Genomic DNA, 56605 nt, shown 5'->3' on the forward strand with positions numbered 1-56605 from the left:
CGGGGGTACGGGTCCGGGTGACCGGTGGCGCCGCGCCCACCGGCGGACTCCTCCTGGTCGCCAACCACATCTCGTGGCTGGACATCCCGCTGCTGGGTGCCGTACGCCCGGGCAGGATGCTCGCCAAGGCCGAGATCCGGCGGTGGCCCGTGGTGGGGCCGCTGGCCGCCCGGGGCGCGCTGTTCATCGAGCGGGACCGGCTGCGCGCGCTGCCGGCCACGGTCGCCGGTGTCGCCGAGGCGCTGCGGACCGGCTCGGCCGTCGTCGCCTTCCCCGAGGGAAGCACCTGGTGCGGCCGCGCCCAGGGGCCCTTCCGCCGGGCCGTCTTCCAGGCGGCGCTCGACGCGGGGGTCCCCGTCCAGCCCGTCCGCATCCACTACCGCACGGCACGGGGAGCGGCCAGCACGGCGCCCGCCTTCGTCGGCGAGGACACCCTGCTCGCCTCACTGTGGCGGGTGGCCTCGGCACGAGGGCTGGTGGCCGAGGTGGAGGTCCGGGACGCCATCCCGCCGGGCCGCCACCACGACCGCCGCGCCCTGGCCAGGGCGGCGCAGCGGGAGGCGCTGCCGGAGCCGGCGCGTGCCCACACCACCTCGCTGTCCTAACGCCCTGCGTCGGCGCCGGCCCCGTCGAGGAGTTCGGCCGCCCGGTCGCGCGCGTGGCCGATCGGGTCGGGAAAGATCCGCAGTCCGTGCGCGACCATCGCACCCTCGTGGAGCAGCATGAGCGTGCGGGCCAGTTCGTCGGCCCGGCTCGGGACAATGTCCCGGACCAGGTCGGCGAAGAGCGCCAGCATCCACTCCTTCTGGCCGGTGATGATCGGGTAGGCCGGATGGGAGGGATCGCTGATCTCGGCATGCGCGTTGACCATGCTGCATCCCTTGGGACTGCTCTCGGTCATCCACGCCTTCGAGGCGTCGAAGACCACGCTGACGCGGTCGACGGATCCCGGCTCCGTCCGCGCCAGCCACTCCGTGACGAACGCTCGCCAGCGTTCGTCACGGTCGGCCAAGTACTCGACGACGATCTGCTCCTTGGAGCCGAACCGGTCGTACAGCGTCTTCTTCGTGACCCCGGCCTCGGCGGCGATCAGGTCCACCCCGACCGCGTGGATGCCCTGGTCGTAGAAGAGCCGCGACGCGGCGGCGAGAACGCGGCGCGCGCCCGGGGTCATCGTGATCCGTCTGGTGCCCATGACCGAAAGTATACCGATCTGTATAGTGGGAACCCCGAAGGTATACCGGTCTGTTCAGTGGTGTTGATGGGTGATCAGCCGTGAACCTCCTCCTCTCCGTCGCGTTCGTGCTGTGCTGGAGCTCGGGCTTCGTGGGCGCCAAGCTGGGCACGGAGGACGCCGGTGCGCTGACGATCCTGATGTGGCGGTTCCTGCCACTGGCCCTCGTCCTCGCCGCGGCGGCCGTCACTCGCCACAGGGCCTCCTGGCGAGGGCTGACCACGCGCGACGTCGGACGGCAGGCCGTGATCGGGCTCCTCTCCCAGAGCGGCTACCTGCTCACCGTCTACTGGGCGATCCAGCTCGGCGTCTCCACCGGCACGACCGCCCTGATCGACGGCACGCAGCCCCTCGTCGCCGGAGCGCTCGCCGGCCCCCTCCTGCGCCAGTACGTCTCGGGCCGGCAGTGGCTGGGCCTGTGCCTGGGGCTCGTCGGGGTCGCCCTGGTCGCCACCGCCGACGCCGGAGCGAGCAGCGGCGTGGCGTGGTGGTCCTATCTGGTGCCGTTCACGGGGATGCTGTCCCTGGTGGCGGCCACCTTCATCGAACAGCGTTCCCGTACGCACGTCACGCCCACGGTGTCGATGACCGTCCACTGCGTCACCAGTGCGCTCGTCTTCACCGGCGCCGCCCTCGCGGTCGGGTCGGCCGCGCCACCCTCGGCGCCGTCGTTCTGGATCGCGATCGTGTGGCTCGTGACACTGTCGACCTTCGGCGGCTACGGGCTCTACTGGATCGTGCTGCGGCGCTTCGGGGTCACCAAGGTCAACACGCTCATGTTCCTGATGGCTCCCGTCACGGCCGTCTGGGGCGCGCTCATGTTCGGCGAACCGTTCACCGCGCGGACCGCCGTCGGCCTGGCGGTCGCCCTCTCGGCAGTCGCCGTCGTGCACGCAGCGAGCCCTCGCGCGGCACAATCGTCACGCAACGGCGGCAGCGACAGCGACAGCGACGGTCAGGGCGAGCGACGCGACGGCCGGCGCCAGGATGCCCCAGGGCCGGACGATGTCCTGGAGCACGCGCGCACGAACGTGCACGCCGGGCGCGCCCACGAAGAAGCCGACCATTCCGGTCGCGGCCCCGAGGCCGACGACCGCAGCACCCAGTAGCTCCAGCGGCGGCCCGGCCGCACCGGCCGGCCCGCCGAACGTCCGCCAGGGCGACCCCCCGCAGTGGCCACGACCGTCCCGACGACTACCGAAGCACCCGCCCCAGATACGCCGCCGTAGCGCTCCCTTCCGCCCGCGCCACCTCCGCCGGCACCCCCGCCGCCACGATCCGCCCGCCTTCGTCGCCGCCGCCCGGCCCCAGGTCGATCACCCAGTCCGCGCCCGCGACGACCGCCATGTCGTGCTCGACGACGATCACGGTGTGCCCGGCGTCGACGAGGCCGTGCAGCTCGCGCATCAGGACCTCGACGTCGGCCGGATGGAGACCGGCCGTCGGCTCGTCGAGGAGGTAGAGGGTGTGGCCGCGCCGGGCGCGCTGCAACTCGCTCGCCAGCTTGATCCGTTGGGCCTCGCCGCCGGACAGCTCGGTCGCGGGCTGCCCGAGACGCAGATAGCCGAGGCCGACGTCGAGCAGCGTCGTCAGACTGCGCGCCACCGCCGGAGTGTCCGCGAAGAAGTCGGCCGCCGACTCCACCGTGAGGTCCAGCACCTGTGCGATGTTCCGCCCCCGGTACGTCACTTCGAGCGTCTCGGGGTTGTAGCGCGCCCCGCCGCAGTCCGGGCACGGCGTGTAGGTGCTCGGCAGGAACAGCAGCTCGACGGTCACGTACCCCTCGCCCTGGCAGGTCTCGCAGCGCCCTCCCGCGACGTTGAAGGAGAAACGGCCGACGCCGTAACTCCGCGAGCGGGCCTCGTCGGTGGCCGCGAACACCTTGCGCACCACGTCGAAGAGGCCCGTGTAGGTCGCCAGATTGGAGCGCGGGGTGCGTCCGATGGGCTTCTGGTCGACCGAGACGAGCCGCCGCACGCCCGGCAGGTCCTCGGTGATCTGCCCGATCAGCGTGGACTTCCCGGATCCCGAGACGCCGGTGATCGCGGTGAACACCCCGAGCGGGAACTCGGCGGTCACCGCGCGCAGGTTGTGCCGGGTGACCGGGCCGACCCGCAGCCGGCCGCGTGCCGGGCGGACCTCCCGTACGGGCGCGGGGGAGCGGTCGAAGAGGAAGCGGGCCGTGGCCGACTCGGCGACTCCGGCCAGCTCGGCCACGGGCCCGCTGTGCAGCACCCGCCCGCCGTGCTCACCGGCCCGCGGCCCGACGTCCACGAGCCAGTCGGCGCCGCGCATGACGTCGAGGTGGTGCTCGACCACGAACACCGAGTTCCCCGCCGCCTTCAGCCGCGCCAGCACCGTCAGCAGCGCCTCGGTGTCCGCCGGGTGCAGTCCGGCGGACGGTTCGTCGAGGACGTACACCACCCCGAACAGCCCGGACCGCAGCTGGGTCGCGAGGCGCAGCCGCTGGAGTTCGCCCGCCGAGAGGGTGGGCGTCGCGCGGTCGAGGCCCAGGTAGCCGAGGCCGAGTTCGACGACCGGCGCGATACGGGACTTGAGATCGGCGGTGAGGACGCGGGCGGCCTCCGACGTGCCGGCGTCGAGGATCGCGGCCAGCTCCACCAGGGGCAGGGCGGCCAGCTCGGCGATCGTACGGCCCGCGAAGGTCACCGCCAGCGCCTCGGGGCGCAGCCTGCTGCCCCCGCAGACCGGGCAAGGAGCGCTGGTGAGGAAGCGTTCCGCCCGGACGCGCAGCGTCGGGCTCTTGGAGTCCGCGAACGTCTTCATGACGTACCGCCGGGCGCTCATGTACGTGCCCTGGTACGGCCGTTGGATGCGATCCGCCTCCCGGACCGGATGCACGGTGACGACCGGCTGCTCGTCCGTGAACAGGATCCACTCCCGCTGCTCGGCGGGCAGGTCGCGCCACGGGCGGTCCACGTCGTAGCCCAGCGCGTCGAGGATGTCCCGCAGGTTCTTGCCCTGCCAGGCTCCCGGCCACGCGGCGATCGCACCCTCGCGGATCGACAGCGACGGATCGGGTACCAGCGACTCCTCGGTCGTACGGTGGACTCGCCCGAGTCCATGGCACTCCGGGCACGCTCCGACCGCCGTGTTGGGGGAGAAGGAGTCCGAGTCGAGCCGCTCGGCGCCCGGCGGGTACTCGCCGGCCCGGGAGAACAGCATCCGCAGGGAGTTGGAGAGGTTGGTGACCGTGCCGACGGACGAGCGGGACGTCGGCGCCGAGCGGCGCTGCTGCAGCGAGACCGCGGGCGGCAGACCGGTGATCTCGCCCACCTTCGGTGCCCCCACCTGGTGGATCAGCCGGCGAGCGTACGGCGCGACCGACTCGAAGTACCGCCGCTGTGCCTCCGCGTAGATCGTGCCGAACGCCAGCGACGACTTCCCCGAACCGGACACGCCGGTGAACACTGCCAGCACGTCCCGCGGGACGTCGACGTCCACGCCCTTGAGGTTGTGCTCACGGGCGCCGCGCACGCGGACGTACGGGTCGTGCGGACCGGACATGGTGGAACTCCGTACGAGGTTGCGCCTGGCTGCGTAAGGACAAACGCCGCGATCCTATGCGAGCGGGACGCCGGTGGTGATCCGGGCCAGTCGGCGGTAGGAGTCCAGCAGGGCCTCGCGGTCGTACGTGCTGGTCGTCACCAGCACCTCCTGGGCTCCCGTCTCCTTCAGCACGGTCTCCAGCTCGTGGGCGACCTGTTCCTCGGTGCCGGCGACGTGCCCCTCGAGCCCCGACTCGTAGAGGCCGCGCTCCTTGGCGCTCATCGTCAGCGCCTCCACGCGCTCGGCCGGCGGCAGAGGAGGGAAGGTGCCGTGCGTGCGCGAGTACGCCATCGACCAGGCCTCGGGGACCAGCAGCCGCCGGGCCTCCTCGGGCGTGGCGGCCACCGCGATCGTGCCGGAGATGACGACGTGGGGCTCCGGCGCCCACGAGGAGGGGCGGAAGTGGGTGCGGTAGTGGTCGATGCCGCGTCGCATCTTCTCGCGGTTGCGCAGGTCGCCGATGACCATCGGCAGCCCGGCGCGCGCGGCGATCGTCGCGCCCTCGCCCATCGCCAGCACGAACGGCGGCACGGTCAGACCCTCCGCGGGGCGCGCGTGCACGCCCGTCGGGGAGGTGCCCCGGAACCAGCCGAGCAGCTCCTCCAGCTGCCCCGCGAAGTCCTCGGCGACGTCCTTGTCGCGCCCGAGCGCCTTGCGCACCCCGTCCGTGAAGCCCACCGAGCGGCCGAGCCCCATGTCGATCCGCCCGGGGAAGAGGGACTCCAGCACGCCGAACTGCTCAGCCACGACGAGGGGTTGGTGGTTGGGCAGCATGACGCCGCCGGTGCCGACCCGGATCGTCCGCGTCGCGGCGGCCACGGCGGCGGCCAGCACGGTCGGCGCCGAACCGGCGACCCCGGGCACCCCGTGGTGCTCCGACACCCAGAAGCGGTGATAGCCGAGCCCCTCCAGCTCCCGCGCCAGCCGCACGGTGTCGCGCAGCGCCTCGGCGTCCGTGCGGCCCTCCCGGGTCCGGGAGCGGTCGAGAACGGAGAAGCGGGTGCCGGCGATCAGGGAGCTCACACGGGGTGCAACGCCTGGAGGGCGGTGACATTCCCGCCGTCGGTGTCCGCCGGTCCTCGGAAAACCGGATGACCACGACGTCGCAGGTCATCACAATGGAGCACGTCTCAGCGGCGGCCGCACGTCCGCACAGCCACATACCCCGAAAGGCGGCCGACCGTGACCGTCCCGAACATCCTGCTGTCCGGCATCGTCGGTTCCACCGCGTACGGCCTCGCCCACGCCGGTTCCGACGTCGACCGGCTCGGCCTCTTCGCCGCGCCCACCGTCGAGCTGCACGGCCTGCGAGGGCCGAAGGAGTCCCACGTCACCACCGCACCGGACCGCACCCTGCACGAGGCCGCCAAGTGGTGCCGGCTCGCCCTGGGCGGCAACCCGACGGCCATGGAGCTGGTGTGGCTCCCGGACGACCTGTACGAGGTCCGCACCCCTCTCGGTGAGGAACTGATAGGCATCCGCACGTCGTTCCTGAGTGCCAAGCGCGTCCGGGACGCCTACCTCGGCTACGCCACCCAGCAGTTCCGGCGGCTGGAGGGCCGCGGCGACGGCTCGTTCCCCGCGGACAGCCGCAGGCGCACCGCGAAGCACGCCCGGCATCTGAAGCGGCTGTGTCACCAGGGTCTGGTGCTGTACACCACCGGCCGACTGGAGATCCGCGTCGAGGACCCCGAGGAGTACCACGCCTTCGGCGAGCGCGTCGCCGCCGACCCGTCGGCCGCGCTTCCCCTGCTCAGGCACTACGAGGCGGCCTTCGACGAGACGCCCACCGTGCTGCCCGAGCAGCCCGGGGAGGCGGCCGTCGAGGCGTGGCTGCGCAAAGTACGCGGCCGCCTCTACACCTCGGAGTGGTCGCAGGCCTCGTCGATGCCGTAGGTGTCCCAGGCGGGGAACGGATCGGCCTGGGGTGCGGGCTCGTCCGGGCGCAGGAGGCAGCCGGTGAGGGCGGCTTGGAGTGCGTCGGCGTCCAACCCGGTGCCGATGAAGACCAGTTCCTGTGCGTGCGGGGCGTCGTGGTCGCGGGCGGCGGAGGGCTCGAACCGGGCCACCGAGCCGGCCTGCGACCACAGGCCCGTGACCTGCGGGCGGCTGGACAGGGTGAAGAACCCCTTCGACCTCAGAATCCTCCCGTACTTGCCGCTGTCCAGCTCCTCGACCACGAAGTCCCACAACCGGGTGGGGTGGAAGGGGAGTTCGGAACGGAACACGGTGGAGGACACTCCGTACTCCTCGGTCTCCGGCACGTGCTCGCCGTTGAGCTCGCGCACCCAGCCCGGCGCCTGCTGGGCCCGCTCCAAGTCGAACAGGCCGGTGCCCAGGACCTCCCCCAGGTCGACCCGCCCGTCCGTGGCCGGGACGATCCGGGCGACCGGGTTGAGGCGGCCGAGCGCCGCCCTGAGCCGGGCCGCGGACTCCTCGTCGACGAGGTCGAGCTTGTTGAGCACGATGACGTCGGCGAACTCGACCTGATCCACCAGCAGGTCGCTGACCGTGCGCTCGTCGTCCTCGAAGGGGGCGAGTCCGCGCTCGGCGAGTTCGTCGCCGTTCGCCAGCTCAGGCAGGAAGCCCGCCGCGTCCACGACCGTGACCATCGTGTCCAGGCGGGCGACCTCCCCGAGGGTGGCGCCGTCGTCGCGGGCGAAGGCGAAGGTGGCCGCCACCGGCAGGGGTTCGGAGATCCCGCTGGACTCGATCAGCAGGTGGTCGAAGCGGCCCTCGCGGGCCAGCCGGTCGACCTCCTCCAGCAGGTCGTCGCGCAGGGTGCAGCAGATGCAGCCGTTGGTCATCTCGACCAGGCGTTCCTCGGTCCGCGAGAGCGCCGCCTGACCGCCGCGCACCAGGGCCGCGTCGATGTTGACCTCGCTCATGTCGTTCACGATGACCGCGACGCGCAGGCCCTGACGATTGGTGAGCACGTGGTTGAGGAGCGTGGTCTTGCCCGCGCCGAGGAACCCGGACAGCACGGTGACGGGCAGCAGGTCGTACGACACCGGCGCTCAGCCCTCGGGGCGCAGCAGCCCGCGCTCGTACGCCTTGACCAGGTTCTGCGGTACGAGGTGACGTACGCCGTCGATCGTGACGGGCACCAGCGTCGGCGTGGCGGCCTTCCACTGCGCGCGGCGGTGGCGGGTGTTGCTACGGGACATCTTCCGCTTGGGTACGGCCATGACGGTCCTCCTCGATGGGGTGAGCACCGAGACGCTACATGAAAATGGATCCCATTAACAATTGCGGGATGTCAGCGCCGGGACCGCACGCGCGCGTCCCGCGGCGGCCGGATGAACTGCATCTCCAGCGTGGCCGGCGGCTCGGCGACGCCGGGCCCGCCCGCGGCGGCCCACCGCACGACCTCCTCGGTGCTGTCGTCGTCCATGACGAACCCGATCCACACGGCCCGCCCCCCGGCCCGGCGTCCGGCGGCCGAGGGGCGGACCACGATCACGTTGGCCTGGTCGCAGGGGCCCAGACAGTCGGTCGTACGCACCTGGAAACCGTGCTCGGCCGCACCGGCACGCAGCAGCTCCAACTGCCATGCCGGGTCGGTGCCGGGCTGCTTGCGGGCGTTTCCGCAGCAGCAGCCCCGGCAGACGACGAGGGTGCAGGAACCGGATCCGGAGCCGGTCAGGCGCGTACGGGGCGTCGAAGGCATGGGACAAGCATGCGGCCCTCGGTGATCACCCGGTGTCGCCGGGGTGCCCTTCGCGTCAGAACCGCGCCCCGATGGCCGCCCCGCTCCGCGGGACGAGGAACGACGGTGCAGACGGCAGGGAACCGTCCGCCGCCCGCGCGCCCGTGAGGGGAGCCGGGTCCGTGCTCAGGACCGAGGCCGCGTTCCAGGTGCCGCCCAGGTTCCAGGAGTTGCCGCTGGACACGGTCGCCGGACCGAGCGCCACGGCACGTGCGTCGGCCACGGACAGGTTGGCGGTGAGGACGGCCTTGCCGCCGGAGACGTCGACGTCGAAGCCCGTACCCGCGTTCCCATACGTGGAGTTACGGGTCAGGGCGAGGGCGCCGGCGTTGCTGTTGTCCGTGATGCCGTGCGCCGCGTTCTTGAAGGCCACGCTGTTGCGGAGGGTGTGGGCCACCGCCGGGGCCGGGCTGCCGCCGCCGAGCTTGAAGCCGTTCCCGTCGCCCGCGAAGTCCGGGAAGCCCCAGCGGTTGTAGCCGTTGCCGTACGCGACCGTGTTCTCGACCACGACCGGCGAGGTGAACTTCCAGTTGTCGAAGCCGTCGTCGACGTTGTTCCACAGCCGGGCGCCCCGCACCACGTTGCCCGTCCCGCTGCCCTCCTTGACGGCGAGACCGTCCGCGCTCTCCCCGTTCTTGCGCGGGTCGCGGTTGCCGTAACTGTCCAGGTTCAGGATCTGGTTGTTGCTGGAGGCGCCCTGGAGCTGGAAACCGGACTCGTAGTTGTCGTGGGTCTTCAGGCGCGCGAACACATTGCCGTTGCAGCCGTCGCAGTACACGCCGTACGGGCCGTTCACGATCTCCAGGTCAGAGATCCGCCAGTACGACGCCTCCTGGTGGATCGCCCCGCGATCGGCGCGGGCGATGCTGCCGCCGACGGGGGTGTGGCTCGCGGGCAGCTGATCGCCGTCGATGACGACCCGCTCGCCCTGGTAGGTGCCCAGGGTGATGGGCAGGGACGCGGTGCCCGAGGTGCTGATGGTGATGTTGTCGGTGAGGGCGTAGGTGCCGCCGCGTACGGCGATGGTGTCGCCGGGCTTGGCCAGGTCGACGGCCCGCTGGATCGTACGCAGCGGCTGGGCGAGGGTCCCCGGCGCGGAGTCGCTGCCGTTCGTGGCCACGATCAGCGTCGCCGCGGCGGCGGATGCCTCGCCCACCGGCCCTAATCCCGTCAGCAGTGCCGCGCTCACCAGTGCCGACGTCCAGACAGACGTGTTGCGCATGGGGTCTCCCGCCTTTGCCGTGCATGCCATGTCGCACAGCAGTGGCCGCCCGCAGCGCGAAGGTTGCCGGGTGGCGGGGTCCGTTTAGGGTGGGCGGTGTGACCGACAGCAGCAAACGCCCGCTCGCCGTGTTCGACCTGGACAACACCCTCGCCGACACGGCCCACCGGCAGCGGTTCCTGGAGAGCAAACCCCGCGACTGGGACGCCTTCTTCGCGGCCGCGCCACAGGATCCGCCGATCGACGAGGGCATCGCCCTGGTTCTGGAGAGCGCGCGGGAGTGTGAGGTCGTCTATCTCACCGGGCGGCCCGAGCGCTGCCGGCGCGACACGCTCGCATGGCTCGCCGCGCACGGGCTGCCCGAGGGGCGGGTCTACATGCGGCGCAACGACGACCGCCGGCCCGCCCGGCGCACCAAGCTGGAGATCCTCGGCCGGCTCGCCCGCACCCGCGAGATCCGGGTGCTCGTGGACGACGACGAGCTGGTGTGCCAGGACGCCGAACGGGCGGGATTCACCGTCGTACGGGCACGCTGGGCGGCCGACTCGGCCGCGCTGAAGGTGGCGCAGGAGGGGGAGGGGCGGACCTGAGGCCCCGACAGGACACCGGAGCCGTCAGTCCTGCTCCTCCAGGCGGAAGCCGACCTTCAGGCCGACCTGCCAGTGCGCGACCTGCCCGTCCTCGATCTGGCCCCGCACCTGGGTGATCTCGAACCAGTCGAGGTTGCGGAGGGTCTGCGAGGCACGGGAGATACCGTTGCGGACGGCCTGGTCGACGCCCTCGGGCGAGGTACCGACGATCTCCGTGACCCGATAGGTGTGGTTCGACATGCGGGGCTCCTCTCCGCGGTGACGGCGGTGTCACCTGTTACGGGCGCGTCCGGGTGCGTCTGGGCGCGCGTCATTCCACCGTGCCCCAAGCCGTGGCGGAGCGCGAGACGGCCCGTGGCACGCTGTCACCGCGCCACGTTCAGCGACAGCGCGAACCGGCCCTCGCGGTCGGTCCACCAGTGGGTGAGATCCGGGCCCGCCGCGGACAGTTCGGCGCGCACGCCTTCCTGGCGGAACTTGGCCGAGACCTCGGTGCGCAGCTCCTCGCCCGCCGCGAAGTCGACCGCCAGGTCGAGCGCGGGGATCTTCACGGTCTGTGCCGTACGGGAGCGCAGCCGCATCTCGATCCACTCGTTCTCGGCGTCCCACGGGGCCACGTGGTCGAAGGCCACCGGATCGAAGTCGGCGCCCAGCTCGCGGTCGACGACGCTCAGGACGTTCTTGTTGAACGCGGCCGTCACCCCCGCCTCGTCGTCGTAGGCCCTGACCAGTACCTTCTCGTCCTTGACCAGGTCCGTGCCGAGCAGCAGCGCGTCACCGGGGGAGAGCAGGGCACGGACCGAGGCGAGGAACGCGGCCCGCTCGACGGGCAGCAGGTTGCCGATCGTGCCGCCGAGGAACGCCAGCAGCCGTGGGCCGGGCGTGTCCGGCAGGGCCAGCCGCGCGGTGAAGTCGGCGATGAGGGCGTGGACCCGGAGGGCGGGGCGCTCGGCGATGAGCGCGTGCCCTGCCTGGGTGAGCGCGCTCTCGCTGACGTCGACCGGAACGTACGTGTTCAGGTCGACGAGGGCGTCGATGAGGTGGCGGGTCTTGTCGGATTATGCGGGCGCGGACATGTCCGCGTGTACGTGCAGCATGACGGTATCAGCGATCACCACGGAGTCGGGGTGCGGTTATGGCGAGTTCTCCGTTGATGAACTGGTCGATCTCGCCCGGCACGGTGTCGTTGGTGAGGAAGCGCCACACCCTCGCGTCACGGTGCTCCTGGAGACAGCCCTCCAAGTCACCGCGGATCTTCGCCTTGGTTTTGTCGATCCGCGCGCAGCGTGTGGCGTGCGCCGCGAAGAACACCCGAGCCTTCGGACAGTAGCCGTCGTTCTTGGTGTCGCCCTTCGGCCCGGCCGCCCGAACGGGTTGGTAGTCGCCGGGGTACAGCTCCAGGCCGAGCCGATCCATGCAGTCCTGGAAAGCGTTGCCCTCAAGCCGAAGGAGCTGGCCCTCCACGAGCTTCCGCAGCGATTTCTGGTCCACGGTAGCCATTACCTGTAGATCGTGATCTCGATGGTGAGTGGCGCCTCTCCGCCTACCCGAGTTCACCGAGACGGAGGGCGTCCCTTATCTCGCTGAGCTTCGCGGTTGTCGCCGGGGTCCGTTCCTTCGCCTGTTCGCCGAGACGGAGGGCGTCCTCAATCTCGCTGAGCTTCGCGGAGGACAAGACGCCCGCCCGCTCGATCAGGTCGCCCTGGGACACGGTGGTCAGCCACGTGCAGGGGGTAAAGCCCGGGCGCGGGAACGCGAACCGCAGCACGCCTTCAAAGGGCAGTCCTTCCATGGCACCTACTTGCACTTCGACGCCCAGACCGCTGATGTCGACGCCCGCAGGAGTGACGACCTGCATCGCCCGGATCCTGGACGCGTCGTCTGCCGCCAGCAGTACGACCAGCCGCCGCTCGTCGAACTCCACCCACCAGACTTCGCCACGTTGCACATGTCCTCCTGACTCAGGACGGCAGGCGGAACTGCGCGACCCTGACGCGTTGTGGAGAGGGGTGCGGCCACCGTTGATCATCGTGAGTTGTGTGGACTGACGAAGAGACGGTGGCCGCAGGTCACAGCATAGAACCCGCCCGTTGGCGGGAGGCGTTCGAGGGCCTGATGGACCGGATCGCGCGGCGCTTCGCCCGGGTCGAACCCCGGCGCAGGGCGGCGCGGTTGGTGCTCGGTCTATTGGCCGACCTGCCGCGCAAGAACTGCTGGACCATCGCCGAGTGGGCTGGCGAGACCACTCCGGACGGCATGCAGCACCTGTTGGGCAGGGCCAAGTGGGATGCCGATCAGGTCCGCGACGACGTGTGCGGCTACGTGGTGGAGCACCTGCACGACGACCGGGCGGTGCTGGTCGTCGACGAGACCGGCGATGTGAAGAAGGGCACTGGCACGGTCGGCGTCCAGCGCCAATACACCGGTACTGCCGGGGCCCGTATTTCAATAAGTGCTCGGCAGAGGGGTGTTGGTGGGAGTCTGAGATATGACTTCGTGTCTGTCAGGCCGCGTTGCCGCTCGTGCTCTGCGGGCCAAGTTCGATCAGATCCTGCCGCACTTCGATGAGCGCCGCCGTCGGTTGTACCTGGCCAGTGAGGCGACGGCCCTCGGCCGTGGCGGGATCGTTCGGGTCGCCGCCGCCTCCGGCACCAGCACTGCAACCATCGCGCGAGGCATGGCCGAGTTGGACGGTTGCTCTTCACTGACCCTGTGGGTCCGGGCTCCAGGTGCGGGTCGCAAGCGGCTGACAGACACCGATTCTGGTCTGCTGCCCGCGCTGGAGTCGCTGATCGAGCCGCACACCCGAGGCGACCCCGTCTCCCCGTTGCGGTGGACCACGCTGTCGTTACGTGCCCTGGCGTCGACCCTCACCGCACAGGGCCACCCGGTCAGCGCTTCAACCGTCGGACACCTGCTGCACACCCTGGGCTACAGCCTGCAGGAAACCGCGAAGACAACAGAGGGCATCAGCCATCCGGACCGCGATGCCCAGTTCACCCACCTGAATGCCACCGCCGCCGCGTTCCTCAACGATGCCCAGCCAGTGATCAGCGTCGACACCAAGGCCAAGGAATGGCTCGGCAACCGGGACCGGCCCGGTCGCACCTGGCGGCCGGGCAAGAACGCGATCAAGGTGGACTGCCACACGTTCACCACCAACGACCAGCCCATGGCGATCCCCTACGGGATCTACGACATTGCCAACAACAGCGGATGGGTCAACGTCGGCACCGACCACGACACCGCCCAGTTCGCGGTGGAGTCCATCCGACGCTGGTGGCAGCACCGCGGACGGGCGGACCACCCGAATGCCGGCAGACTCCTGATCACCGCCGACTCCGGCGGCTCCAACGACCCCCGGCCGCTGGACCTGGAAAAGCAACCTTGCCACCTTCGCACGAGAGAGCGGCCTGGAGATCACGGTCTGTCACCTACCGCCGGGGACTTCGAAGTGGAACAAGATAGAGCACCGGATGTTCTGTCACATCACCGCGAACTGGCGGGGGCGGCCGCTGACCAGCTACCAGGTCGTCCTCGAGACCATCGCCGCCACGACAACGAAGACCGGCCTGAGCATCGGGGCCGAACTGGACACAGGCAGCTACGACCTCGGCATCAGCGTCACACCCGCCGAGTTCCACGCCCTTCCGATCACACCCCACACCTTCCACGGTGACTGGAACTACACACTGTCTCCCGTTCCACCGCGAGCGCCAGACGCGCCGGCCACGACACACCGGACCGACCCGGCCCTGACCGCGGTGCTCACCGATCCGGCCCTGACCGGCATGTCACGAAGCGCCTTCGAGTATTTGGTGGCGGTCTCGGAGCCTTTCTGGGACGCCTTGGCCGAGGCAGCATTCCAGCGACGCTTCCACCGCCCGCGCAGCTACCGCCACCCACAGACCAGCAGCGTGGACCACACCCACCGGCTTCTGGCAGCAATCCTCCGCCGCCGCAGAGCGGTGACCATGACGTTCCTGGCCCAACTACTGGGCGTCAACCGCACCAACCTGTCCATCCAGTACCAGGACGCAAAACGGCTCCTGGGCCTGCACCGGATCCTCGTCACGCCGATACCAGGATCGCCCGCCCGGCAGGCGCTGGCCCGCATGTGGTCCGGATCTTGGGCGAGGCTTGGGCGGTGGGGCTTGGCTACGGCAATCACGGTGCTTGCTGGTCCTGGGCCCTTGTCGTATACATGCGCCTGCCCCCTGGGTGGTCGCCTGCTGGCCCGCCCGTGAGGCTGCGGCCATGAGCACCTGCGGCGCCTTGTACGCCCACACCGCCCTGGGCATCGGCTACTACCACGAGTACACGGATTGTGGAGGCGAGGGTGGGTCGAGCTGACGACATCCGTACCGCGGCGCTGGAGCTGTTCACGCGCCTCGGCTACGAAGCGACCACGATGGCCGACATCGGCCGCGGTGTGGGCATCCGCGGTCCGAGTTTGTACAAGCACGTCACGTCCAAGCAGGACGTGCTGGCCCAGATCATGATCGGCACGATGGAGGACCTACTCGCCGCGCACCGCGCAGCCGTCGCCAGTAGCGACGGACCGGTGTCCCTCCTTCGCCGCGCCACCGAGGCGCATCTGCGCTACCACGCCCGGCACCGGCTCGAGGCCTTCGTCGTAAACCGTGAGATCCGCTCTCTCGTCGAGCCGCACCGAAGCCGGGTGCTGGCCCTGCGCGCGGAGTACGAAGCCGGCTTCCGCTCGATCGTCGAGGCGGGCGTCAAGGAGGGGTGCTTCACCGTCGCCTCCCCCCGGTTGGTCTCCTATGCCGTTCTCGACCTCGGCATTGGGGATCGCGGCCTGGTACCGCGAGGACGGCGAACTCACCGAGGACACGATCGTCTGGTAGTACGGCGACTTCGCCCTGCGCCTCGTGGGCGTGAGCCCTGACAACTAGTCACTTCAGACCGAGTGCTGCCGCGCTGTAGATCACCGTGGTGGGGTTCAGCCGGGTGGGGTGCGACTCGAGCATGTGCTCGACGAACTGCGCAGCGGTCGGCTCTCCTTCGAGAACGCGGTCCGCGTCCTTGATGTAGGCGATCGTGTCGGCGAGTACCCGGGCGTTGTCCGGCGCGTCCGGGCGCTGGTGGGCGGCCACGACGATGTCCGGCTTCAGGTCCTGGATCTCGGACAACGTCTGGATCCACGCCAGCCGCTTCTGGTGATCGCTGGTGACGAGCGTGGGGTGGACATCGTTGTACGCGATGTCTCCGACCATGATGGCGGAGAGGCTGGGAACGTACACGTACGAGGAGTCGTCGACGTCGGACCGGCCGGTTGCCACGGCGAGCACCTCGTGACCTTCCAGGTCGAGGCGGTGGTCCGTGAGGGCCTCCGGCACGATGACGGTCGAGCCGATCCGGTCGACGAACAGCCGGCCGTACAGCTTGAGGTCATGTCCGGATTCGGCTTCCGCCTCGATGAGGCGCACCGTCGCCTCGGTGGCTACCACGCGGGCCTGGGGGAACCGGTCGAGCAGCGTCGACGCGCCGAGGAAATGGTCGAAGTGGCCATGGGTGATGTAGATGGTGGTGAGTTCCTTGCCGCTGGCTTCGATCCAGTCCGCCAGCTTCTGTGCGTCCTCCACGGTGGGCACCGTGTCGACGAGAATGGCTTCCCGCTCACCGGCGATGAGGGTCGCCGCCGTCGGTGGCCAGGTCCAGCCACCGTCGGGCGGAGCCACAGGCAGAGGGGCGTGCACCGGACGTGCAGGCGCAGTGAAGACGCTCAGGGTCAGCTGGTCGGTCATGTCTTTGGTTCTCCGATAGTTAATTTTTTACCTGTAGGTACAGAATGAGGGTGTGCCTGTGCCGTCCTCTGGGCGGAAGCCCTCGGGGAAAGCGATCAGAGAAGGTCGACGGTCGCGTCGACCACCCGGCGCAGGCGGTCGGGGCCCGGCTCGATGCGGGCCAGGACGTTCATGCCGGTGACCGTGTTCAGCAGCATGCTGGCCAGGGCGGCGGCGTCATGGCCGGGAGGGAACTCCCCGGCGCGCTGACCTTCCTCGAACAGTGCCTGGACTGCGTTTTCGATGCGGTCGAACAGGTTTCTCACCTGCGCCGCCACGGCTTCGTCCGCGCGCCCGAACTCCACCGCGCTGTTCGTCGCCAGGCAGCCCCGGCGGTCCGGACCGGTGAAGTACGAGTCGACGAGGAAGTGCAGCGCCGTGCGCAGTCGCTCCTTCGCCGGCCCGGGGCCCTCCAGGCGCGTGGTCACGGCTGCCAGCCGCAGGTCCAGGTAGCGGCGCAGTGCCAGGTCGAACAACTGGCGTTTGCCGCCGAAGGCGTTGTACAGACTGCCCTTGCCGATCTGCAGGCTGTCGACCAGTTGCTGAGGGGTCGTGGCGCCGTAACCCTGGCGCCAGAACACTGTCATCGCCTGCTCGATCGCCGCATCCGGATCGAAGTTCTTGGGCCTTGCCATGGAGGTACTGTAGCAGCCATTCTTGACCTAGAGGTACATAATGGCGCCCACTTCGAAGCGCGCAGGTGCTGGCGGGCAGTGGTGCTGACTGTCGCGGGCGTCGCGGCCGACCCTGTGCACCGTGATCGCCGAGTCGTGTTGTCGAAGCTATACATTTCCAATAGTCGCTGCTAGCGTCTTCGGCCATGGCGAAGGAGTCATACGGTGGGCTGCGTTCCGTGGTCGCATGAAGCGCACACGGCATCGGTCCAGCAGGTGCTCGTGAGCCGCATGAGCACCGGTCGCCGGAACGGCGGCCAGTCGCTGCGGAGTTGGTCCCGCCGGTCGAACCCGAGCCGGTCCGAAGGTTTGGCCGTCCATGCTGCCCGCGCGTGGCCGTCCATCCTGAGCCGCCCGAGCCGACGGTCACGCGGCTGACGTCGAAGACCTCGTTCGCGAGGTCGCCGCGCAGCTGATGCAGGTCCGTTAGGCGGGAAGCGGCGTCCCCTCGCCCCGCGATCAATGGCGCCCGAAGCGCGTTCCCCTGTGTGGGCGCGACTGGACGGCTGCTGAAATCCTTTGCGAAAGGAATCCGTGACATGTCTGACAGTCAGACCGAGGCCACTCGTGCCGAGGTGACGCACTGGTTCTTCGAGGACTACCTGCCGCGCTGGGTCGCCGTGGCCGCGGGCACGTCCGAGGAGGGGCACGAGTTCGTCCTCGACTTCTGGGGCGCCCCGTTGCACGTCACCGCCCTGGACCAGTCGTTCTGGTGCCTCGACGACGCGAGCGTGCTCGCCTTCCTGGAGATGAATTACGCGCCTCTGCGGGAGGCGGGATACAGCCATACCGCGGTGCCGGACCGGCTGGTGTCCGTCTACAACACCGTCGGTGCCACGATCGAGGTGATCTGGTCGCGACGCCGTGCCGACGAGAGCGAGATCGAGCGTTGGGCGGTGCACTTCAGCGTGGCCAAGTCCGACAAGGGCTGGCGTGTGGTCGGAATCCACACGGTAGCCACGGACAAGGACAGGCTCGCCGACGTCTGGCCCGCCGGATCCGCCCTGGAAGAGGCGAACCGTGGCTGAGAAGGTCTATCCGCCACTGGTCATGCCCGAGGGCGTCGGCCGGCAGAAGGTCACGGTGTGGAGCGACGGCATGGCGCTCGACGCGGATGTGTACCGACCGACGAACCTCGCGCCCGACGCGGCCCTCCCCGCCGTCGTGCTGTGTCACGGCTGGGGCGGCAGCAAACTCACCGCGGAACGCTACGCGGCACTGTTCGCCTCCGCCGGCATGATCACCCTGACCTTCACCCAGGGCAGCTGGTACGACTCGGGATCCCCGCTGCACCTGGTCGGCGACGCCCCTGACCCCGATGACGGCAACGTGGCGCGCGCCGACGTGCGGTTCATCCGCGAGCTGGTGGACCCGTTCGCCTGGGCGGCGAACACGCGCGCGGCCCTGGACTACATCGAAGGCGAGCCAGGCGTCGACCCCGCCCGCATCGGACTGTGGGGCACCAGCCTCGGCGGAGGCATCGCCGTGCACCAGGCCGCCAACAACCCCCGCGTGAAGGCGCTGGCCGTACAGGTGGCCGCCATCGCCCCACTGGGCGGCCCCCTCGCACAACTCGCCCGCAAGCGCGCGATCGACACCGCCCGCGGCGACACGGACCCGATTCCCCAGGGCATCGATCCGTGGCCGAACATGGCGGGAACGCCGCACCTGGCGAAGCTGTCGCACTTCAGCCCGCTCGCCCACGTCGACCGGCTGCGCATTCCCACACTGATCATCGACGCCGGCGACGAGGAGATGTACCCCATCGCCGACAACGGGGCCCGCGCGGCGGAAATTATCAAGAACACTCCCGACGGCGTCGTCGACTACCAGGTCATCCCCGGCATCGACCACTACGGCATCTACTTCGACGGCTACGAGCCCGGCAGCCGGGCCGCCCTCGACTGGTGGAAGCGGCACCTGTGAAAACACCACACGCGCTCACCGTGCCCACCACCCTGGGTCCGCTTCACGTGCAGGACGCCGGCCCCGCCGACGGCCCCGTGGCTCTGCTGTGGCCGAGCCTCTACAGCGACGGCGACACCAGCTGGGGCGCACAGCTCGACGGCCTGCACGCTCTCGGATGGCGGACACTGCTGGTCGACCCCCCGGGCACCGGCGGCAGCGCGCCGGCCTCGCGGCGCTTCACCATGGAGGAGTGCGGTGAGGCCGCGTTGCGGGTGCTCGACGACGCAGGCGTCGACCAGGCGGTCTTCTTCGGGCTGTCGTGGGGCGGCATCGTGGCGCTGCGGGTCGCGCTCACCGCGCCACGCCGTGTGACCGCCCTGGTCCTGTCCAACACCACCGCCCGGGGTGTGGGCCTGCGCGAACGCCTCCAGGTCCGTGTGACCTCCCTTCTCACCCGGATAGGGGTTCCGGGTGGCCTGGGCCGGCTGGTCGTGGCCGGGATGCTCAGCGACCATTCCCGCCGTCACGACGCCGGGTTGGCCTCCGAACTCGCCGCGACGGTCGACAGCCTCGACCGCGCGGGGCTGGCCCGTGCCGCGCGGTCGGTGCTGGGCGACCGCACCGACGTGGTCGGTGCCCTGCACCGGATCACCGCCCCCACCCTGGTGATCGTCGGCGCCGAGGACAAGGCGCTGCCGCAAGCCCCGCACTCCGACGATCTGGCCGAACGCATCGTCGGCGCCCGACTGGAGGTGCTGCCGCGCGTCGCGCACCTGTCTCCCCGTGAGGAGCCCGCCAAGGTGGCGAACCTGATCAAGCAATTCCTCGCGCCACTGGGATAGCGCCGCCGAGAAGTTGTCGGGCCCGCGTCCGGCCTTGCCCCGGCCACGGTCGGCCGCATGTCCGGTGATGCCTCGCTCTCGCCGGAACCGGCGCCCGGACGTCGTCCCATCGGCCGTCTCGCCTCCCGAGCCTGACCGCCCTCGTACGGCACACCGCCGTACGGCACCGAAAGGAACACCACGCATGGCTGAGTTGACCTATGACGTGTACGTCTGTGACGGGGTGCCGCGCGCCCGCCGCGAGCGGTTGCCGGGCGGTGGTGGGATCGTGTCGTCTCCGCTGGCTTCGACGCTGATCGTCGGGGAGCGGGATGCGGTGCTGGTGGACCCGCCGTTCACCCGCGAGCAGACGCAGGCGGTCGGTGACTGGGTGGAGCGCTCAGGCAGGCGCCTGGCCTACATCTACGCCACGCACGGCCACGGCGACCACTGGTTCGGCACCGGCCAGCTGCTGGAACGCTTCCCCGACGCGATCCCGTACGCAACCGAGGGCACCATCGGGATCATGCGCCGCAATGTCGAAGGACGCGCGCAGTTCTGGGACGCGGACTTCCCGGGCTTGATTCCGGACACCCCGCTCGTCTACCGGACCGTCCCCGCGGACGGGTTCGAGCTGGAGGGACACCGGATCGAGGCGGTCGAGGTCGGGCACACCGACACCGACGACACGACGGTGCTCCACGTCCCCTCGATCGGCCTGATCGTCGGAGGGGACGTCGTCTACAACGGCGTGCACCAGATGTTGCTGGAGACCCCGGGCGGCGGATTCGAGTCGTGGCTGGCCGCCCTCGACGTTCTGGACTCCCTCAACCCCCGCTCTGTCGTGGCCGGCCACAAGAACCGTGACCTGCCCGACGACCCGGCGATCATCGACGAGACTCGCCAGTACCTGCGCGACGCGCAGCGGCTGCTCGCCGAGAAGCCCACCCCGCAGCAGTTCTTCGACGAGATCACCGCCCGCTATCCCGACCGGCTCAACATCGGCCCCGTCTGGTACGGCGCGCACGGCCTCCTCGGAGTTCCCATGCCCGTGGTGGCCGAGGGCGAACTCGACCAGGCGAACGAGTAGGGGCGAGACAGTGACACGGCCCAGGACCGAAACATCTCCCGCAGGCTTCGACGTGTTCCGCAGCGCATTCGTCGAGTCCGCCGGCCTGGCCCTCACCGAGGTCACGGGCACGCGGGTGCGGGGCGAGATACAGCTGGGACCCGAGCATCACACCCCGTGGGGAGTGGTGCACGGCGGGGTCTACACCACCGCCGTGGAGTCCGCCGCCACCGTCGGCGCGTCCGCAGCGATAGCCGATCTCGGCCAGGTCGCCGTAGGGGTGGCCAACAACACCGACTTCCTCCGGCCGATCACCGCCGGGACGGTTCAGGTACTGGCCGAAGCGATCCAGCAGGGGCGCAGCCAGCAACTGTGGCAGGTGGCCGTCACCAGCGTCGACAACGGCAAGCTCATCGCCCGCGGCCAGCTGCGGCTGGCCAACGTTCCCGCCACCGGCCTCCTGAACACACTGGGGAAGCAGTCATGACCACCTCCTCTTCATCCTCCGCAACCCACGGCCGCAGTCCCGCCGGCCTGGACGTATCGGCGTCGTTCGCGACCACGCTGCACACACCCGAGCACATCCGGATCGCCGAGGAAGTCGGCTTCAAGCGTGCGTGGCTGTACGACACACCGCAGCAGAGCCCCGACGTGTGGATGACCCTGGCGCTGGCCGCCGAACGCACCCACCGCATCGGGCTCGGACCGGGTGTCCTCGTACCGGCACTGCGCCACCCGATGGTCAACGCCAGCGGGGCCGCGGCTCTCGAACGCCTGGCCCCCGGGCGGGTCGCGGTGGCGTTCGGCACCGGATACACGGGCCGTCGCGCGATGGGACAACAGCCCGTCTCGTGGGCGTACATGACCCGCTACGTCACGGCCTTCCGCGCGCTCCTGAGGGGCGAGACGGTCGAGTGGGAGGGCAGCCCGATGCGCATGCTGCACACCCCGGAATACCCGCGGGGCGCGCCGGACACCATCCCGGTCTACATCGCGGCGATCGGCCCGAAGGGCACGGCGATCGCCGAGTCACTCGGGGACGGTGTCTTCATCATGGGAATCGAAGGTGTGTCCGAAGAGGTGACGAAGAAGTTCGAGAGTGTCGTCTACGGCACCGCCGGGTCCGTGCTCGGTGACGGCGAGGATCTCGGCAGTGAGCGACTGCGCACTGCGGCGGGCCCGGCGCTGGCGCAGCTGTTCCACATCTCCTACGAACTCGGCGGCGAGGAAGCGGTCAAGGCGCTGCCCGGCGGGCTGGAATGGCTGGCCGTCGTGCTGGAGACACCGGAGGCCGAACGCCACCTCGCGGTCCACCACGGCCACCTGCTGCGTCTGAACGACGCCGATACCGCCGCTTGGAACGCCGGGGGTAACACGCTGGTCGGGCACACCCTCACCGGCACTGCGGGCGACGTCCTCGCCAGGGTGAAGGACCTCGCGGCGCAGGGGGTCACCGAGATCACGTACCAGCCCGCCGGCGACATCCGCCGTGAGCTCGAAGCCTTCGCCGACGCGGTGGGCCTGCGGCGATGAGTCCGGCGCGCACGTGCGTGGTATACGAGTCGTATAGTGAGGAGTTATCGAGCCGTACGATAGAGGGATGACAACTGCACGAACATACGGCCAGATGTGTCCGCTCGCCCGTTCCATGGACGTCCTCGGCGAACGGTGGACCTTTCTGATCGTGCGTGAGCTGCTGCTCGGGCCCAAGCGGTTCAAGGATCTCGCCGACACGCTCCCGGCCCTCGGGCCGAACCGTCTGACCGCGCGTCTTCGCAGTCTGGAGGCCGCCGACGTCGTTCGCCGGAGCACGCTTCCGCCGCCCGCCGGGGTGGCGGTGTACGAGCTCACCGAGAGGGGCGAAGGACTCCGTGAGCCGCTCATCGCGCTCGGCCGGTGGGGTCTGGGGCTTCCGCCGTCTCCGGAGATCGACACGGCGACGACCCGGGTGGACCTCATTGCCCTGAGTGTTTCGAGTGTTGTCACGCCGGACAAGCTCGCAGGTCTCAAGGAGATCTACGAGCTGCACGTGGGCAGAGAGACGTTCCATGTGGAGATCGCCGACGGCCGGATGTGGACGAGGAGCGGCCCATCACCTGTTCGCCCCGACCTTGAGATCCACTGTCGTACGCGGACCTTCCTCAAGCTGATTTTCGGCGGCACCCAAGTCACCGACGCGGTTCGGTCGGGCGATGTGCGAGTGGCCGTCGGAACGGACGAATTGGTCGAGCGTGCCTTCGACCTGATGTCCGGTACCGAGATCGATTACCCGGTGTACGTGGGGATGTAGCGGGGAGAGGTTCGCTCCGCGGGTGCCCACTGCTGCGTCCGCGGCGAGCGCGCCGGACCGTGTGGTCCGGCACCGGCCGCGGGCGGTCCCCATGACCCCCGCTGTGCAACGGAGCAAGCCTTGATACCCGTACTGTCATTCGAGCCGCTGAGTCCTGTCTCGTTCCTGGACCGGTCGGCCGCGGTGTTTCCCGAGCGCACGGCCGTGATCGACGGACACCGGCGCTTCACCTACGCCGAGTTCCACGACCGGTGCCGGCGGCTCGCCGGCGTCCTGGCCCCGCTCGCGAACGGCCGCCCCGTCGCCGTACTCGCGCCCAATACGCACGTCATGCTCGAGGCGCACTACGGAGCCCCGTGGGCCGGTGCGCCCCTGGTCACGATCAACACCAGGCTCTCCGCCCCCGAGGTCCGCTACATCATCGAGCACTCGGGAAGCGCGGTGCTCCTGCAGGACCCGCAGTTCGACGACCTCGTGGCCACGGCGACAGACGGCATGCCGAACCCACCCGTGATCATGCGCGCGGGCCCGGGCGACGACGGCACTTACGACGTACTCCTCGCGGCCGCCGAGCCGACGGCCGTCCCGCTGTCCGATGAGCGGGCGCTGTTGTCGGTCAACTACACCTCCGGAACGACCGGCCGTCCCAAGGGCGTCATGTACCACCACCGCGGCGCCTATCTCCAGGCACTCGCGATGGTCACGCACACCCAGCTGAGCGCAGCCTCCGCCTACCTGTGGACGCTGCCGATGTTCCACTGCAACGGCTGGTCCTTCCCCTGGGCGGTCACCGCCGCCGGCGGCACGCACGTATGCCTGCCCAAGGTGGAGGCCTCCGAGATCTGGCGGCACATCCACGACGATCACATCACCCATCTGTGCGGCGCCCCCGCGGTGCTGTCGATGGTGGTGAACGCCCCGGAGGCGGGCCGCGACTCGGAGGGCGTCATCCGCTTCCTGACCGGCGGGGCGCCACCGAGCCCCACCCTGCTGGCCGCCGCCGAGGACCTGCGTATCGACGTCACGCACCTGTACGGACTGACCGAGACGTTCGGCCCTGCGGTGCTGTGCGACTGGCACCCCGAATGGAACGGCCTCGGCGCCGCGGAGCAGTCCAGGCTCCGTGCGCGTCAGGGCGTGGCCAACGTCATCGGCCTCACCGCCCGGGTGGTCGACGGTGACAAGGACGTCCCCGCGGACGGCACGACGATCGGTGAGATCCGGCTGCGCGGCAACAACCTGATGCTGGGGTACTTCAAGGACGACGCGGCGACCGCCGCGGCCGCACCGGACGGCTGGTTCCGCACCGGCGATCTCGGCGTCCGCCACCCCGACGGGTACATCGAGCTCAGGGACCGCAGCAAGGACGTCATCATCTCTGGCGGCGAGAACATCACCTCGATCGAGGTCGAGCAGGCCGTCGCCAGCCACCCGGCGGTCCTCGAAGTCGCCGTCGTCGGCGCCCCGGACGAGCGCTGGGGCGAGGTGCCCGTCGCGTACGTCGTCCTGCGGCCGGATGCGGTCGCCACCGAGCAGGACATCATCGACCACGTCAAATCCCGGATCGCACGGTTCAAGGCGCCCAAGCGGGTCGTCTTCGGTGAACTGCCCCGCACCTCCACCGGCAAGATCCAGAAGTACCTGCTCCGCGAAAGCGAGCGGGTCACTTCTGGCGACCGAAGCCTCTGAGACCCACACCGCGGGACGGCTGTTGCGCCGCCCCGCCGGCATGCCCGGCCCGCTGACGGAGCCGGCTGTTTCGACTCCTCGACCCGACCGCACTCCACACAGGGACGTCCGCCATGAACTTCGCCTCGCTGCCCGACCGCCGCGCCGAACTCGACCCGCAGGGACCCTCGGTTTCCGACGGGCGCCGGTCGCTGACAAACACATCGTTTCTGCACCGTGTCCGGGCGGCAGCGCGCCACCTTCAGGACCTCGGGGTCGGGGCCGGCGACGTCGTGGCCCTCAAACTGACGAACCGCATCGAGTTCGTCCTGCTGCTGTTCGCGTCCTGGCGGCTCGGCGCCACCGTCACCCCGGTCAACCCGAAGCTGACCGACGTCGAGGTCGCGCGCCAACTGGCCGACTCCGGCGCACGCCTGGTCGTCGTCGAGGACGGCACGAGGGCTGAGGACGGCATCGTCACGCTCGCCGTCGACGACCTGTACGAAGCGACGGCAGACACAGACCGCACCCCGGACACGGACCCCTCCGCGCTGGCCCTGCTCATCTACACCAGCGGCACGACCGGAGTGCCCAAGGGCGTGATGCTCGACCACGCCAACATCGACGCCATGACGGACATGGCGAGCAAGGCCCTCGAGTTGGGGCCGGCCGACCGGAGCCTGCTGATCCTTCCGCTCTTCCATGTCAACGGCGTCGTGGTCAGCGTGCTCACGCCGCTGCTCGTGGGCGCCGCCGTCGTCATCGCCGACCGGTTCGATCCCCACACCTTCTTCGACGTCATCGAGCGCGAGCGCCCCACCTTCTTCAGCGCCGTCCCCACCATCTACAACATGCTGGCGGCCCTGCCGGATGCCGTACGGCCCGACACGTCGTCCGTGCGCTACGGCATCTGCGGCGCGGCGCCGGCGCCCGCCGAGCTGCTGACTCGCTTCGAGGCCCGGTACGGGTTTCCGCTCATCGAGGGGTACGGGCTGTCCGAGACCTCCTGCGCCTGCACGGTCAACCCCGTTGCCGGTCCTCGACGCGCCGGGACCGTGGGACTGCCCTTCCCCGGGCAGGACATACGCATCGGCGGTGACAACGGCAGCGAGGCGGCTCCGGGGCAGAACGGCGAAATCCTCGTCCGGGGTGCCAACATCATGCGCGGCTATCTCGGGCGCCCGGACGAAACTACCCGGACCGTCGTCGACGGCTGGCTGCACACGGGCGATATCGGCCACCTCGACGCGGAGGGATACCTGACGCTGGTCGGGCGCTCGAAGGACATCATCATCCGCGGTGGGGAGAACATCTACCCCAAGGAGATCGAGGACGTGCTGGCCGGTGACCCGTCCGTCCTCGAGACCGCTGTGATCGGCGTCCCCGATGAGAAATGGGGGGAAGTCGTCGTCGCGTATGTCCAGCCACGACCGGATCTGACGGTCGATCCGGCAGCGCTGGAAGCCCTCTGTGCGAAGAGCCTCAGCGGCTACAAGCGGCCGACCTCCTACGTCGTCGTGGAGGCCATCCCCAAGAACGCGGTCGGCAAGATCGACAAGGTCGCGGTGCGGGCGGCGCATGCCGCGGCGGCTGCCGGTGCCTGACCGCGAGCTGCGCGGGCGGCGCTCACCCGTGCCATGAGTCGCCGACGGCGCGCAGGAGACAGGGCTGAAGGCGGTCGGCCGTCTGCGCTGCGGACGTCGCGTCGACCTCCTCCGGCGGCAGCAGCGCCGCGGCGACGGAGGGTAAGAGTGGACACGCCCGCCCGGACCGCCAAGACGCCGGTGTGAGTCCGCCGTCCCCGGCGTGCCGCCGACTCCCCTCGGCCGCTCGCGCGGGGAGCGCGCCCCATTCCTGTGACTGGGCTCTCTCCCAAAAAAGTGTGCTCGAAGCCGAGGCACCCCGGCCGGAACTCGCCGCCACCAGAAGTGGCGGACAAGCGGTCCGGGGCTGCCTGGGAGGCGGGCCTCTGGTGCTCCGGTCAGATGACGTTGACGGTGTCGAGGAAGCGGGCGGCGAGTTCGGCGTCGCCGGTGACCGTCACGTCGCTGTCGCGCCAGGAAGAGCGCTGCGTGCCCCAGTCGGGGAAGGTCAGCGCGGGGGCGGTGACGTGCGCGGCGACGGCGCCGTCGGAGGGAGCCAGGCCCCCGGCCTCGTCGATCCACCAGGTCCCGCCGCCTGGGCCCGTGAGCGTCAGTGCGCCGCGGGCGTCGAGCCCGGCGACCGGTGCCTGCGCGACCTGATTGTTCAGTACGGCGATCATCCACGTCAGGACCGCGCGCATGCGGTCCGCGTCGGTGGACGGCACGGGTCGGCCGAGCGCTGGGGCCATGTCGTGACGCAGGTGGGTGTGGTGGTCGAAGACGAGTGCGCCGCCGATCATCAGACCCAGGGGGTGGCGGCCGAGTTCGGCCATCTGTGCCCGTACTCGGGCGGCGGGTGTGCGCCTGACGACGTCGAGGAGCGTGGTGGCGCGCCGGCTGGCGCGCTGATACTCGGCCATGACCTTGGCACGGCTCCAGTCTCGCCGGCGGTCGACGGGGTCTTCGTTCGCCTGTTCGAGGCTGGCGGCGAAGCTCGTACGCAGCCCGGCGGGCGTGTAGAAGCTGCGCGCCGTCGCACCGATGTGGGCGACGACGTCGGCGATGCGCCATCCGGCTGCGGCGCTGGGCGCGGTCCATTCGTCGTCGGTGAGGCTGCTGGTGAAGTCCAGCATCTCGGCGCGTTCGGCGCGCAGGGCGGCGGCCATGTTCGGCAGGTCGGCGGGGGGCAGGCGCTTGCTCATGTCGTTGTCTTCTCTGGTGGTGAGGCGGGGCGGCGAATGGCCTGTACGGCCGTGTCGTAGAGGTCGAAGGTGTCGACCTGTCCGCCCAGGCGCATCCACTCTTCTGTGGCTGCCTGGAGGCAGGTGATCGCCGCGGCCGCGATCGCGCGGGCCTGCAGAGTGCGGTGGTCGGAGTCGGGCAGTCGCGGTTCGATCAGCGGTGCGAGCAGGTCCTGCCAGCGGGCCTGCTTCTCGGCGTGGCCGGCGCGCAGGGATTCGTTGCCGAACAGCAGCGTGGTCATCTCGAGCCGGCGCTCGGCGGTGAGGTCCATCTCCTCGAGCACCTGGAACGCCGCACGCAGCGCCGTCCACGGGTCTTCGTCGGCCGGGCGCTCGGCGAGCCGCGCGGCTATCAATTCCCCTTGCTCGGACAGGCCGTTGAGCGCGAGGTCCTCCTTGCTCCGGAAGTAGTTGAACAGGGTCCGTTTGGAGACACCCGCCGCCGCGGCGATCTCATCGAGGGTCGTGTCGTCGTACCCCTTGGCCGCGAACAGCTCGAGGGCGGTCCGGGCGAGGAGCGCGCGAACCACCGAGCGGGTCTGTTCCCGGAGGGGGGCCGGTTTCTGAGTCATGCACCGATGGTACATCTCTTCGCCATATGCAATTGCTTGCACTCAGTGCAAACATGTGCGTAGAGTGCAGGCATGAGCAAAATCGACTATCGCCGTCAGACCGTCATCGTCACCGGAGCGAGCTCCGGGCTCGGCGCGGAATTCGCCCGCCAGCTGGCCCGTCGCGGCTCGGATCTCGTCCTCGTCGCCCGCCGCGCGGACCGGCTCAAGGACCTGGCCGACGAACTCACCCGCGCCCACGGCGTCACGGTGACCGTCGTCGCCCGCGACCTCGGCCAGCCCGACGCCGGCCGCACGCTGCGCGCCGAACTCGAATCCCGCGGCATCTACGCCACCGGACTGGTCAACAACGCCGGCTTCGGCACCCACAGCGCCCTCACCGACGAGGACCCGGACCGCCTGCAGAGCATGATCGCGCTGAACGTCAGCGCGCTGGTCGACCTCAGCCGTGCCTACATCGACCCGCTGACCTCCGCCGACACCGGCATCCTGATCAACGTCGCCAGCCTGCTGGGCTTCCAGCCGACCCCGTACCTGAGCGTCTACGGCGCCACCAAGGCCTTCGTCCTCAGCTTCACCGAATCGCTGTGGGAAGAAAACCGTGGCACCGGCCTACACGTCCTCGCCGTGTGCCCCGGAGCCACGAAGACCGAGTTCTACGACGCCGCCGGCAGCGAGACGGCCGACTACGGCGCGAAGCGAGTCACCCCCGACTACGTCGTCAAGACGGCCCTCGACACGCTCGACCGCCGCTCCGCGCCCCCGTCGGTGATCACCAACGGCCGCCCGATCGCCCTCGCCAGCAAGATCCTGCCGCGCCGCCTGATCGTCCGGTTCATGGGCCGCATGGCCCGCCCCTGACCGGAGGCCGCCGCTCTCGGCGACCCGCTCCACATCCCAGGCGGCACTGCTCCTCCGTCGTCCCCACCAGCAGCAAAGGACCACCATCGTGACCATCACAGAAGTCACCCCACAGCCCACGGACGCGGAGCGCTTCGGCTACATCCTCGCCGTTCAGCGCGCTGCCTACCGCCGCGACGGAGCGCCCTCACTGGCGGCGCGGCGCAGCGATCTGAGCAGGTTCAAGGCGGCACTGATCGCCCGGCGGAGCGCCATCGAGGAGGCGATCAACACCGACTTCGGAAATCGCTCGCGCCATGAGACCGCGATGATGGAGCTCGGCGGCGTCGTCCAGGGCATCGACTACCTGGAGCACAATCTGCGGCGGTTCATGCGCCCGACCGGCCGCCACACCGCCTTGCACATGCGTTGGGGCACCAACCGCATCGAGTACCAGCCGCTCGGCGTGGTCGGGGTCATCTCACCGTGGAACTATCCCGTCATCCTGTCGCTGATGCCGGTCGTCACCGCGATCGCCGCCGGCAACCGCGTCATGCTCAAACCGTCGAAGTTCACCCCGGCGACGAACACCGTGCTCGCGTCGATACTGGGCGAGCTCTTCCCAGCGGAGCAGGTCACGATCGTCAGCGGTGACGGTGCCGCGTTCTCCTCCCTGCCCTTCGACCATCTCGTCTTCACCGGCAGCACCGAAGTCGGACGAGCCGTGATGAAGGCGGCGAGCGAGAACCTCGTCCCCGTCACGCTGGAACTGGGCGGCAAGTCTCCGACCATCGTCGCCAAGGGACGCGTAACCGACCGGACCGTGTCCGACATCGTCTTCGGCAAACTCCTCAGCGGCGGGCAGACCTGCATAGCCCCCGACTACGCCCTGGTGCACGAATCCGAGATCGACACCTTCATCGACAGCTACGACAGGCTGGTGAAGGCCGCCTACCCCGGTGGTCCGACGAGCAAGGACTACACCTCGATCATCAACGACAAGCAGTACGCGATCCTCACCGACCTGATCGAAGACGCCCGTAGCCGTGGGGCACGGATCATCGAGGTCGGTCACCGGCCGGGCGAGGCCGCCCACCGCCCGCACACCCTCGCACCGACCGTTGTGCTCGGTGTCACCGACGAGATGCGGATAGCCCACGAGGAGATCTTCGGCCCCATACTGCCGATCTTCCCCTACCGCGACATCGACGAGGCCATCGACTACGTCAACGCACGACCACGACCGCTCGCGCTCTACTACTTCGGCAGCAACGACGCGGACCGGCGCAAGGTCCTCGACCGCACGACCTCCGGCAACGTCACCGTCAACGGCACCGTCATGCACGTCGGGCAGGACGACCTTCCCTTCGGCGGCGTCGGCGCCAGCGGGATGGGTCAGTACCACGGGATCGAGGGGTTCCGGACGCTCAGCCACCCCAAGGGCATCTACGTGCAAGGCCGCTTCAACGCCGTCCGCCTCCTCTATGCCCCCTTCAGCAAGCGCACCGACGCTCTCCTCAACTTCTTCCTTCGATGACCGGTGGCTCCCGCCGTCAAAGCCTCACCCGCGTCGAAGCACGGGCCCGCGAGTGATTCGGGGCCAGGCGGTGCCGGCGTCCCAGGACGCCTGTGGTCTGCCTTTCCCGCCAGTTGTTCGCGGAGGACGGCGTTCTCGGCGAGGAGAGCGACGAGGACGGTCGCTGTGGCATCAACCTGCTGCTGAAGTCGTTGGCGCTCTTGCCGGTTGCCCCTCAGTTGTCGGCGGAGGCGGGTGAGCTCCTCCTGCTGATTTTGGTCGCGCACGCCGACGCGGTTGTCCTACTCCGCTCGCCAGAAGGTGCTCTTGGTCGGGGCGGGTGCAGCGAATGGCACAAGGGCCGCCCGTGCCGTTGGAGCGGTGGCCGGCCTTGTCGGACGCGATGAACTCGAGGACCGATGTCGACGACTGGTACCCGGTAGCCCGAGGCAAGGTGACCTTGTCGTGGCCCTCTTCTCGCCGCAGCGCAGTGGGTGGAGATCACGGAACCGTCCGGGCCCGCCAAGTCAGCTTCGCCGGAGTCCGCGCTGCCTTCCCTCCCTCGGCGTCGGCCGTCAGTGCGACGGCGTCGAGCCTGGTTTGTAGGGCGCTGCTGCAAGGGTTCCTGGCGATTGACGCCGAGAAGAGACGGGCCGGACGAGGGTACGCCGCCTGGCCCATGCGGTTTTCGATCTTGGTCTCCAGTCGGCACCCGCCGCTACCGAGCCGCGAGCGCCAGGTCTGAACCATCTCTTCGAGACTATACATCTCGTATAGTCGCTGCTAGCTTTCTCGTTGAGAACGAAGGAGTCTCTCGAGGGCCTGCCTTGCTTGGAAGGAGAACTGCGTGCCCTGATCTCCTGCGCGGTGTCCCGCCCAGGGCTCGTGGCTCGTTTGCGGTACCCAGGACATGCGGAAGAGGTCCCCTCCGCAGGGCTTTCGAAATGGACTTCTCTACTCGATCTGCAACTACCGTTGCCGGGTGGTTGAGCAGGGCGCCCACAAGGTGGCGAAGAAGAGAAATCGTGTGAACGAACAACAGGATTGTTCGAGTCATCGCACTCATGGAGCCGAGGTCAAGCTTGGCGGTTTGGCCGAGTTGCTGAAGGGATCGCTAAGTTGTACATCGACGCCGAGAATCTCACCGCTGAATCAGCGTACAAGTTGCTGATCGGCAGCGTCATCCCGCGGCCCATCGCCTGGGTCAGCACTCTGTCGACCGACGGGGTTGGGAATTTGGCACCGATCTCGTTCTTTACTGTGGTGGGGCGCAAGCCGCCTATGGTCTCCTTGTCCATCCAGCCCCGGTCCGATGGCGTCACGCTCAAGGACAGTTTTGTCAATATGCGCGACACCGGGGAATTCGTGACTCACCTGGCCACGCTGCCGCAGGCGCTGCCTCTGCATCTCAGCGCGAATGAGTTCCAACCCGACGAGGACGAGTTCGACATGGTTGGGCTGGAGAAGGTGCCGAGTGCTGCCGTGAAGCCGCCGCGTATTGCGGGTGCGCCGATCGCGTTCGAGTGCGCGGTCGAGATGATCGTCCCCTCGCCGGACGGGCTCAACCACCTTGTGGTCGGGCGGGTCGTGCAGTTCTACGTCCGCGACGACCTCTACCTGTCACGCGGACGGATCGACACCGGTGCGATTGCTCCCATCGGTCGGCTGGCCGCCGAGTACACGGTGGTGGACAACGCGTTCGTTCCACCGCTGGACAGGGAAACTCTTGAGCGTTTCGAAGGACGTCGGATGGAGCGGCTCGACAAGCGACCTGACGACTACTCGATGATCGAAACCTCGGAGTGGTCGCCGTCCGGATCCGTCATGCGCGCAGAAGACGACGCCGGCTGATCGACTCTTCGATGGCTGCTCGCCCTGAGTGAGCGGTCCCCAGGTTCCATGGGTGTCGCCTTGATGATTTCCGGCGGGCGGCACGGACTCGGCACCGCGCGCCGGATTGGCGACTGCAAGGGCCGGGTGCTCTACGCGCTGCTTCCCGCAATCCTCCATGAGGACAAGGACGGCTGCGCTGCGCCGCCCGATCGGCCAGGTCCTGCTCAACCTCGGTACCGACGCCGGGGGTTGGGCGCGGAGGCCTGTTGCGATGACTCCATGCGGTGCCGGCCTGCTGCCGTAATGGCCGGGCACAAGACGTGACCCGCCCGATGTCCGTCAATCGTCGAACCGACCCCTGAACCCGTTGCGAGATGGGCAAGGGCCGAGTGGCCACAAACCCCGCACGCCGGTTTCTGACGAAATGATCGCCTGCCGCCGGGACCGCTCGATGCCGGCTTGCCTGGTACTGCGCGCACGGCCTCCTCGGTACCCCGCTTTCCGCATAGACCGCGGACGAACCAGACTGAGCTAGAGACAAGAGGCAGCACATGGCACAGCCCTTGCCCGGCAGATCCTCCGACCGAGACGGATCGACGAACGCGAGTAACAGCGGTGCGCCCGACGGCGAGATGGCAGCCGATTACGACGTGATCGTGGTCGGGTCGGGCTTCGGGGGCAGCGTCGCGGCCCTCCGGCTCACGGAGAAAGGCTATCGGGTCGCCGTGATCGAGGCGGGGCGTCGGTTCGCCGACGACGAGTTCGCCAAGACGTCGTGGGATCTCAAGAGCTTTCTATGGGCGCCCGCGCTCGGCTGCTTCGGCATTCAGCGCGTCCACCCGCTCAAGGACGTCATAGTGGCGGCGGGTGCCGGTGTCGGTGGTGGTTCGCTCGTGTACGCCAACGTGATGTACCGGCCGCCCAAGCCGTTCTACACGGATCGGCAGTGGGCGCACATCACCGACTGGGAGTCGGAACTGGCGCCTTACTACGACCAGGCCAGCCGCATGCTGGGCGTGGTCACGAACCCGACCGTGACGGCCTGCGACAAAGTGATGCGTGCGGTCGCGACTGACATGGGTGTGGCGGACTCCTACCAACCGGCACCGGTGGCGGTGTACTTCGGCGAGCCCGGCAAGGCCGCCGACGATCCGTTCTTCGGCGGCGCCGGGCCGCGGCGCACCGGCTGCACCGAGTGCGGCTCCTGCATGACCGGGTGCCGGGTCGGCGCGAAGAACACCCTCGTCAAGAACTACCTGTACATCGCGGAGCGTGCCGGCGCGGAGGTCATCCCGCTGACCACGGTGGACGCGGTGCGAACGAGGCCGGACGGGTCGTTCGTGGTGGACGTGCACAGGACGGGCAAGCGGTCGCGTAGCTCCCGGCGGAGCCTGACGGCAGCCCGGGTTGTGCTGGCTGCCGGCACCTGGGGTACGCAACGGCTGCTGCACCGCATGCGGGACAACGGCGTGCTGCCGGAGCTCTCGCCGCGGTTGGGGGAACTGACGCGCACGAACTCGGAGGCGATCATCGGTGCGAGCCGGGCCGTGGTCGACCCCGAGCGTGACTTCACCCGCGGTGTGTCGATCACCTCGTCGATCCACCCGGACGAGAACACGCACATCCAGGCGCTGCGCAACGGCAAGGGCAGCAACGGGATGAGCCTGATGCAGACCATCGCCACGGACGGCTCGCTGTCCACGCCGCGGTGGCTGCAGATGCTGCTGACGATCCTGCGAGAGCCGGTCAAGTCGATGACGTTGTTCAACGGCTACCGGTGGAGCGAGCGGACGATGATGCTGCTGGTGATGCAGAGCCTGGACAACTCGCTCACCACGTACACCAGGCGAGGCCTGTTCGGGCGCCGCAGATTCACTTCGAAGCAGGGACGCGGCGAGCCGAACCCGACGTTCATCCCAGTCGGGCACGAGGCGAACCTGCGCACCGCCGAGCACATCGGCGGTGTCCCGGGCGGGATGTGGGGCGAGATCTTCAACAGGCCGATGACCGCCCACTTCTTCGGTGGAGCGCCCATCGGGACCTCGTCGGAGGACGGCGTGATCGACCCGTACCACCGGGTGTTCAACTACCCGGGACTGTCCATCGTGGACGGAACAGCGCTGACCGCGAACCTCGGGGTGAACCCGTCGCTGACCATCACGGCCAAGGCGGAGCGTGCCTTCTCGTTCTGGCCCAACAAGGGTGAGGCCGATCCGAGGCCTGCTCAGTCGCAGCCGTACCGTCGGCTGGACCCGGTTGCTCCGGTCAACCCTGCTGTTCCCGCGGAGGCCCCGGCCGCACTGCGGCTGCCCATCGTGGGCTGAGCCGCCGCGCACTGCTGACACACGGGGAAACGTGCCCGGCATGGCGCTCTTGAAGGATCGGTAGGCGCGATGCCCAACGCGAGGACGCCCCGCCCGACGTCACCGAAAGCGTGGGCAGTTGTCGAGCGTAGGACGAAGAAGCTCCCGGCCGACTGGCTGTCGGTCGGGAGCTTCGTTCTTCGGGTGTCGTGCTGCACAGGCACGCCCGCCGTCAGTGACCGGACATACCGCCGTCGACGGCGAGCGTGATGCCGGTGATGTAGGACGAGGCGGGGCTGGCGAGGAAGACGACGGCGGCGTCGAGCTCGCGCTGCAGCCCCACCCTGCCCAGCGGGCTGGTCTGCTGGACGAACGCCATGACCTGGTCCTGGGGGATCTCGGAGGTCATCTCGCTGGCGAAGTATCCCGGGGCGATGGCATTGACCCGGATGCCCCGGCGCCCTGTCCATTGCTGGGCGAGATCACGGGTGAGGCCGATGAGGCCGGCCTTGCTGGCTGCGTAAGCTGCCTGTGGGGCGTACGACTTGATCAGACCGAGCACGCTGGCGATGTTGACGATGCTGGAGCCGGGCTCCATGACGCGGGCGCATGCCTGTGCCGCCCAGTAGGCGCCGTTGAGGTTGATGTCGATGACGCGGCGGAACTCCTCCGGGCTCTCCTTGAGGGCCGGAACCGCGGTGCCTATGCCGGCGTTGTTGATCAGGATGTCGACGCGGCCGAACTCGCCGACTGCAGAGCGGGCCAGCGCCTCGCACTGCTCCGGATCGGCGACGTCGGTGGGCACCGTGATGGCGCGGCGGCCGGTCTCGTGCACCTGCTTCGCGACATCTGCCAGCCGGTCGGCGCGGCGGGCGGCAAGGACGATGTCTGCGCCCGCTTCGGCGAGAGCCTGGGCGAACCCGGCGCCGAGACCGGAACTCGCCCCGGTGACCACGGCAACCTTGCCGTCGAGCCGGAAGAGGTCGAGGACGTTGCTCATAGCGGCTCCTGGTGTGACAGCGCTCGAAGTCCGGCGGCGGTCAGTGGCGCGACGGCCTGCCCTACCGTGTCGAATCCTGTGCCGCGGGTCAGCCCCTGCTGGAAGCGGGCGTGGATCCCCTCGGCGATGACGGCGATCTTGAAGTAACCCAAAGAGAGATAGAAGCCGAGTTCGCCGAGATCCCGCCCACTGGCCTCGGCGTAGCGCTGGGCGAGGTCGGCCGCTGCGGGAAGCCGTTCGCTGGTCGATGCGGCCGATCCGCTGAGCACGGGAGCGAAGGACGGGTCGGCGTAGACAAGGTGCAGACCCAGATCGGCGAGGGGGTCGCCGAGGGTGGCCATCTCCCAGTCGACCACCGCACGAATGGTGCCCGGGTCGGCGGGGTCGAGGATGGTGTTGTCGATGCGATAGTCGCCGTGCACGATGGACGCGCCGCTTTCCGCCGGGCAAGCGGTGGCGAGTCGCTTGTGCAGCAGCTCCATGTCGCCGAGCTCCCGGGTCCGAACGCGTTGCCACTGGTCGTACCAGCGCTGGACCTGGCGCGCCAGATAGCCCTGCGGGCGTCCGAACCCGGTCAGCCCCACCGCGTCCGGATCGACGGCGTGCAGGCGCGCGAGTACGTCGACCAGGCCGTGGGCGCAGCGGGTGATATCGCTGTCCCGCAGTGCGTGCAGCTGCTCGACCGTCCGGATCACCGTCCCGTCGACGTACTCGACCACCGCGAAGGGCACGCCGAGCACCTCGGCGTCCGCGAGGGTCACCGCACGTGCCACGGGGACGCCACTGTCGGCGAGTGCGGCCACCATCCGGTACTCGCGCCGCATGTCGTGCGCGGAGGGGGTGAGCCCGCCGAGCGGAGGACGGCGCAGAACCCACCGCGTCCGCCCGTCGGTGACCAGGTACGTCAGGTTCGACCGGCCGCCCTGCAACGGTTCGGCGGTGAGCCGGCCCCGGAACTCCGGCACGTACTCGTCGAAGTACCGCTCGAGTGCGGTCAGGTCGAGACCGTCCACTGCGGTGTGACCGGCGGCGCTCACTGTGCCGCCGCCTCGGTGTGGCGGCGCATGACGCGGCGGGCGATGGCCCAGCGGTGGGTTTCGGATGGCCCGTCGTAGATGCGGAAGGGCCGGACCTCCCGCAGGAACCGGCCGAGCAGGATGTCGCCGGACACACCGAGCGAGCCGCAGATCTGCAGCGCGCGGTCCACCACCCGCCACACCGCTTCGGCGCAGAAGGTCTTGGCGATCGAGGTGGACTGCGAGGCCGAACGCCCCTGATCCAGCTCCCAGGACGCCTGAAGGATCAGCCCCCGGGCGGCGGCGATGTCGATTTCGTTGTCCGCGATCATCTGCTGCACCATGCCGAGATCGCCGAGCCGTGAGCCGAACAGCCGGCGGTCGGCGGCCCGGCCGACGGCGATGTCCTGCGCTCGTCGGGCGATGCCCAGCCACCGCATGCAATGCGTCATCCGCGCGGGCCCGAGCCGTACCTGCGCGTAGCGGAAGCCCTGGTCGACTTCGCCGAGCACCGCCTCGTCCGGTACGACGCAGTTCTCGAAGAGCAGCTCGACGTGCCCGCCGTAGAGACTCTCGTCGAGCGTCTCGATGTGCCGGACCGTCTTCATGCCGGGGTTGTCGGCGTCGACCAGGAACATGGTCGCGCCGCCCTGGTCCCCGGGTTCACCCGACGTCCTGGCCATGCAGATGGCGAACCCCGCGCCGTCGGCACCGGTGATGAACCATTTGTGCCCGTCGATGCGCCAGCCGCCCCGAACACGTGCGGCGCGCGTCGCCAGCGCACTGGGGTCGGAACCCGCGCCCGGCGCCGGCTCCGTCATCGCGAAGCACGACCGTATGGCCCCAGCCGCGAGCGGGCGCAGATACCGGTCCTTCTGCTCGGCGGTGGCGATGGCTTCGAGCATGTGCATGTTGCCCTCGTCAGGGGCGGCGATGTTCAGCGCAAGCGGGCCCAGCAGGGAGTACCCCGCTTCCTCGAAGACGGCAGCCCTGCCCCGCATGTCCAGCCCGTGCCCGCCGAACTCCTCGCCGACGTGCGGCGCGAACACGCCGGCATCCTTCGCGGCCCGCTGCAGCCCGAGCCGCACGTTCTCGGTGCGCGCGACGCCACGGTGCTGTTCCTCGGCCGGGATCACCACCTCGCGGACGAAGTCGGCAGTGCGGCGCGCGAGGTCCGCGGCGACGGGATCCTGGGTGAGGTCGACTGTCATGGCGCATCCCATCCGGCTACTGAGTATTAGCCAGGACCCTAAGCGAGCGCTTGGCAACCCGCAATCCCCCATGGCGCAGCTCACAGTTGCCAGCGGGTTCAGCTATCATCCGTTAGCCCTGCATGTGGAGGCGAAGATGGGCCGATCCGACGACATCCGTGCCGCGGCGCTGGAGCTGTTCACGCGCCTCGGCTACGAGGCGACCACGATGGCCGACATCGGGGCCGCGGTGGGCATGCGCGGCCCGAGCCTCTACAAGCACGTCGCGTCCAAACAGGACCTGCTCGCCCAGATCATGACCGCCACGATGGAAGACCTCCTCAGCGCGCACCGTGCGGCCGTCGCCAGCAGTGAAGGTTCGGTTGCACGCCTTCGCCGCGCCACCGAGGCGCACGTCCGTTACCACGCCCGGCACCGGCTCGAGGCCTTCGTCGGCAACCGCGAGATCCGCAGCCTCGTCGAGCCGCATCGCGGTCGCGTGCTGGCCTTGCGCGCGGAATACGAAGCCGGCTTTCGCCGGATCGTCAACGCAGGCGTGGCCGAGGGGTGCTTCAAGGTCAGCTCGGCGCGGCTGGTTTCCTACGCCATCCTCGACCTCGGCATGGGAGTCGCGGCGTGGTATCGCGAAGACGGCGAACTCGCGGAGGATGCCATCGTCTGGCAGTACAGCGACTTCGCCCTGCGCCTTGCCGGCGCGAGCTCTGAGGGCTAGGTCCCCCCGAAGCCCACCCAGTAGGCCGTGGGTGACGGCTGGTGATCTCACTTTCGGAGGCAGGTTCAAGGCGGGTGTCCGGGTCACTGACATCTCACAAGGTCTTGACGCTATACATCTCGTATAGTCGCTGCTAGCGTCCTCGGCCATGACGAAGGAGTCGCTCGGTGACCTGCGCTTCCCGATCGCCGATGCCGCCTGCAGTCCCGGCGCAGCGAGTGATCGAGAGACCGCTGGGCGCCGGCCGCTGAACGGCGGGCTGCCGCCGAGGGTCGACTTCCGGGTCGGTCGCCGGGCGGTGCTCGCGCGATGTAACCCCGGTCAGGGCGTGTGAAGAGGGTCCCCCCTCTGGGTTTCGAATTCATCGACCGCTGAAATCCTTCTCGGAAGGAATCTGCCGTAATGTCCAATGATCAAATCGCTGCCACTCGGGCCGAGGTGACCGAATGGTTCTTCGAGGACTATCTGCCGCGATGGGTGGCCGTGGCTGCGGGCACGTCAGACGAGGGTCCCGAGTTCATTCATGACTACTGGGGCACTCCGTTGCACGTCACGGGACTGGAGCAGTCCTTCTGGTGTCTCGATGACGAGAGCGTGCGCGGCTTCCTGGACCTCAATTACGCGCCGCTGCGCGAGTCCGGATACAGCCACACCGTGGTGCCCGACCGGCGTGTGCTTGTCTACAACTCCGTCGGTGCCGCCATTGAGGTGATCTGGTCGCGACGCCGCGCCGACGAGAGCGAGATCCAGCGCTGGGCGGTGCAGTTCAGCGTCGCCAAATCCGATCGGGGCTGGCGTGTGGTCGGCATCCACTCGGCGGCGACGGACAAGGACAGGCTCGCTGAGGTCTGGCCCGCCGAATCGACCCTGGAGGAGGCGAGCCGTGGCTGAAAAGGTCTATCCGCCGCTGGTCATGCCCGACGGGGTCGGCCGGCAACAGGTCACCGTGTGGAGCAATGGCATCGCGCTCGACGCGGACGTGTACCGACCGACGACCGTCGACCCCGACGCCGCCCTGCCCGCTGTGGTGCTGTGTCACGGGTGGGGTGGCAGCAAGCTCACCGCCGAACGCTACGCGGCGCTCTTCGCCGCAGCAGGCATGATCACCCTGACGTTCACCCAGAGCAGCTGGTTCGGCTCCGGATCTCCGCTGCAGCTGGTCGGAGACATCCCCGATCTCGATGACAGCAATGAGGCACTCACCCGGGTGCGGTTCATCCGGGAGCTGGTGGATCCGTTCGCATGGACGGTGAACCTGCGCTCGGCCCTGGACTACATCGAAGGTGAGCCCAACGTCGATCCCGCCCGGATCGGGCTGTGGGCCACCAGCTTCGGCGGCGGCGTCGCCGTGCATCTGGCCGCCAACGACGACCGGGTCAAGGCGCTGGCGGTGCAGGTGCCCGCCATCGCCCCACTGAGTGGACCAGTGGCAGACTTTGCCCGCAAGCGTGCGATCGACACCGCGCGCGGCGACGCGCCCGCGATTCCCCAGGGTGTCGATCCCTGGCCGAACATGGCGGGCACCCCGTACCTGGCCACGTTGGCGCACTTCGACCCGCTCGCCCAGGTCGAGCGGCTGCGGATCCCCACCCTGATCATCGATGCCGGTGACGAAGACCTGTTCCCCATCGCCGACAACGGCGGCCGCGCGGCGAAAGTACTGGAGACCATTCCGGGCAGCGTCGTCGACTATCAGGTCATCCCCGGCATCGACCACTACGGCATCTATTTCGACGGCTACGAGCCGGGCAGTCGTGCTGCCCTCGCCTGGTGGGGACGTTACTTGTGACGACGCCGACCTCCCGAAGCCTTTTCGTGCCGACCACGCTGGGCCGACTCCACGTCCAGGACGCCGGACCCGCCGACGGCCCTGTGGCGCTGTTGTGGCCGAGTGTGTTCATGGACGGTGAGACCAGCTGGGGCGCACAGCTTGCCGACCTGCACGCTCAGGGCCGACGGACCCTGCTGGTCGACCCACCCGGTACTGGCCGCAGCGAATCGGTGTCGCGGTTGTTCACCATGGAAGAGTGCGGCGCCGCCGCCGTTCAGACGCTCGACGCTGCCGCCGTCAACCGGGCCGCCTTTCTCGGGCTGTCGTGGGGCGGCATCGTCGCGCTGCGGGTCGCGATCACCGCCCCGGACCGGGTCACCGCGCTGGTTCTGTCCAACACCACTGCGCGCAGCGTGGTCCTCCGCGAACGTCTGGCAGTCCGCCTGAACGCCCTTCTCATACGTTCCGGGATCGCCCCGGGTGGACTGGGCCGGCTGGTCGTGTCCGGAATGCTCAGCGAGCACTCCCGCAACCGGAACCCCGAGTTCACCACGCACCTCGCCCAAGCAGTCGACGCACTCGACAAGGCAGGACTGGCGCGCGTCGTACGGTCGGTGCTGGCCGGCCGCAGCAGCGTGGTCGATGCCCTCGGCAGAATCACCGCGCCCACCCTGGTGATCGGTGGCGCCGAGGACCGGGCGTTGCCGCCAGAACCGCATTCCGGCGAACTGGCCGAGCGCATCGCCGGCGCACAACTCGAGGTGTTGCCGCGCGTCGCACACCTGGCTCCCCGCGAAGCGCCCACCGAGGTGGCGGTTTTGATCAGGAAGTTTCTCGCGGCGCTCGGTTAGCCGTGCTCCTGGCGACCGGCCCTGCCGGCGAGGCGTTCCCAGGCGTCCCGGTGATCCGCCAGTGCGCCGTCTGCTTGTGCCGCTGCCGGATGAGCCACGCGCTCCTACGGCATATCAACTCGAAGAACCACAAGGGAGACGAAAGGTATGACTGAGCTGAGCTACGACGTGTACGTCTGCGACGGGGTCCCGCGCAGCCGACCCGAGAGGTTGCCCGACGGCAGCGGCATCGTGTCGTCTCCGCTGGCCTCGACGCTGATCACCGGTGAACGGGAGGCCGTGCTGGTCGACCCGCCGTTCACCCGCGAACACACGCAGCAGGTCGGCGACTGGGTGGAGCGCTCCGGCAAGCGTCTGGCCTACATCTATGCGACGCATGGCCACGGCGACCACTGGTTCGGCACCGGCCAGCTCCTGGAGCGCTTTCCCGACGCCGTCCCGTACGCCACGGAAGGCACCATCGGGATCATGCGCCGCAACATCGAAGGGCGCGAGAAGTTCTGGGACGCGGACTTCCCCGGCCTGATTCCCGACACCCCACTCGTCTACCGGCCGATCCCCGCCGGCGGGTTCGAGCTGGAGAGGCACCAGATCACGGCGGTCGAGGTCGGGCACACCGACACCGACGACACGACGGTGCTCCACGTCCCCTCGATCGGCCTGATCGTCGGAGGCGACGTCGTCTACAACGGCGTACACCAGATGCTGCTGGAGACCCCTGGCGGCGGATTCGAGTCATGGCTTGCGGCGCTCGACGTCCTCGAGTCCCTCAACCCCCGCGCCGTGGTGGCCGGGCACAAGAACCGTGACCTGCCCGACGACCCGGCGATCATCGACCAGACCCGCCAATACCTTCGCGACGCGCAGCGGCTGCTCGCCGAGAAGCCCACACCGCAACAGTTCTTCGACGAGATCACCACCCGCTATCCCGACCGGCTCAACGTGGGCCCCGTCTGGTACGGCGCACACGGTCTCCTGGGAGTCCCGATGCCCGTCCCGCCCGCGGGCCAACACGATTACGCGAACGAGTAGGCCCGGCACATGGCACAGCACACAACTGATGCAACCACTGACCCGGGCGGAGTCTCGATGTCAGGCTTCGACGTGTTCCAAAGCACGTTCGTGGCGGCCGTAGGTCTGCGTTTCACCGAGGTCACGTCCACGCGGGTGCGAGGGGAGATACAGCTGGGCCCTGAGCACCACACCCCCTGGGGAGTGGTGCACGGCGGGGTCTACGCCACCGCCGTGGAATCCGCTGCCAGCGTCGGCGCGTCGGCCGCGGTAGCCGATCGCGACCAGGTCGCCGTGGGGGTGGCCAACAATACGGACTTCCTCCGACCGCTCACCTCCGGGACGGTGGAGGTGGTGGCCGAACCTGTTCAGCAAGGGCGCAGCCAGCAGTTGTGGCAGGTCACCGTCACCAGCATCAGCAGCGACAAGCTCATCGCCCGCGGCCAGGTGCGCCTGGCCAATGTGCCCGCCACCGGCCTCCCGCGCACCTTGGGGCAGCAACTATGACCACTTCCACTTCTCCTGCAGCCAACCAAGGCCGAAGCGCAGCGGGCTTGGACGTGTCGGCAGCGTTCGCGACCACGCTGGAAACACCGCAGCACGTCCAGATCGCCGAGGAACTCGGCTTCCGGCGTGCGTGGTTGTACGACACACCGCAACAGAGCCCCGACGTGTGGATGTGTCTGGCGCTGGCCGCCGAACGCACACACTCCATCGGGCTCGGTCCCGGCGTTCTCGTCCCGGCGCTGCGCCACCCGATGGTCAGTGCGAGCGGGGCGGCGGCCCTCGAGCGTTTGGCCCCCGGACGGGTCGCGGTGGCCTTCGGCACCGGTTACACCAGCCGACGGGCCATGGGACAGATGCCCGCCTCGTGGACGTACATGACGCGCTACATCACGACGTTCCGCGCGCTGCTCAGAGGCGAAACGGTCGAATGGGAGGGCAGCTGGCTGCGGATGCTGCACCCCGGTGAGTCGCTTCCGAGTGCGCCGGACGCCATTCCGGTCTACATCGGAGCGATCGGTCCCAAGGGCATGGAGACAGCCGCGTCGCTGGGGGACGGCCTGTTCGTGGCCGGAGCGCCCGTGCCCGAGCAGGCCAAAGAGTTCTCGCACGTCTCCTACCTGGCCCTCGGGTCCGTGCTCGATGACGGTGAAGCTCTCAACAGTGACCGGCTCCGCACGGCCGCGGGCCCCGGACTGGCGCAAGCCTTCCACGTCTCCTACGAACTCGGCGGCGAGGAAGCTGTCAAGGCGCTGCCCGGAGGGCCGGAGTGGCTGGCCGTCCTGCAGAACACAACGGAGGACCAGCGTCACCTCGCCGTGCACAACGGACACCTGTTGCATCTGAACGACGCCGACACGGCTGCCTGGAACGCGGGGGCCCACACGCTGGTCGAGCACGTCACGCTCACCGGCACTGCCGACGAGGTCCTGGCCAAGGTCCAGCAGCTGGCGGCGAGTGGTGTCACCGAGATCATGTACCAACCCGCCGGCGACATCCGCCGTGAGCTCGAGGCGTTCGCCGGCGCGGTGGGACTACGACGATGAGCGAGACTTGCATGCGCATGGCGCGAGCCCAGCTGCCCATGTCCGGCAGGAGCGGAGTGTACGGAACGTATAGCGAGAAGTTATAGAGCCGTACAGTAGATTCATGACAACCGCAAGAACATACGGCCAGATGTGTCCGCTCGCCCGCTCCATGGACCTTCTGGGCGAGCGATGGACGATTTTGATCCTGCGCGAGCTGTGCCTTGGGCCCAAGCGATTCAAGGACCTCCTCGACGTACTCCCGGCCATCGGACCGAACCGCCTGACTGCCCGCCTTCGCAGCCTTGAGGCCGCGGGGGTCGCTCGCCGGAGCACGCTTCCACCTCCCGCGGGTGTGGCTGTCTATGAGCTCACCGAGCGAGGCGAGGGGCTCCGTGCCCCACTCATCGAGCTTGGACGGTGGGGCCTTGGGCTCCCGCCGTCGGCGGAAATCGATCCGGCGACCACCCGCGCGGACCTGATCGCCCTCAGCGTTTCCACCTTTGCCGCGCCGGAGAAGCTCGTCGGTCTCAAGGAGATCTATGAGCTGCACGTGGGCAGGGAGACGTTTCATGTCGAGATCGCCGAGGGCCGAATGTGGACCAAGAGCGGTCCGGCGCCAGTTCGCCCCGACCTTGCAGTGACGTGCCGTTTGCGCACGTTCCTCGCCGTGGTCTTCGGCCGCACCCAGGCGATCGACGCAGTCGAGTCGGGCGACCTGACGGTGACTGTCGGATCCAGCGAACTGGCCGAGCGCGCGTTTGACCTTTTGTCCGCTTCCGATCTTGGTTATCCGGTGTACCTGGGGATGTAGCGCGCGAGCGCTCCTGCCGCCGGAACGTGAAGGAGAGATGCCATGAGCTTCAACCTGGCGGCGATGCTTGTTGAGGCAACGCGCGCACAACCGCTGAGCCCGGCCCTCTGGGCGGGTGATGACAGGTGGGACTATCAGCGGCTCGACACGGAGTCGATCCGCTTCGCGAACGGACTCCTGGAGAGCGGCTGTTCAAGGGGCGATGTGGTGGCGATTCAGTCGCCCAACGTCCCGGAGTTCCTGGTCGCCTACTTCGGGACGCTCCGCGCCGGCATGGTCCTGCTGCCACTCAATCCCCTGCTGACCGCAACGGAGACCGCGTTCCTCCTCAACGACGCCCGTGCGGTGGTGCTCTTCGCGCACGAACTCGCCGTCGGTGCCGTCCTCGGGGCCAAGGAGGCCGGCATCCCACTCGTGACGGTTCCCGCAGGGATACGTCACGACGGTGACGACGGCAGGCTCTTCTCGGACTTCCTGTCGGATCACGACCATGGTGGAGCGGACGTTGCCGCCACGGCACCCGAGGACACCGCGGTCCTGCTCTACACGAGCGGCACCACAGGGAAACCGAAGGGAGCCGAACTCACTCACTTCCAGCTGTTCATGAACTGCACCGCCAGTGCTGACGTGTTCGAAGCGAAACAGGATGACGTCATCCTTCTCGCCTTGCCGCTGTTCCACGTTTTCGGCCTCTCCTCGCTCACGAACTCCGCGATCCGGCGCGGCGCCTCGCTCGCACTCGTGCCCCGTTTCGAAGCCTCTGCCGTACTCGACGTCATCGAACGGAAGCGCGTCTCGATCGTGGCCGGTGTGCCCACCATGCTGCACGCCCTGCTGGAGACCCCCGACCGTGACCGTGATCTCAGCAGCATGCGTATGGCGCTGAGTGGAGGTTCACCGATCGCCCCGGATGTCGTCACCCGGTTCGAGGAGAGATTCGCCATCCCGGTGCTGGAAGGTTATGGGCTGACCGAGACGGCCAGCGCTGTGACGTTCAACAGAGCGGCCGGACGCAAGCCCATGTCCGTGGGCCGGCCTCTCTGGGGGACCGAGATGCGCGTGGTGGACAGCGACGGCAACCAGCTTGCGCCGGGTGCCGACCATGTCGGCGAACTCCTCGTCCGCGGACACTCGGTGATGAAGGGCTACTTGCGTCGCCCTGCCGAAACCGCCGAAGTCATCCAGGACGGCTGGTTCCGCACGGGAGACCTGGGCTACGTGGACGACGACGGCTACTACTTCGTCGTCGACCGGATCAAAGACTTGATCATCCGCGGCGGATACAACGTGTACCCGCGCGAGATCGAGGACGTGCTCTACGGGCATCCCGACATCCGAGAGGCCGCCGTCATCGGATCACCCGACGACCGGCTCGGGGAGGAAGTCGTCGCGGTGGTCGCCCTGCGCGAGGGGAGCGAGATCAGCGCCGAAGACGTCATCGGCCACTGCAGGCAGCGCCTCGCCGCCTACAAATACCCGAGGGTCGTGCGATTCGTCGAGACGCTCCCGAAGGGCCCCACGAACAAGATCCTCAAGAGCCGGCTGCGCTGATTCCCTCTGGAACTGCTATGCGCCCCGGGCCAGATCGTCGGTCCCCAATGGCAAGGCATCGGGTGCGGCCGAGCCCTTGCTCATGATCCCGCCGACCAACCGAACGGAGAAGGCCGTGAATCCCGCCCTGTCATTCGAGCCATTGAGTCCCGTGTCCTTCCTGGACCGGTCGGCCGCGGTGTTTCCCGAGCGCACGGCTGTGATCGACGGGGACCAGCGTTTCACGTACGCACAGCTGCACGACCGGTGCCGTCGGCTCGCCGGCGTTCTGGCCCCGCTCGCGAACGGTGACCCGGTCGCGGTACTGGCACCCAACACGCACATCATGCTCGAGGCCCACTACGGAGCCCCGTGGGCCGGTGCGCCCCTGGTCACGATCAACACCAGACTCTCCGCCCCCGAGGTGCGTTACATCCTCGAGCACTCGGAGAGCGCGGTGCTCCTGCAGGACCCGCAGTTCGACGACCTCGTGGCCACGGCGATCGACGGGATGCCGCATCCGCCCCTGATCGTGCGCGCCGGCCCCGGAGACGACGGCGCCTACGAACAACTCCTCGCCGCCGCCGCACCGACGGCCGTCCCCTTGCCCGATGAGGGCGCGCTGCTGTCCATCAACTACACCTCCGGAACGACTGGTCGTCCCAAGGGCGTCATGTACCAACACCGTGGCGCCTATCTCCAGGCACTCGCGATGGTCACGCACACTCAGCTGAGCACAGCGTCCGCCTACCTCTGGACCCTGCCCATGTTCCACTGCAACGGCTGGTGCTTCCCATGGGCGGTGACCGCCGCCGGAGGCACACACGTATGCCTGCCGAAGGTGGAGGCTTCCGAGATCTGGCGGCTCATTCACGACGAACACGTCACACACCTCTGCGGTGCCCCTGCCGTGCTCTCCATGGTGGTGAACGCCCCGGAGGCCAAGCGCGACACGGACGGCGTCATCCGGTTCCTGACCGGCGGGGCGCCACCGAGCCCCACCCTGCTCGCAGCCGCGGATGCACTGCGTTTCGACGTCACGCATCTGTACGGGCTCACCGAAACGTACGGGCCGTCAGTGCTGTGCGACTGGCACCCCGAATGGAATGGCCTCGCCCCCGAGGAACAGTCCCGGCTTCGCGCCCGGCAGGGCGTGTCCAACATCGTCGGCCTCACCGCCCGCGTGGTAGCCAACGGAGTGGACGTACCCGCGGACGGCACCACGATCGGTGAGATCAGGTTGCGCGGCAACAACCTCATGCTGGGCTACCTCAAGGACGCCGCCGCCACGGCCGCGGCCGCACCGGACGGCTGGTTCCGGACCGGTGACCTCGGTGTTCGCCACCCCGACGGATACATCGAGCTCAGGGATCGCAGCAAGGACGTCATCATCTCCGGTGGAGAGAACATCACCTCGATCGAGGTCGAGCAGGCCATCGCCAGCCATCCGGCAGTCCTCGAAGTCGCCGTGGTCGGTGCCCCGGACGACCGCTGGGGCGAGGTGCCGGTCGCGTACACCGTGCTGCGCCCCGATGCGGTCGCCACCGAGCAGGAGATCATCGACCACGTCAAAGACCGCATCGCACGATTCAAGGCGCCCAAGCGGGTCGTCTTCGGAGAACTGCTGAACCTCCACCGGGAAGATCCAGAAGTACCTGCTCCGCGAAAACGAGCGGGCTGCCGGCTCACTGGCTCCCCTTGCCTCCGATGGCGCGGAGGAGGAAGGGCAGTAGGCGGTCGGCCGTCTCCGCCGCCGAGCCGGCGTCCACTTCGTCCGGCGGCAGCGGGGTGAGGAAGAACCTGCTCATCATGGGACCGACGACCAGGTCGCCGAGCAGATCGGCGTGCTCGACAGGTGCGATTTCACCCCGGTCCACCGCACGTTGCACGATCTCCTCCATACGTAGGCGAACGGGCAGCACGAACGCCTTCGTGAGGGCGTCGGCCAGGGCGGCGTTGCGCCCACCCTCGGCGATCAGGGACCGCAACACCCCTCCCTCCTTCCCGGTCATCGAGGCTGCCTTGTCCCGGAGCAGGGCACGCAGATCCCCTTCGAGGGTGCCGGTGTCGGCAGGTGCCGTGAGCTCCTGGGAGTAGGCCGCGGCAGCGTCGACGACCAGGAACTCCTTGGACGGCCAGCGGCGGTAGAGGGTGGCGGTGGACACTCCGGCGCGGGCCGCCACGGCGGCGGTGGTCAAGCCGCCGTAGCCGCTCTCGCCCAGGACGGCCAGAGTCGCATCCAGCAACGCCCGGTCCCGGTTGGCATCGCGGGGACGGCCCCGGCGTGCCGCCGACTCGGTCATCGGTCATCCCCCGAAGAGACACGGCGAGCCACATGCGGGCCGGAGCGCTGGACGGGTCGTTCGAAGAGTTCAGAAAGCGTGGGAGGGGTCACACCGGAAAGCGTACCTCAATACGAAACGAAATGCTTTCGTTTCGTATATGCTTCGGGGCATGCCTACCAACCACGTGGACCTCGACTCCACGACAGACCACGCGGCACAAACCGTCACCCGCCTGCGCGCCACCTTCAACACCGGACGCACCAAGCCCCTCTCGTGGCGGAGGCAGCAGCTGCACGCGCTGCGGCAGATGCTGGCCGAACATGAGGACGTGTTCGCAGACGCGCTGCACACCGACCTCGGCAAGAACGCGACCGAGTCGCACGTCATGGAGATCGGCTTCCTCATCAAGGAGATCGACCACACCCTGCGCCACCTCGACCGGTGGACGCGCCCGAGCAAGGTCTCCGTACCTCTGGTGCTCGCGCCGGCCCGGGCCTGGACCGTTCGCGAGCCGCTGGGCACAGTGCTGATCATCAGCCCCTGGAACTACCCGCTGAATCTGGCGCTGGCGCCCCTCGTCGGCGCACTGGCCGCCGGTAACTGCGTCATCCTCAAGCCCAGTGAAGTCGCACCCGCGACCTCGGCCGCGCTCGCCCACTGGCTGCCCCGGTTCCTGGATCCGGAGGCCGTGGCCGTCGTCGAGGGGGGCGTACCCGAGACGACCGCCCTGCTGGAACAGCGGTTCGACCACATCTTCTACACCGGCAACGGCACGGTGGGACGCATCGTCTTGGCTGCCGCGGCCCGTCATCTCACCCCGGTCACCCTGGAGTTGGGCGGCAAGAGTCCCGCCGTCGTCGAACCCGGTGCCGACCTCGCGACGGCCGCCCGTCGCATCGCCTGGGCCAAGTTCATGAACGCCGGCCAGACCTGCGTCGCGCCCGACTACGTGCTCGCCGTCGGACAGGCGGGCACCGACATCGAGTCGCACCTGGCCGCAGCCATCCGTGAGATGTACGGCACCGATCCGGCCCGGAGCGCCGACTACGGCAACATCATCAACGAGCGCCACTTCGACCGGCTGGCCGGTCTGCTCAACGACGGCCGGACCGTTGTCGGCGGCGACCACGACCGTCCCACCCGTTACATCGCCCCCACCGTTCTCGCGGACGTCGACCCCGACTCGGCCGTGATGCGTGACGAGATCTTCGGTCCCATCCTGCCCATCGTGCGCGTCCCCGACCTGGACGCGGCGATCGCCTTCATCAACGAGCGGGACAAGCCGCTGGCTCTCTACGCCTTCACCGCATCCAAGCGCTCCAAGCAGCGGCTGATCGCGGAGACATCCTCCGGCGGCTTGGTCTTCGGCGTCCCGACCGCTCAGCTCGGCGTGCCCGGTCTCCCCTTCGGTGGCGTCGGCGAGAGCGGCATGGGCCAATACCACGGCGCACACTCCTTGGACACCTTCAGCAACATCAAGTCAGTCCTCGACAAGCGGCTCACCCCGGACACCATGGGCGTGACCTATCCGCCCTACACCCGCCGCAAGGACCGCATCCTGCGACGGATCACGTGACGGCTTGCGGCACGTGCTGGTCCGAAGCCGTTGCGATGTCGCCGACAGCCTCCTGGAGTCTGACCGTGCCCATGCCCGGAATTGCTCATGAAGTGCGAGCGAGGTCAGGTCTAGGCCTGAGATGACGCTGCCCGCCCCTCCCTCTCGGCAAGTCTTTGCGAAAACTGGAGTTCACCATGGATGGGTTTCATCCCTTCCGCGTATTGCGGGCCCGAGGCCTGTGGATCGTCAACGGCGTCGTCACGGGCGTCCTGGCCTTGTTGTTCGCGGTCCTCTACATCGGTGCCAACGTCGATCCGGTCGGCCACCTGCACAAGCTGCCCGTCGGCCTGGTCAACGCAGACAAGGGCGCGAATGCCGGCGGCGAACACGTCAACCTGGGGGCGCGGACAATCGAGTCGATCACGAAATCGAATGCCGGTGGAGACGCGATCGACTGGAAGGTGATGGACGAGCAGAAGATGAACAAGGAACTCGGCCAAGGCAAGCTGTTCGGCGCGCTGGTCGTTCCCGGCGACTTCTCCTCCTCGACCACCACGCTGATCAGCACCGCGGCCGACAAGAAGCCGGTACGCCCGACGCTGACGGTGGTGACCAACCAGTCCGCCGGAAGTCTTGGCTCCAGCTTGGCACGGTCGGCCACGACGGAAGCGGCCAAGAACGCCTCAAGTCAGGTGGGCAGGGAGCTGAGTGCGCAGGCCGGAGCCGAGCGGACGAAGCTGCCTCCGGCGGAGCGCCTCCTACTGGCCGACCCGGCAGTCGTCACCGTGAAGGACGGGCACCCGCTTCACTCGCACAGTGGTCTCGGCATGACCGCCTTCTACTACGCGCTGGTCCTCGTGGTCTGCGGCATGCTTGCCGCCAATGTCATCAGCGGCCAGGTGGACCACGCCCTCGGCTACACCCACAACGACATGGGGCCGCTTCGCAAGCACCGCCCGCTGATCCGTGCGAGCCGGGTACAGACCCTCGCCATCAGCAGCACCCTCATGGCCGGCCTCTCGGTGCTCATGGGCAGCCTGGTGCTGGCGGGAGCGGTCGGCATGGGGATGGATGTCTCCCACGTGCCCCTGCTGTGGCTGTACTCGGTGTGCGCGATCGCGGTCGCCGGGATCGGCGGGCTGGCCCTGCTCGCTGTCTTCGGCACGCCCGGCATGCTGCTCGTTGCGCTGATCTTCGTCGCGATGGCCGTGCCGACGGCCGGTGCCACCATGCCCATAGAGGCGCTGCCCGGGTTCTTTCGCTTCCTCGCGGAGTTCGAGCCGCTGCGGCAGATCACCGACGGTGTCCGTTCGATCCTCTACTACGACGCCCAGGGCGACGCGGGCCTGACCCGGGGCTGGGCCATGCTGGCGATCGGCCTCGTCGCAGCTTCCCTCTTCGGCTTCGGTGTGACCCGGCTGTACGACCGGAAGGGGCTGCACCGCATTCCCTCCGAGGTGGAGAAGCCGACGCAGGCGGGGGTTCCGGCGTAGCCGAACGGGTGCTTCCGCGGTCGTGTGCCGTTGAGGGACCGCTCAGGTCGCCTGGATGAGCTGTTCGGCCCAGATGGTCTTGCCCGTAGGCGTATACCGAGTGCCCCAGCGCTCGGTGAGCTGGGCGACCAGCAGCAGGCCGCGGCCTCCCTCGTCGCTCAGCCGGGCCCGCCGCAGGTGAGGGCTGGTGCTGCTGCCGTCGGAGACCTCGCACGTCAGTGTCCGGTCCTTGATCAGTCGTAGCCGGATCGGGCCTGTGGCGTAGCGGATGGCGTTGGTGAACAACTCGCTGACGACGAGCTCCGTGATGAATGCGGCGTCCTCGAGCCCCCACTCGGTGAGACGGTCGCAGGCGCGTTTACGTGCCTCAGTCACCGCTGCGGGGTCGCTGGGCAGGTCCCAGGAGGCCAGACTCTCCTGGCCGAGTGGTCGAGCACGGATCAGCAGGAGGGCGACGTCGTCGGCTTTGCCTTCGGGGTGTTGCATGTCGAGGACGGTGTCGCAGAGGGCTTCGAGCGAGGGCTCCGGTCGGGCGAGTGCCTGGCACAGGCTGCGGGTGCCTTCGTCGATGTCGTGATGGCGACTCTCGACGAGGCCGTCGGTGAACATGGCCAGGAGGCTGCCTCCGGGCAGGGTGAGCTCCGTCGCCTCGAAGGGCAGGCTGCCCAGCCCAAGGGGAGGGCCGACAGGCATGTCGATGACACGGGCCGTTCCGTCCGGTCCGATCAGGACGGGGGGGGGTGCCCGGCCCGGGCCAGGGAGCACGTGCCGGAGACGGGGTCGTAGACGGCGTACAGGCAGGTGGCGCCGATGTCACCGGGGATCTCTGCGGTCTCGTCGGCGCCATCGATGTCTTGCGGGAGCCCGGAGTGGGTGACGATGTCGTCGAGGTGGGTCAGGAGCTCGTCGGGTGCGAGGTCGATGTCGGCGAGGGTGCGCACCGCCGTGCGGAGGCGGCCCATGGTCGCTGAGGCAGAGATGCCGTGTCCTACGACGTCGCCGACAACGAGGCCTACTCGTGCCCCGGGAAGGGGGATCACGTCGAACCAGTCGCCGCCCACCCCGGCGCTGCCGCCGGCGGGAACATAACGGGACGCGGTCTCCACGGCCGGGTGGACAGTTGGCCCACGAGGCAGCAGGGACTGCTGGAGCGCCAGTGCGATGCCGTGCTCGCGGGTGAACCGGCGGGCGTTGTCCAGACAGACCGCAACCCTGGCCACAAGGTCCTCGATGACGGTCAGGTCGTCGGGGCCGAAGGGGTCGGGGGAGGACGAATGCCTGAGGAAGAGGGCCGCTCCGAGGATCACGCCGCGGGCTCGGATGGGCACCGCGAGCAGGGAGCACGTCCCGAAGGCGTCTGCGTACGCCGCCTGGGCGGCGTCCTCGGCAAGCCACCGAACGATGTCAGGATCCTTGATGTCGTGCAGCACCGGGCGGCCGGTGGCCTGGCACCGGGCGATCGGAGACGACCGCGGATGGGTGTGGATCGCTCCGACGCCGAGTACCGCGTCGGGTGGGAGTGGGGTGGTGCCCCCGTGCGCGGCCCGTCGCAGCGCGACGGGTCCCGCGTGGGGGCCGGGGCCGGGCAGTGCACCATGGAAGACCTCGTCCAGCAGGTCGACGCTGACGAAGTCGGCGAAGCGGGACACCCTCACCGTCACGTCGACGAGCTCCTGGGCGGTGCCGGTCACATCCAGAGTCGCGCCGATGCGGGTCCTGGCCTCGTTGAGCAAGGCCATCCGCTCGCGGCTGTGGTACTGCTCGGAGTAGTCGTTCCCCACCAGACCCACCGCGTGCACTCGGCCGCTCTCGTCCTTGAGAGGGAAGACATCCACGGCCCAGGCGTGTGCTTTGGGCTCATGCGGAAGTGCTACGAAGAGTTCGGTGTACTCGGGCTTCCCTGTCTCGCCGACCCGAAGGATCCGCCGTTCTGCCTCCTCGAACGCAGAACCGTGAAGGAACTCGGTGGGACGCCGACCGCGAACTTCGCTCTGGCCGAGGCCCACCGCTCGCCGCATGACCTCGTTCGCCCACAGCAACCGCCCGTCGCGATCGTAGATCGAGAGGGAGAGGGACTGCTGCTCCAGCATCCACCACATGAGGTCCTGCAGTTTCCCCGTTGCCGGTGACGGCACGATCGTCACGAGGAAGCCCTGCTGCTGCGTGGCGCCCAGCAGCGGGCTCAGGTGGGCTCTTGTACCCAGCAGACTGCCGTCGCGATGCCGGAACGTGGTCCCGTCGGTGGCGAACAGCTCGGCCAGGGGACTGCCGATGATCTCCGCAGGGGTGTACCCCAGAAGTTCCTGAGCCTCGCGGCTCCAGTAGGCCACACATCCGTTCCCGTCCGTGACGGCTATGGTGACGGACTCATTGCGGTTGGCCTCGTCCGGGTGACCGGTGTGTCGCTCGGGCAGCCCGCTGATGCGATGCATGGCGTACCTGGCCCTCCTGCCTCATGACAGGCATTACCCACGATCGTCCGAGAAGCGGCCGAGGGCAAGGCGGAAGGGCGTCGTCATCTGAGAGCCCGTGGTGCCGTGCCGTTGGGTGATGTCGGCCCAGCCCTGTGCTGCTTCCGGGGCCGGTTCAGTACCAGCGGCTGGAAGGCTGTCGCCCAGGCCTTCCAACGGTGCAGTCCACGAGGCAGGGGTCGGCGAGCCGTTGCAGAGCCCGGTAGCTGGTGGCGCGGGACACCGAGGAAGGACTGACGAGTTCCCCGACCGTCTGGTGGGGGCGCTGGTGGAGAGCGCTGATGAGCATGAGGGCGGCGCTGCCGAGGCCGTGGTGGCGAAGGCGTCGTGCCCCATCAAACGGGCGATGACGGTGGAGTCGATGTCGGCCGTCGCGCCGGTCTCAGGTGGGGTCCACAATCGTCTGGGGGCAGGCCCGGCCGGCCAGGTCGGATCGGTTACCCGTCAGCCGATGCCGAGGTGGATGCGGAAGTGGTCTCGCGCTGCTGTCGAACACTGCTCGAACCTGGGCCCGTCGTAGACGCTGAAGTGCCCGCCGTCCGTGACAAGAATCCCCTTCGGCTCGCGCGCTTGTTCGTAGGCAGCGAAGGCGAGTTCGGCCGGAGCTGTCACGTCGTACCGGGCCACGATCATCAGGAGCGGCGTCGGCGAAACGCGGCTGATGTGGCTGCTGGGGTCGTACTCACCGACGAGCTCAATGCTTCGTACAGTCAGTTCGTTCCGCCAGCTGGGCTCCGGTGAGGCGTTGGCGGTGTAATAGGCGTTTGCCTCGGCCATCGGCATGACGGCCTCGCCGAACGGGTTGTCCGAAACCACGGGAATGACGGTGGGCTCGCCGCCGGCGAAGCGATGCGACCGGTCTGCCTGCAGCTGCTCGCGAAGCGGGGCGGCGAAGTCGGGCCGGACAGTCCGCGCCAGGCTGAGGGGGCCGGAAACGAAGGGAACCTGCGAGACGACTGCCTTCACGCGTCGGTCGTTCGCCGCCACCGTAAGGACATGGCCACCGGAGAAGCTCGAACCCCAGATGCCTACCCGATCCGGGTCGACCTCGGGCCGAGTGACAGCGTAGGAGATCGCGTTCTTGTAGTCGCGATACTGCAGGACGGGGTCGAGCTCCTGGCGTGGGGTCCCGTCGCTCGCCCCGAAGTTCTGATGGTCGTAGACCACGACGTTGAGGCCTCCTGCGGCGAAGACCTCAGCGTATTCGCCGAGGCCCATCTCTTTGACGCCTGAGATCCCGTGCGCCATCACGATGACCGGCGCGGGCCCTGCCGCGTTCTGTGCGGGGTAGAACCATCCGCGCAGCGTCGTGCCGAGCTCACCGGTGAACTCGATGTCTTCGCGATCCATGTCCTCGTCCGTCCATAGTCGGTCGTCGCCTCACCTGGAGACCTACACGACGACGCTAAGTAGCGCTGACGGGCCTGTCGTGGAACGGGCGTGCCACGAACTGGAATCGCCGTGCCTCCATCAGACGAGGGGGCGGACCGCTGCTGAGCCGTGCAGGTTGCGATAGTCACCGGGCGACAGGCCGTATGCGCGCCGGAACTGCCGCCCGAGGTGGCTCGCATCGCTGAATCCCCATCGTTGCGCGATCGAGGCGATGGATCGACGGGTGTTGACGACGTCGTCGCGTGCCGCTGCCAGACGGCGGCTCCGCACGACGGATCCGACGGTGTCCCCGGTGGACGCGAAGGCGCGGTGGACGGTGCGCGGGGCGACACTGTGCGCCGCGGCCAGGTCGGCGACCCTGATCGCTCCCAAAGAGAGGTGGTCGACAATCCACGCCTCGAGTTGACGCCGGAGCAGAGCCGGGAAGCCATCATCAACCACCTCGCTTCTGCCCGCTCTGACGATGCCGGCGACAAGCGAAAGCAGGGCGCCACGCGTGCTCTCGATCTCCGTGACGGTCATCTGCTCGATGCTGCAGTCAATACCTGCGAGAAAACCCAACAGCAGGCGCGCCAACGGGTTGCCGTCATCTCGCACCACCGGCCTCACCGGAATGCGGCCCGCGGTGTCGTGGAGGCCCAGAGCGACGGCGGGCACGCGCAACGAGCGCATGGCCATCGCTTGAGGCACGACAAAACGCCCCGGTGTGCGGGTACTCAGGAGGACGAGCGCCCCTGGGCGTAACACGACGGTGCCGTCGGCTGTGTGCATGACTTGGACGCCGGACAAGGCGGTGATGAGCAGCAGGGCATCGCCGTCACGTCGCATGTCGCTGCTGCGCCGGGCGCCCTCGACCGATGGGCAGATCCAGTCCGTGAGAAGAAGGTCGCCGATGTTGCGCTCGCGCAGGGCGATGCCGCTGATCCCGCTGTGGCCCCTGGCGCCCACATCGACGCTCGGAATGCGAGCCCGGACGGTGCGTCGCCACTGCTCATCGACTTCATCGGCGAGCGGCGACGTGGCCGCATCGCCCTCATGGCACCAGAGCGTCACGGATAACCCGCCTTCATCGACGCAGGTAAAGGAGAGGGGAAGCCAGGGCGGCATGTCGCCCGCGAGACCAGACGAACCGCTGCGACGCACAGTCCTGACGGGGGCCGACGTCTGGTTTTCGGCTCCCGCCAGGGGCGTCGGACCTACTGCAGCCCGAGCATCGCAGCGCCGAAAACGACGGTCGTCCCGTTGGCTCGGGTCGGGTTCGCCTCGACCATCCGGGCGATGAACTGGGCCGCGCTCGGGCCGTCGGCGAGCAGCCGGTCGGCCAACTCCACATAGGCGATCGTGTCGGCCAGGGGACTGGCGTCGTCGATCGCGTCCTCGCGCCTGTGCGCGGCGATGACGATCTCAGGCTTGCGGCTCTGGATCTCGTTGAGGGTCTGGATCCAAGCCTGGCGGATGCCGTGGTCACTGTCGGCAAGAATGGGGTGCACGTCGTTGTAGGCGATATCGCC

Annotated in this window: 54 protein-coding genes and 3 pseudogenes (2 of these 57 running past the window's edge); 33 read left to right on the forward strand and 24 right to left on the reverse strand. The window is 68.8% G+C overall.

Annotated features, from left to right (window positions below; all coding sequences use genetic code 11):
• Window positions 1-605 carry the 3' portion of a lysophospholipid acyltransferase family protein gene (locus ACFWWR_RS02290; RefSeq protein WP_384301494.1) on the forward strand. It extends 202 nt beyond the left edge of the window, so only the last 605 of its 807 coding nucleotides appear in the window; its start codon lies beyond the left edge, outside the window; its stop codon occupies window positions 603-605.
• Here the strand turns inward: ACFWWR_RS02290 and ACFWWR_RS02295 are convergent.
• Window positions 602-1195, reverse strand: coding sequence for a TetR/AcrR family transcriptional regulator (locus tag ACFWWR_RS02295; protein WP_384301496.1), 594 nt, complete (start codon window positions 1193-1195; stop codon window positions 602-604). The genes ACFWWR_RS02290 and ACFWWR_RS02295 overlap by 4 nt on opposite strands.
• Window positions 1196-1275: 80 nt before the next feature.
• Here ACFWWR_RS02295 and ACFWWR_RS02300 point away from each other — a divergent pair, with 80 nt between their 5' ends.
• The gene (locus ACFWWR_RS02300; protein WP_384301498.1) at window positions 1276-2343 is read left to right on the forward strand and encodes a DMT family transporter; all 1068 of its coding nucleotides are present in this window, start codon (window positions 1276-1278) and stop codon (window positions 2341-2343) included.
• Window positions 2344-2428: 85 nt separating this feature from the next.
• On the opposite strand, the gene ACFWWR_RS02305 is transcribed toward ACFWWR_RS02300, so the two are convergent.
• A complete protein-coding gene (locus tag ACFWWR_RS02305) occupies window positions 2429-4762 on the reverse strand; it encodes an ATP-binding cassette domain-containing protein (protein ID WP_383861496.1) in 2334 nt (777 codons plus the stop codon).
• Between the two features lie 54 nt (window positions 4763-4816).
• Complete coding sequence (locus ACFWWR_RS02310) at window positions 4817-5827, reverse strand: LLM class flavin-dependent oxidoreductase (protein WP_383861499.1); 1011 nt, start codon at window positions 5825-5827, stop codon at window positions 4817-4819.
• A 159-nt stretch (window positions 5828-5986) separates the two neighbouring features.
• Between ACFWWR_RS02310 and ACFWWR_RS02315 the strand changes: the two genes are divergently transcribed.
• The gene (locus ACFWWR_RS02315; RefSeq protein ID WP_384301500.1) at window positions 5987-6700 is read left to right on the forward strand and encodes a DNA polymerase beta superfamily protein; all 714 of its coding nucleotides are present in this window, start codon (window positions 5987-5989) and stop codon (window positions 6698-6700) included.
• Here the strand turns inward: ACFWWR_RS02315 and ACFWWR_RS02320 are convergent.
• The 4 genes from ACFWWR_RS02320 to ACFWWR_RS02335 all read right to left on the reverse strand — a co-directional run bounded on the left by ACFWWR_RS02320 (window position 6661) and on the right by ACFWWR_RS02335 (window position 9735).
• The gene (locus ACFWWR_RS02320) at window positions 6661-7815 is read right to left on the reverse strand and encodes a GTP-binding protein (RefSeq protein ID WP_383861504.1); all 1155 of its coding nucleotides are present in this window, start codon (window positions 7813-7815) and stop codon (window positions 6661-6663) included. The genes ACFWWR_RS02315 and ACFWWR_RS02320 overlap by 40 nt on opposite strands.
• A gap of 6 nt (window positions 7816-7821) precedes the next feature.
• Window positions 7822-7992 carry a 50S ribosomal protein L32 gene (gene rpmF, locus ACFWWR_RS02325; RefSeq protein WP_095750490.1) on the reverse strand — a complete coding sequence of 57 codons (171 nt, stop codon included), beginning with the start codon at window positions 7990-7992 and terminating at the stop codon, window positions 7822-7824.
• 71 nt (window positions 7993-8063) lie between these two features.
• Window positions 8064-8474 (reverse strand): (2Fe-2S) ferredoxin domain-containing protein, encoded by a 411-nt coding sequence (locus tag ACFWWR_RS02330; protein WP_383861507.1) that lies wholly within the window; start codon window positions 8472-8474, stop codon window positions 8064-8066.
• Window positions 8475-8529: 55 nt separating this feature from the next.
• Window positions 8530-9735 carry a right-handed parallel beta-helix repeat-containing protein gene (locus ACFWWR_RS02335; RefSeq protein ID WP_384301502.1) on the reverse strand — a complete coding sequence of 402 codons (1206 nt, stop codon included), beginning with the start codon at window positions 9733-9735 and terminating at the stop codon, window positions 8530-8532.
• A 98-nt stretch (window positions 9736-9833) separates the two neighbouring features.
• Between ACFWWR_RS02335 and ACFWWR_RS02340 the strand changes: the two genes are divergently transcribed.
• Window positions 9834-10325 (forward strand): hypothetical protein, encoded by a 492-nt coding sequence (locus tag ACFWWR_RS02340; protein WP_383861513.1) that lies wholly within the window; start codon window positions 9834-9836, stop codon window positions 10323-10325.
• Window positions 10326-10349: 24 nt separating this feature from the next.
• Here the strand turns inward: ACFWWR_RS02340 and ACFWWR_RS02345 are convergent, their stop codons facing one another.
• The 4 genes and pseudogenes from ACFWWR_RS02345 to ACFWWR_RS02360 form a co-directional block, all read right to left on the reverse strand.
• Window positions 10350-10565 (reverse strand): dodecin, encoded by a 216-nt coding sequence (locus ACFWWR_RS02345; RefSeq protein WP_383861515.1) that lies wholly within the window; start codon window positions 10563-10565, stop codon window positions 10350-10352.
• 125 nt (window positions 10566-10690) lie between these two features.
• Window positions 10691-11383, reverse strand: a pseudogene (locus ACFWWR_RS02350) (L-histidine N(alpha)-methyltransferase); the annotation flags it as partial.
• Between the two features lie 46 nt (window positions 11384-11429).
• Window positions 11430-11816: a hypothetical protein gene (locus ACFWWR_RS02355; RefSeq protein WP_384301504.1), complete on the reverse strand. Its 387-nt coding sequence runs from the start codon at window positions 11814-11816 to the stop codon at window positions 11430-11432.
• Between the two features lie 52 nt (window positions 11817-11868).
• Window positions 11869-12273 carry a type II toxin-antitoxin system PemK/MazF family toxin gene (locus ACFWWR_RS02360; protein WP_384301506.1) on the reverse strand — a complete coding sequence of 135 codons (405 nt, stop codon included), beginning with the start codon at window positions 12271-12273 and terminating at the stop codon, window positions 11869-11871.
• Window positions 12274-12440: 167 nt separating this feature from the next.
• Between ACFWWR_RS02360 and ACFWWR_RS02365 the strand changes: the two genes are divergently transcribed.
• From ACFWWR_RS02365 to ACFWWR_RS02375, 3 genes and pseudogenes are all read left to right on the forward strand, one after another.
• Window positions 12441-12893 (forward strand): transposase, encoded by a 453-nt coding sequence (locus tag ACFWWR_RS02365; RefSeq protein WP_383861736.1) that lies wholly within the window; start codon window positions 12441-12443, stop codon window positions 12891-12893.
• Window positions 12814-14424, forward strand: a pseudogene (locus ACFWWR_RS02370) (ISAzo13 family transposase); the annotation flags it as partial. The gene ACFWWR_RS02365 and the pseudogene ACFWWR_RS02370, both read left to right, overlap by 80 nt.
• Window positions 14425-14664: 240 nt before the next feature.
• Window positions 14665-15234 carry a TetR/AcrR family transcriptional regulator gene (locus ACFWWR_RS02375; RefSeq protein ID WP_384301508.1) on the forward strand — a complete coding sequence of 190 codons (570 nt, stop codon included), beginning with the start codon at window positions 14665-14667 and terminating at the stop codon, window positions 15232-15234.
• 7 nt (window positions 15235-15241) lie between these two features.
• On the opposite strand, the gene ACFWWR_RS02380 is transcribed toward ACFWWR_RS02375, so the two are convergent.
• Both ACFWWR_RS02380 and ACFWWR_RS02385 read right to left on the reverse strand, forming a co-directional pair.
• Window positions 15242-16093: an MBL fold metallo-hydrolase gene (locus tag ACFWWR_RS02380; protein WP_384301510.1), complete on the reverse strand. Its 852-nt coding sequence runs from the start codon at window positions 16091-16093 to the stop codon at window positions 15242-15244.
• 95 nt (window positions 16094-16188) lie between these two features.
• Complete coding sequence (locus ACFWWR_RS02385) at window positions 16189-16767, reverse strand: TetR/AcrR family transcriptional regulator (protein ID WP_383861530.1); 579 nt, start codon at window positions 16765-16767, stop codon at window positions 16189-16191.
• Window positions 16768-17345: 578 nt separating this feature from the next.
• Here ACFWWR_RS02385 and ACFWWR_RS02390 point away from each other — a divergent pair.
• From ACFWWR_RS02390 to ACFWWR_RS02430, 9 genes are all read left to right on the forward strand, one after another.
• On the forward strand, window positions 17346-17834 hold the full coding sequence (locus tag ACFWWR_RS02390; protein ID WP_383861533.1) for a hypothetical protein: 489 nt from the start codon (window positions 17346-17348) through the stop codon (window positions 17832-17834).
• Window positions 17827-18732 carry an alpha/beta hydrolase gene (locus tag ACFWWR_RS02395; protein ID WP_383861536.1) on the forward strand — a complete coding sequence of 302 codons (906 nt, stop codon included), beginning with the start codon at window positions 17827-17829 and terminating at the stop codon, window positions 18730-18732. The genes ACFWWR_RS02390 and ACFWWR_RS02395 overlap by 8 nt, the downstream gene beginning before the upstream one ends.
• Entirely contained in the window at window positions 18729-19556 is an 828-nt protein-coding gene (locus ACFWWR_RS02400; RefSeq protein WP_384301512.1) for an alpha/beta fold hydrolase, read from the forward strand. Before ACFWWR_RS02395 ends, ACFWWR_RS02400 begins: the two co-directional genes overlap by 4 nt.
• A gap of 184 nt (window positions 19557-19740) precedes the next feature.
• A complete protein-coding gene (locus ACFWWR_RS02405) occupies window positions 19741-20625 on the forward strand; it encodes an MBL fold metallo-hydrolase (RefSeq protein ID WP_345570327.1) in 885 nt (294 codons plus the stop codon).
• Window positions 20626-20677: 52 nt separating this feature from the next.
• Window positions 20678-21091 carry a PaaI family thioesterase gene (locus ACFWWR_RS02410; protein WP_383861543.1) on the forward strand — a complete coding sequence of 138 codons (414 nt, stop codon included), beginning with the start codon at window positions 20678-20680 and terminating at the stop codon, window positions 21089-21091.
• Window positions 21088-22137: an LLM class flavin-dependent oxidoreductase gene (locus ACFWWR_RS02415; protein ID WP_384301514.1), complete on the forward strand. Its 1050-nt coding sequence runs from the start codon at window positions 21088-21090 to the stop codon at window positions 22135-22137. The genes ACFWWR_RS02410 and ACFWWR_RS02415 overlap by 4 nt, the downstream gene beginning before the upstream one ends.
• A gap of 115 nt (window positions 22138-22252) precedes the next feature.
• Entirely contained in the window at window positions 22253-22894 is a 642-nt protein-coding gene (locus tag ACFWWR_RS02420) for a winged helix-turn-helix transcriptional regulator (RefSeq protein ID WP_383861549.1), read from the forward strand.
• A 120-nt stretch (window positions 22895-23014) separates the two neighbouring features.
• Complete coding sequence (locus tag ACFWWR_RS02425; RefSeq protein WP_384301516.1) at window positions 23015-24583, forward strand: AMP-binding protein; 1569 nt, start codon at window positions 23015-23017, stop codon at window positions 24581-24583.
• Window positions 24584-24696: 113 nt separating this feature from the next.
• Window positions 24697-26166, forward strand: a complete 1470-nt coding sequence (locus ACFWWR_RS02430) for a class I adenylate-forming enzyme family protein (protein ID WP_384301518.1) — start codon at window positions 24697-24699, stop codon at window positions 26164-26166.
• A 377-nt stretch (window positions 26167-26543) separates the two neighbouring features.
• Here the strand turns inward: ACFWWR_RS02430 and ACFWWR_RS02435 are convergent, their stop codons facing one another.
• The gene (locus tag ACFWWR_RS02435; RefSeq protein ID WP_384301520.1) at window positions 26544-27347 is read right to left on the reverse strand and encodes a maleylpyruvate isomerase family mycothiol-dependent enzyme; all 804 of its coding nucleotides are present in this window, start codon (window positions 27345-27347) and stop codon (window positions 26544-26546) included.
• A complete protein-coding gene (locus ACFWWR_RS02440; protein ID WP_384301522.1) occupies window positions 27344-27958 on the reverse strand; it encodes a TetR/AcrR family transcriptional regulator in 615 nt (204 codons plus the stop codon). The genes ACFWWR_RS02435 and ACFWWR_RS02440 overlap by 4 nt, the downstream gene beginning before the upstream one ends.
• A gap of 72 nt (window positions 27959-28030) precedes the next feature.
• Here ACFWWR_RS02440 and ACFWWR_RS02445 point away from each other — a divergent pair, with 72 nt between their 5' ends.
• From ACFWWR_RS02445 to ACFWWR_RS02460, 4 genes are all read left to right on the forward strand, one after another.
• Window positions 28031-28819 carry an SDR family NAD(P)-dependent oxidoreductase gene (locus ACFWWR_RS02445; protein ID WP_384301524.1) on the forward strand — a complete coding sequence of 263 codons (789 nt, stop codon included), beginning with the start codon at window positions 28031-28033 and terminating at the stop codon, window positions 28817-28819.
• An 88-nt stretch (window positions 28820-28907) separates the two neighbouring features.
• Window positions 28908-30335, forward strand: coding sequence for a coniferyl aldehyde dehydrogenase (locus tag ACFWWR_RS02450; protein WP_384301526.1), 1428 nt, complete (start codon window positions 28908-28910; stop codon window positions 30333-30335).
• A 1098-nt stretch (window positions 30336-31433) separates the two neighbouring features.
• Entirely contained in the window at window positions 31434-32165 is a 732-nt protein-coding gene (locus ACFWWR_RS02455; RefSeq protein ID WP_383861568.1) for a flavin reductase family protein, read from the forward strand.
• Window positions 32166-32698: 533 nt separating this feature from the next.
• Entirely contained in the window at window positions 32699-34471 is a 1773-nt protein-coding gene (locus tag ACFWWR_RS02460) for a GMC family oxidoreductase N-terminal domain-containing protein (protein WP_384301528.1), read from the forward strand.
• Window positions 34472-34682: 211 nt separating this feature from the next.
• On the opposite strand, the gene ACFWWR_RS02465 is transcribed toward ACFWWR_RS02460, so the two are convergent.
• Genes ACFWWR_RS02465 through ACFWWR_RS02475 form a run of 3 tightly spaced genes read right to left on the reverse strand, consistent with a single transcriptional unit; the run spans window position 34683 to window position 37677 of the window.
• Window positions 34683-35450 carry an SDR family NAD(P)-dependent oxidoreductase gene (locus ACFWWR_RS02465; RefSeq protein ID WP_383861574.1) on the reverse strand — a complete coding sequence of 256 codons (768 nt, stop codon included), beginning with the start codon at window positions 35448-35450 and terminating at the stop codon, window positions 34683-34685.
• Window positions 35447-36487: a phosphotransferase family protein gene (locus ACFWWR_RS02470; RefSeq protein ID WP_383861577.1), complete on the reverse strand. Its 1041-nt coding sequence runs from the start codon at window positions 36485-36487 to the stop codon at window positions 35447-35449. The genes ACFWWR_RS02465 and ACFWWR_RS02470 overlap by 4 nt, the downstream gene beginning before the upstream one ends.
• Entirely contained in the window at window positions 36484-37677 is a 1194-nt protein-coding gene (locus tag ACFWWR_RS02475; protein WP_383861580.1) for an acyl-CoA dehydrogenase family protein, read from the reverse strand. The genes ACFWWR_RS02470 and ACFWWR_RS02475 overlap by 4 nt, the downstream gene beginning before the upstream one ends.
• A gap of 70 nt (window positions 37678-37747) precedes the next feature.
• Here ACFWWR_RS02475 and ACFWWR_RS02480 point away from each other — a divergent pair, with 70 nt between their 5' ends.
• The 11 genes from ACFWWR_RS02480 to ACFWWR_RS02530 all read left to right on the forward strand — a co-directional run bounded on the left by ACFWWR_RS02480 (window position 37748) and on the right by ACFWWR_RS02530 (window position 47687).
• Entirely contained in the window at window positions 37748-38389 is a 642-nt protein-coding gene (locus ACFWWR_RS02480) for a TetR/AcrR family transcriptional regulator (protein ID WP_383861583.1), read from the forward strand.
• A 148-nt stretch (window positions 38390-38537) separates the two neighbouring features.
• On the forward strand, window positions 38538-38723 hold the full coding sequence (locus ACFWWR_RS02485) for a hypothetical protein (RefSeq protein WP_384301532.1): 186 nt from the start codon (window positions 38538-38540) through the stop codon (window positions 38721-38723).
• Between the two features lie 104 nt (window positions 38724-38827).
• Window positions 38828-39280 carry a hypothetical protein gene (locus ACFWWR_RS02490; protein ID WP_383861586.1) on the forward strand — a complete coding sequence of 151 codons (453 nt, stop codon included), beginning with the start codon at window positions 38828-38830 and terminating at the stop codon, window positions 39278-39280.
• A complete protein-coding gene (locus ACFWWR_RS02495; RefSeq protein WP_384301535.1) occupies window positions 39273-40178 on the forward strand; it encodes an alpha/beta hydrolase in 906 nt (301 codons plus the stop codon). Before ACFWWR_RS02490 ends, ACFWWR_RS02495 begins: the two co-directional genes overlap by 8 nt.
• Window positions 40175-41011, forward strand: coding sequence for an alpha/beta fold hydrolase (locus ACFWWR_RS02500; protein WP_384301538.1), 837 nt, complete (start codon window positions 40175-40177; stop codon window positions 41009-41011). The genes ACFWWR_RS02495 and ACFWWR_RS02500 overlap by 4 nt, the downstream gene beginning before the upstream one ends.
• A 147-nt stretch (window positions 41012-41158) precedes the next feature.
• On the forward strand, window positions 41159-42043 hold the full coding sequence (locus tag ACFWWR_RS02505) for an MBL fold metallo-hydrolase (RefSeq protein ID WP_383861595.1): 885 nt from the start codon (window positions 41159-41161) through the stop codon (window positions 42041-42043).
• A gap of 57 nt (window positions 42044-42100) precedes the next feature.
• Entirely contained in the window at window positions 42101-42529 is a 429-nt protein-coding gene (locus tag ACFWWR_RS02510; protein WP_383861598.1) for a PaaI family thioesterase, read from the forward strand.
• Between the two features lie 53 nt (window positions 42530-42582).
• On the forward strand, window positions 42583-43572 hold the full coding sequence (locus tag ACFWWR_RS02515; protein WP_383861601.1) for an LLM class flavin-dependent oxidoreductase: 990 nt from the start codon (window positions 42583-42585) through the stop codon (window positions 43570-43572).
• A 103-nt stretch (window positions 43573-43675) separates the two neighbouring features.
• Window positions 43676-44365, forward strand: a complete 690-nt coding sequence (locus ACFWWR_RS02520) for a winged helix-turn-helix transcriptional regulator (protein ID WP_383861604.1) — start codon at window positions 43676-43678, stop codon at window positions 44363-44365.
• 42 nt (window positions 44366-44407) lie between these two features.
• Entirely contained in the window at window positions 44408-45916 is a 1509-nt protein-coding gene (locus ACFWWR_RS02525; RefSeq protein ID WP_384301541.1) for a long-chain fatty acid--CoA ligase, read from the forward strand.
• A 115-nt stretch (window positions 45917-46031) separates the two neighbouring features.
• Window positions 46032-47687 (forward strand): AMP-binding protein, encoded by a 1656-nt coding sequence (locus ACFWWR_RS02530; RefSeq protein ID WP_384301544.1) that lies wholly within the window; start codon window positions 46032-46034, stop codon window positions 47685-47687.
• Here the strand turns inward: ACFWWR_RS02530 and ACFWWR_RS02535 are convergent.
• Window positions 47581-48198: a TetR/AcrR family transcriptional regulator gene (locus tag ACFWWR_RS02535; RefSeq protein ID WP_383861613.1), complete on the reverse strand. Its 618-nt coding sequence runs from the start codon at window positions 48196-48198 to the stop codon at window positions 47581-47583. The two genes, ACFWWR_RS02530 and ACFWWR_RS02535, sit on opposite strands and share 107 nt — an antisense overlap.
• Window positions 48199-48349: 151 nt before the next feature.
• On the opposite strand from ACFWWR_RS02535, the gene ACFWWR_RS02540 reads away from it, so the two are divergent.
• Window positions 48350-49756, forward strand: a complete 1407-nt coding sequence (locus ACFWWR_RS02540) for an aldehyde dehydrogenase family protein (protein ID WP_384301547.1) — start codon at window positions 48350-48352, stop codon at window positions 49754-49756.
• Between the two features lie 176 nt (window positions 49757-49932).
• Window positions 49933-51231 (forward strand): DUF3533 domain-containing protein, encoded by a 1299-nt coding sequence (locus tag ACFWWR_RS02545; RefSeq protein WP_384301550.1) that lies wholly within the window; start codon window positions 49933-49935, stop codon window positions 51229-51231.
• A 42-nt stretch (window positions 51232-51273) separates the two neighbouring features.
• Here ACFWWR_RS02545 and ACFWWR_RS02550 read toward each other — a convergent pair whose 3' ends face one another.
• The 5 genes and pseudogenes from ACFWWR_RS02550 to ACFWWR_RS02570 all read right to left on the reverse strand — a co-directional run.
• On the reverse strand, window positions 51274-51717 hold the full coding sequence (locus ACFWWR_RS02550; protein WP_384301594.1) for an ATP-binding protein: 444 nt from the start codon (window positions 51715-51717) through the stop codon (window positions 51274-51276).
• Between the two features lie 6 nt (window positions 51718-51723).
• Window positions 51724-53663, reverse strand: a pseudogene (locus tag ACFWWR_RS02555) (SpoIIE family protein phosphatase); the annotation flags it as partial.
• Between the two features lie 483 nt (window positions 53664-54146).
• Entirely contained in the window at window positions 54147-55052 is a 906-nt protein-coding gene (locus ACFWWR_RS02560) for an alpha/beta hydrolase (RefSeq protein WP_384301552.1), read from the reverse strand.
• A gap of 120 nt (window positions 55053-55172) precedes the next feature.
• A complete protein-coding gene (locus tag ACFWWR_RS02565) occupies window positions 55173-56237 on the reverse strand; it encodes an AraC family transcriptional regulator (RefSeq protein WP_384301554.1) in 1065 nt (354 codons plus the stop codon).
• A 53-nt stretch (window positions 56238-56290) separates the two neighbouring features.
• On the reverse strand, window positions 56291-56605 hold the final stretch of the coding sequence (locus tag ACFWWR_RS02570) for an MBL fold metallo-hydrolase (RefSeq protein ID WP_384301556.1). The gene runs 537 nt beyond the window's last position; the window shows 315 of its 852 coding nt (coding positions 538-852); its start codon lies off the right edge, out of view; it ends in the stop codon at window positions 56291-56293.

The organism is Streptomyces sp. NPDC058678 (assembly GCF_042714835.1).
Lineage (GTDB): Bacteria > Actinomycetota > Actinomycetes > Streptomycetales > Streptomycetaceae > Streptomyces.

Coding starts and splice junctions, on each gene's coding strand:
- rpmF (WP_095750490.1), bottom strand. CDS start 7,992: ATGGCCGTACCCAAGCGGAAGATGTCCCGTAGCAACACCCGCCACCGC.
- ACFWWR_RS02305 (WP_383861496.1), bottom strand. CDS start 4,762: ATGTCCGGTCCGCACGACCCGTACGTCCGCGTGCGCGGCGCCCGTGAG.
- ACFWWR_RS02560 (WP_384301552.1), bottom strand. CDS start 55,052: ATGGATCGCGAAGACATCGAGTTCACCGGTGAGCTCGGCACGACGCTG.
- ACFWWR_RS02380 (WP_384301510.1), bottom strand. CDS start 16,093: ATGACCGACCAGCTGACCCTGAGCGTCTTCACTGCGCCTGCACGTCCG.
- ACFWWR_RS02385 (WP_383861530.1), bottom strand. CDS start 16,767: ATGGCAAGGCCCAAGAACTTCGATCCGGATGCGGCGATCGAGCAGGCG.
- ACFWWR_RS02535 (WP_383861613.1), bottom strand. CDS start 48,198: ATGACCGAGTCGGCGGCACGCCGGGGCCGTCCCCGCGATGCCAACCGG.
- ACFWWR_RS02420 (WP_383861549.1), top strand. CDS start 22,253: ATGGACGTCCTCGGCGAACGGTGGACCTTTCTGATCGTGCGTGAGCTG.
- ACFWWR_RS02345 (WP_383861515.1), bottom strand. CDS start 10,565: ATGTCGAACCACACCTATCGGGTCACGGAGATCGTCGGTACCTCGCCC.
- ACFWWR_RS02365 (WP_383861736.1), top strand. CDS start 12,441: ATGGACCGGATCGCGCGGCGCTTCGCCCGGGTCGAACCCCGGCGCAGG.
- ACFWWR_RS02550 (WP_384301594.1), bottom strand. CDS start 51,717: ATGCAACACCCCGAAGGCAAAGCCGACGACGTCGCCCTCCTGCTGATC.
- ACFWWR_RS02415 (WP_384301514.1), top strand. CDS start 21,088: ATGACCACCTCCTCTTCATCCTCCGCAACCCACGGCCGCAGTCCCGCC.
- ACFWWR_RS02445 (WP_384301524.1), top strand. CDS start 28,031: ATGAGCAAAATCGACTATCGCCGTCAGACCGTCATCGTCACCGGAGCG.
- ACFWWR_RS02505 (WP_383861595.1), top strand. CDS start 41,159: ATGACTGAGCTGAGCTACGACGTGTACGTCTGCGACGGGGTCCCGCGC.
- ACFWWR_RS02465 (WP_383861574.1), bottom strand. CDS start 35,450: ATGAGCAACGTCCTCGACCTCTTCCGGCTCGACGGCAAGGTTGCCGTG.
- ACFWWR_RS02475 (WP_383861580.1), bottom strand. CDS start 37,677: ATGACAGTCGACCTCACCCAGGATCCCGTCGCCGCGGACCTCGCGCGC.
- ACFWWR_RS02510 (WP_383861598.1), top strand. CDS start 42,101: ATGTCAGGCTTCGACGTGTTCCAAAGCACGTTCGTGGCGGCCGTAGGT.
- ACFWWR_RS02330 (WP_383861507.1), bottom strand. CDS start 8,474: ATGCCTTCGACGCCCCGTACGCGCCTGACCGGCTCCGGATCCGGTTCC.
- ACFWWR_RS02295 (WP_384301496.1), bottom strand. CDS start 1,195: ATGGGCACCAGACGGATCACGATGACCCCGGGCGCGCGCCGCGTTCTC.
- ACFWWR_RS02440 (WP_384301522.1), bottom strand. CDS start 27,958: ATGACTCAGAAACCGGCCCCCCTCCGGGAACAGACCCGCTCGGTGGTT.
- ACFWWR_RS02460 (WP_384301528.1), top strand. CDS start 32,699: ATGGCACAGCCCTTGCCCGGCAGATCCTCCGACCGAGACGGATCGACG.
- ACFWWR_RS02525 (WP_384301541.1), top strand. CDS start 44,408: ATGAGCTTCAACCTGGCGGCGATGCTTGTTGAGGCAACGCGCGCACAA.
- ACFWWR_RS02480 (WP_383861583.1), top strand. CDS start 37,748: ATGGCGCAGCTCACAGTTGCCAGCGGGTTCAGCTATCATCCGTTAGCC.
- ACFWWR_RS02520 (WP_383861604.1), top strand. CDS start 43,676: ATGACAACCGCAAGAACATACGGCCAGATGTGTCCGCTCGCCCGCTCC.
- ACFWWR_RS02485 (WP_384301532.1), top strand. CDS start 38,538: ATGACGAAGGAGTCGCTCGGTGACCTGCGCTTCCCGATCGCCGATGCC.
- ACFWWR_RS02390 (WP_383861533.1), top strand. CDS start 17,346: ATGTCTGACAGTCAGACCGAGGCCACTCGTGCCGAGGTGACGCACTGG.
- ACFWWR_RS02405 (WP_345570327.1), top strand. CDS start 19,741: ATGGCTGAGTTGACCTATGACGTGTACGTCTGTGACGGGGTGCCGCGC.
- ACFWWR_RS02335 (WP_384301502.1), bottom strand. CDS start 9,735: ATGCGCAACACGTCTGTCTGGACGTCGGCACTGGTGAGCGCGGCACTG.
- ACFWWR_RS02545 (WP_384301550.1), top strand. CDS start 49,933: ATGGATGGGTTTCATCCCTTCCGCGTATTGCGGGCCCGAGGCCTGTGG.
- ACFWWR_RS02435 (WP_384301520.1), bottom strand. CDS start 27,347: ATGAGCAAGCGCCTGCCCCCCGCCGACCTGCCGAACATGGCCGCCGCC.
- ACFWWR_RS02430 (WP_384301518.1), top strand. CDS start 24,697: ATGAACTTCGCCTCGCTGCCCGACCGCCGCGCCGAACTCGACCCGCAG.
- ACFWWR_RS02540 (WP_384301547.1), top strand. CDS start 48,350: ATGCCTACCAACCACGTGGACCTCGACTCCACGACAGACCACGCGGCA.